A 57,671-nucleotide genomic window follows, 5' to 3' on the forward strand; every position below is an offset into this window, starting at 1 on the left:
AATTGGTAATTGAGACGTAAAATCAACAAGGTCTAAAATACTTTTTTACTAACTTATCAACTAACCAATCAACCAATTAACCAATTCCCAATCAACCAATTACCAATAACCAATAACCAATTCCCAATTAACCAATCAACCAATAACCAATTACCAATTACCAATTACCAATAACCAATAACCAATCCCCATCTCAGCATTAACCATTTTTATAATATAAAACTTATAGATGTTACAATTATTAGAAGATACTTATCCTTTTGCTTCAACTGAAGTTTTTAAGGCGGTGCAAATGAGTTCAATTTTTCCCGATTCCAAAACTTTTACCGACTATATTCCAAAGTATGGTATTGAGGTAATTGAGATGAAATTTTTGTCCCAACAAAAGGAATCTGACTTTAATTTGGCTCAATTTATTACCGAAAATTTTGACAAAAATCCATTTGAATCGCTTGAATATCATAGCGATACATCAAAACCCATTGCTGAACATTTAGATGGATTATGGAACGTTTTGACCCGTGAACCTGCTGAAGCACAAGGCTCATTAATTGCTTTGCCTCATGCTTATATTGTACCGGGAGGGCGTTTTCAGGAAATCTATTATTGGGATAGCTATTTTTCAATTTTAGGTTTGCAAACGAGCCGAAGAGTTGATTTGATTGAGAATATCGTTAATAACTTTGCTCATTTGATTAACCAAATTGGATACATTCCTAATGGTAATCGTGCCTATTTCTTGGGACGTTCGCAACCGCCGTTTTTTTCTTTAATGGTGGAGGTTTTGAGAGAAGAAAAAGGCGACGAAATTCTTGCAAAATATTTGCCCGTTTTAGAAAAAGAATATGACTTTTGGATGTCTGGAAAAAATACACTTTCCTTACAAAATAGAGCAAATAATCGGGTTGTTTTATTGGGAGATGGCGTAGTTTTAAATCGTTTTTGGGATGAGTATGATACACCAAGACCAGAATCGTATCGTGAAGACGTAGAATTAGCCGAAAGCCTGCCTGAGCATTCTGATGGTTTTTATAGACATATTCGTGCCGCAGCAGAATCAGGTTGGGATTTTAGTAGTCGTTGGTTTAAAGATTGTCAAAATATGAACACCATTCACACCACAGATATTTTACCTGTTGATTTGAATTGTTTGTTGTTGAATCTTGAAAAAACACTCACGAAAGCCCATTCATTAGCAGGAAACTTAGAGCAATCTGAAAATTATGCTAATTTGGCAAATCAGCGTGAAGCGGCAATAAATACTTATTTCTACAACGCTCAGAAAGGTTTTTATTTTGACTATGATTTTGTTTCGCAAGCACAAACCAATTGCTATACTTTGGCGGGAGCATTTCCATTATTTTTCAAAATCTCTAAGCAAGAACAAGTTGGAAGTATTGAGTATATTTTGAGAACTGATTTTTTGAAAGATGGCGGTGTAATTACAACTTTAAACGGAACTGGGCAACAGTGGGATTCGCCAAATGGTTGGGCTCCTTTGCAATACATGACGTATAAAGGTTTGGTTAATTACGGATTTTTGGATTTGGCTAACGAAATCAAAAATCGTTGGATGAATACAAACGAAAAAGTATATCAGCAAACGGGAAAAATGACTGAGAAATACAATGTAAAAACGCCAGACACTTTAGCAGGTGGGGGAGAATACCCTAATCAAGATGGTTTTGGTTGGACGAATGGTGTGTATTTGAAGTTTTTGAGAGGTTGATAATAGATATTTTATCGTAAAAGATAATTATTGAAAGTCTCTGATTGTTAGATGTGAATGTCTAACAATCAGAGACTTTTGTTTTGTACAAATATTTTCAAACTCGTTTGCAACATTCTTGCTTTTAATTCGTCTTTTACAAAAACCTCAAATGTAAAAAGATGTTAAAGAATGTTAAAGATATTTGTTTAACTAAATTAATAGTTATATTTGCATCGTTCTAAAAATCAACCTCAAACAATTTAATTATGACCATGATTTTACACCCAAGTAACTCATACCACAACGCATAACTAAAATCTTATCGGGGGATTCTTTCCATTATTTTAAACTCTTTTTATCTTAAAACGTAATCTACTACCATGCGTAAAATTTCCGTAGTCTTATTTATTTGCTTGTTTTATGCCTTTTCAATGATGGCACAAAACCCTGTCAGAATTAGCATCAAAGGGATAGTCCAAGATACTTCATCAGGCGTATTAGGTGGTGCAACCGTTATGCTTCTCCAGCCGAAAGATTCCGCTTTGGTGAATTTTTCAAGAGCAAATGACAAAGGTTCGTTCGAGTTTCGGAACGTCAAAAATGCCAATTATATTCTTAAAATCTCGTATGTGGGTTACATTCCGCATCAACAATTAGTGAGTCCATCTGCTAATGAAGTCCTTGATTTAGGAAATATTGGCATTAAACCCATTACCAAAGAATTATTGGAAGTTGTTGTAAAAACAGCCAGAGCTCCACTAACCATCAAAGGCGATACCATTGAGTATGATGCACGAGCTTTTAAAGTTCCGCAAGGTTCATCTGTGGAAGATTTGCTTCGTCGTTTACCCGGAATGGAAGTTGATGCACAAGGAAATATCAAAGCACAAGGAAAGGACATCAAAAAGGTGTTAGTTGATGGAAAAACTTTCTTTGGTGATGACCCCAAAGCCGCAACCAAAAACTTAGGTGCTGAAACTATCTCTAAAGTTCAGGTTTTCAACGACAAATCTGAACAAGCAAAATTGACAGGTGTTGATGATGGCAAGAAAGAAAAAGCCATTAATCTTGAATTAAAAGACGAATTCAAAAAGGGTTCTTTTGGCAAAATTACGGGAGCAGTTGGGTCAAGTTCACGCATGGCTTTGCGTGGAAATTATAACCGTTTCAATAAAAAAGAACAGTTTTCAATTTTAGGATACGGCAACAATATCAACGAAACGGGCGTAAACTGGAGTGATTACGGTGAATTTAAAGGAAATAATAGCTTTAATAATAACGATAACGGAGATTTTGGCTTTGGCGGAAACCGTTGGTGGTCGGGTGATAATGATGTTGTTACCAATAATTTTGATGGAAGAGGTTTTACCAATAACGGTGGGGGAGGAGTCAATTATAATTTTGATAACAAGAAAACCAAAGTTAGTACGAGTTATTTCTATAACCAAACTCGCTTGATGCTCGACCAATATCAGACTAAAAAGACCTTTTTACAGGATAATTCCTTTACGACAACCGATACAACTAATCAGAATAACTTTAGAGGAAATCACAGTATCGGAAGCCGTTTTGAACAAATGGTTGACTCCAATAATACGGTTATTGCTAAAGTAAATTTGAGATTTAGTACCAATAATATTTCAACCTTACAGTACCAAAGAAATTTATCTGAAACCAATGTTTTACGTACTTCTTCGGATATTAAGAATGGCTCGGATGTATCATCTTTTAACTTGACGAGTAATGTTATTTACCGTCATAAATTCAAGAAAAAAGGACGCACTTTTGCTTTGAGTGGAGGATATAATGTCAATAATTCTGATGGAACAGAAAACCTAAGTTCAACCAGTACATTCTTAAATGCAGGAACGATTTCACAACAAGTTCGAGCTTTGGGGCAGTTGAATAATAATGCTAATCGCCAAAATTTATTGAAAGGAAGTGCTTTGTATTTAGAGCCACTTTCAAAAAGAATGTATTGGGAAAGTTTCTATAATGTAAGTACCGATAACCGAGAAGTGGGTCGTGATGCCTTCAATTCTAAATTGGAAAATCAGCGAATGGACAGTTTGAGTACCTATTATAAGAACAATATTACTTATAATCGTCTCGGAACAAGTATGCGTTATTCTCATGCAGGGGTGAATGTTACGGTTGGTTTGGCTGCTTTGCGTTTTGACCTTGACGGAAAATTATTTCCACGAAAAGACGCTCAAGTTGCCAGCAGCATTTCAAAAAATTATAATGCCGTAACTCCATATATTGGTGCTGATATTGAGTTGAAAAGTAACACGTACCTAAGTTTCAATTACAACTTGAATATTGAAGCTCCACAAATTGCCGATTTACAACCTGTTATCAATAATAATAATCCGTTTTTCCTTTCAACGGGAAATCCAGATTTGAATCCAGAAAAAAGTCATAGCATTAGTTCATACTTCTACAAGTTTGACCCTGCTACGTTTATGAATATCAATTTTTGGGTAGATTATAATTACTTTTTGAGTCAAGTCGTTTATAATCAAACCGTTGACCCAACTACTTTTATAACTCGTACTCGTCCAGAAAACTTATCGGGTGGAGAAAGATTCAATACTGGTGTTTATGCAGGTTTCCCAATTGTGAAAACTAAATTGACTGTGAATTTTAACTCAAATATTAACTTGTCAACAAATCCAACTTTTATTAATGGGGTTTTAAATCAAAACGACACGCAAGGCTATACTTTCAGACTTGGTTTCAGTCTCACGCCAAGCGATAAATTAATCGTTTCGGCAAATGGTAAATTAGGGTTTAGTACCATCAAATATACCATTAGCGAAGCCCAAAATCAGAACATTAAAAATAATAGTTTAGATGCTTCTGTGAAGTGGAATTTTGCCAAGAAAACATTCTTAGAAACCAATTTAGACTATACCAATTATCGTAACGACCGTTTTAATTTTAATCAAGATATTCCAATCTTAAACTGTTCGGTTCGTCGTTTGTTCTTGAAAGAAAATAAATTAGAAGTGCGTTTGGCTGCTTTTGACATATTCAATAAACGTCAAAGCATTATTCAAAGAGGTTTCCAAAATACCGTAACCAACCAAACCGCCTTGACTTTAGCTCGTTATTTTATGTTGAGTTTAACTTACAACATGAAAGGTCACGTAGATAAATTGAAGAAAAATCAAGGTTGGATGTAGTTTTAAAATATTTCAAAACTGTCATTGCGAGGCACGAAGCAATCTGTTTGATTTGGATAATTATGTTTAAATATCAACGACTAAATTATTAATAGTTTTGATTTTAAAAATATCCGAAAAATGCTCCACCATTCTAACAGATTGGTTTTACGAAACTCCGATTCGATTCACTCGCAATGACAGCTTATTAACAATCATAAATCATGAAAAAAGTAATCATCATTATAGCCATATTTTTAGTATCCATTGCAACTCATGCCCAACAAGAGGGCATTGTAAGTTATACTCGAACAACCTATTGGACTAAACTCAACAGTACGCTTCCATATTTAAGTAAGCAAGAAAAAGAAAAGCAAGCTTATATGTTTGGCGGTCGAGACGATTGGAAGGAATATACGCTCCTTTATTTCAACGAAAAAGAAAGTCGTTACACACACTCAGAAGAAAAATCAGACGAATCAGAAGGGTATGCTTGGCGTAAAGAAGAGTACAATATCAGACGTAATTTTGAGAAAAATACCATGAACGATGCGATGGAAATGTTGGGTAAAGTTTATATAGTGGAGGATTCTTTGCCGACTCCTAACTGGAAAATCTTGAACGATATCAAAGACGTAGCAGGACATATTTGTATGAAAGCGATGATTCAAGACACCGTAAAAAAGCAGAAAATTATTGCATGGTTTGCTCAAGATATTCCCATAAATGCAGGGCCTGAAAGACTTTACGGTTTACCCGGATTAATTTTAGAATTGGATATTAATGATGGGGCAGTAATCATTGAAGCCACAAAAATTGAAAATAAGAAGCTAACTACTGAGTTTGATTTACCCAAAAAACAAAAAGGCAAGAAAATCAATGATTTAGCTTTTCAAGATATGCTTCGTAAGTTTATTCAAGAGAAAATAAAAGAAGAACGTAACCCATATTGGACGATTAGATATTAGGTTTCAACAATGGACTTGAATGAGCTAAATGATACAAATGAAAATAATGCCGTTTGTTGATTTTATAATTCTCACTCACAACCAATTTTAGTAAATAACTCGCACCAATCAACCCAGCACTTATGCCAAGAAGTGTTGGGTTATTTTTTATAGGAAGATTTTTCAGTTGATTCAAAATATCGAAAGTATAAAGCATAACGCCCGCTCCGCCCAAAGTCCCGAATCCTCGCATGGAAATAGCACTGTGACTTTTGCCTAAATACACTTTTTTGATGTCCTTAAATTTTAATTCTTGTAAATCAAAAGCGGTGTTTAAATCTTCACTCGGAGCATAAAAGAATGAACTATCTGTAAGTCTAACAATTTCAAATCGTTGCTTTTTATGCTTTTTAAAGGTTTTTAAAGAAATTTCATTTCCTTCAAAAAAGTTGATATTCTTTTTCTTCCCCGTCATTTGTAAAGAAAGACAACGCACAAACAATTCATTTTTAGGGGTAATTTGTGCGAATTGACTAAACGGATTACAGAGAAGCAAAGACAGTAAAATTAATTTCTTCATAGCGTTAAAATAAGAGTTTATATGAAAACGCATCAATGAAACGAGTATTTTTAAGAATCCTTGAATTAACGTTATTTAACAAGCTTAGTAAAATGATTGTGATATTCAACCGATTGTAAAACAAGCCTATTGAAAAGTACAGAAAGGCTATAAACCTTTGTATATTTGTATGAAAATTAGAATTGCCCAAATAAAGAAATATTTGTAAAATGGAAAGATTGCCAAATATTATTCTGTAAAATGAGCAATAAGCCAATTAAAATAACTATTTTTGAATTCTTTTATCCCAAAAAATAGTTAAAATAAGTTTTTAACAAGAAAAAATTAAATTATGTCAAGTTTGTCTTCTCAGAAAGGTGTTTTACACGGGGATGCCGTGCAAGAACTATTCGAAATCGCTAAGAAAAATCAGTTTGCTTTGCCAGCCGTAAACGTTACCGGAACGGATACTGTAAATGGTGTATTGGAAGCTGCTAAAGCGGTTAATTCTCCAGTAATTATCCAGTTCTCAAACGGTGGAGCTCAATTCTATGCAGGTAAATCTTTACCAAACGGAAACCAAGAAGCTTCTATTGCAGGAGCAATTTCTGGAGCTCACCACGTACATCAATTAGCTGAAGTATATGGCGTACAAGTAATTCTTCATACTGACCACTGTGCTAAAAAATTATTACCTTGGATTGACGGTTTGTTAGATGCAGGTGAAAAATTCTTTGCTCAAACAGGAAAGCCATTGTTCTCTTCACACATGATTGACCTTTCTGAAGAACCAATCGAAGAAAACATCGAAATCTGTAAGACGTATTTAGAAAGAATGGCTAAAATGGGCATGACTTTAGAAATCGAATTAGGTGTTACAGGTGGAGAAGAAGACGGCGTTGATAACTCAGACGTAGATTCATCTAAATTATATACTCAGCCTTCTGAAGTTGCTTATGCTTATGAAGAATTGAGCAAAATTTCTCACCGTTTCACCATTGCTGCGGCTTTCGGAAACGTACACGGGGTTTATAAACCGGGTAACGTGAAATTGTCTCCAGTTATCTTACACAACTCTCAAGAGTTTATCAAAGAAAAATATTCATTGACTGCTGAGAAACCAATCAACTTCGTATTCCACGGAGGTTCTGGTTCTTCTCGTGAAGAAATCCGTGAGGCTCTTTCTTATGGTGCAATCAAAATGAATATTGATACAGACTTACAATGGGCGTTCTGGGAAGGTATCTTGAATTTCTACAAAGAGAAAGAAGGATATTTACAAGGACAAATCGGTAACCCAACGGGTGAAGATTCTCCAAACAAGAAATTCTACGACCCACGTGTATGGTTACGTAAAGGTGAAGATACTTTCGTTAGTCGTTTGAAATTAGCTTTTGAAGATTTGAATGCAGCTAATGCAAATCAATATTTGTAATAAGAGTAATCTTATCTACATTCAAAAAAGCGTCTCTATTAATTTAGAGACGCTTTTTTGTTTACTCAGCTTTCTCAAAAGCAAAAGAAGGGTCTTTACCTTTGAGGACATCCTGAGAAATTTTATCAGCTTCTTGAGAATCTCTAAAGTTTTCTTTTGTGGAATAATGACGACGAAAAGCATAAACCGCAGTAGCTGCTTGTTCAAAATTTTTGACATTATATGCCGTAGTTGCCCAAACTTGATATGTATTTGGGAGTGTATTGATATTTCCTAAAAAACGTTTCGTGCAGAGTTCTAAAAAAGTATTCAAATCGCCAGTTTTAGCAAAAAAATTTTGAATTTCTATGATAAATTTATTGAGAGTTTTATCAGATAATTGATTCACTAACTTTTCTCTATCCTTTACTTCGCCAGACATTGTTATCAAAATAATTTGATAGACTTTGGGTTCTTCATTTTGTTTTTCTAATAAATAAGTGTTTTCTAATAATGTATTTGCTTTGTTGAATTCTCTGTTTTTAGCATAAAGCATAGCTAATTGAACTAAATTACTTTGGCGTTTAGGAGCAAGTTTTTGCACTTTTTCTAAGGTTTTAATTGCTCCCAAATTATCTCCTTGTGCTTCCAAAAGATTACCATAAAGGATTTGCAAACGAGCATAGTCAGGATATTGTTCAATTTCTGATAACATCATGTTTTTAGCAACTTCAAAATAGTGTTTTTTCGTATTTTCTGGAATGGGGTTCGTTGCAATGTCTTTTGCCATATTGGCTAATTGTTCTGCAATTTCTTGTCTGCCAATAATTGCTTTGGGATAAGCCTTTGCATAAATATCAATTACCTCCTCCAATGACTCTGCACTATAAGCCTGCACAATAGATTTATTGGTTTGATAGGCTTGCTGACAAGTAATTTTGATAACGAAGAACATCATCACAAGAATAGAAAAAGAGCTTAAAAGAAAAGCTTTATTATTTACTTTGAATGCTGTTTGAGTAACATTTGGAGAAGTACGATTTTCAATAAAAGCCATTACAGTCATAAAAGCCATGAGACTCAGAAGATTGTCAAACAACGATAAGTTTCCTACGAAATAAGCAAGTAAAAATCCAGAGATGATAATTTTTGTACTGATACTAAATGAGTTGTTTTTTCTCCATAACTGATATAAAACTGCCCCCCAAATGCTCAAATAAGCAATGAACCCAATTATTCCCCCAATAATTAACCATTCCAAAATGACATTGTGTACACGGTCATACCAAGTGGCGTCTTGGTATAATTTAGGATTAAAAAACTGTGCGTATGTATAATGATAGGTTTCTTGTCCCCAACCTAATAATGGTTTTGCTTTAATCCCTTCAATGGCTACTTTATAATTTTCCAATCTTGATTGTAAGGTATTTGTCCCATCATTATCTACAATACGAGTTATACGGTTGAGAGCTGAATTTTGTTGAATGAAAGGAGTTTTTCTAAAATAAAATAATGCCGATATACCAATGATGAGCGTTAGCAAAATACTGCCACTGATGAGTTTAATTTTCTGTTGTTTCGTGTTCCAAAGTGTTAAAATTAACATAAGCAATATCCCTAAAATTAAACCAATTAAAGAGCCACGTGTGGAGGTTTTTAATAAGCAAAGTGCATAAGTAAATAGGAAAACGGTAGCTATAATTAAGTAAAGAACGGTAAGTTTGGGCTGTGTTTTTTTAGCTGGTAAAATCCACTCATTGATGAGAATTGCTACTATAAAAAATCCTGATATTAAATAGAATGCTAATTGATTGGCATTGCCAACAGTTGCCACAACACGCCCAAAATTGTTTAGCATTTCTTCATGATTATAACTTTGAATAATCCCTTTAACAGAAACAATAAACACTATTGCCGATAGAAATATACCGAAAATTACCCAACGTTTAGGCGTGTTTACGATGGTAGAAATTATGAAAAAATAAGCGATTACACTAAAATAAAGAATGAAACCTGCCATTCTTTCAAAATTTGAAAAGATGCTTAAATAAGTGTTTACCCCGCAAATATCCACGAACAATAAAATGCCTAAAAAGCCTAAAAGTACGATTGTCATTGGGCTTTTTTGTGGTCGAAAAGAAGAATTTTTAAGTATAAGAATACTCCATAAACTCAAGGCTATTGTTATGAGCAGACGAAAATATAAACCCTTTTCGCTGTCGTAAGGGAAAAATAACTTCTTCTGAAATACCAGAGGAGTAAAAGTTATAAATAATAAAATGGCAAAAATGATTCGGCTTATAATTAGTGAAAACTTCATGGTTTGACAGTTGTAGTGACTTGAAAGTCCTATTTCAGATTAATACGTTTTGCGTTCAAATACATTTTTAGTCCCCAATATTGGGGATTTTTTGTTTTATGGGTTTCGCTGAAATTTGTTCAGCGAAAATCGTAATGATACTTAAAAAAATGGAGTTGTGGAACTTCTAAATTATACTTGAAGAGGGGTAATATAGATAATTAAAATGGGAAAGCATTGTAAAACTTATTTTACGGTAAAGAATAAAAAATAATCACCGAAAAATAAATTATTTAAAGCAAGTGTTTGATAATCAATTAGTTTGATGCTTTTAATTGGTTTCTGGACAACTCTTTTTTTTGAGTGTAGAAATTTGTTTAGGACTGATTTCTTATGTCTGAAGTCAATTTGTCATTATTAACTAATTCATATATGAAAAATAACTTTACTCTACTCACTTTTAAGGAAAATAAAAGAGGAGTTTTACTAATGTTTTTGCTTGTTTTACTCGCTTTTTTAGAAACATGGGCAATTGATAAAAATGTCACTAAAAAAGAGGAAGAAAATAGAAGACTTTTGCCACCACCAACACCGACTGTAACGGTTACGCCACCTTCAGGAGCAAACTGTTATTCTGTACTTACAGCCAGTGGATGTAATGCAGGAAATTCTGTTTATTGGTATAGAGATAATGGAGCGTATTACTATAATTTTGGAGCGACAATAAATGTAAGCCAATTAGCTCCTGTTTTTTTAAGTGCTAAGTGTTATGATAGTAGTACAGGTACTTTTGGAACTGCGAGTACCGAGTATAAAATTGTACCTGCGAATTACACCGAGATTACGCCTAACTCTACGCAAGTGTTGTGTACGGCTTCTTCGACTGTATTATTTAATGCGAGTTCGGCAACGTCTGGGCTAAGTTATCAATGGAAGAATTATGGAAGTAACATTGCATCAGCAACAAATGCAAGTTATACCGCTACTGCGTCAGGAAATTATTCTGTGCAAGTTTCTTCAGCTTCTTGTACTTATAATAGCGGTTCTGTTCAGGTGACAAATGCTTTAACTCCTGTAATAAGTAATTCATTCGGAGGGTCTTGTGGAAGTAAAACGCTTAATCTTAACGTTTATAATGTAAGTGGAGGGACATTTCAATGGAAATTGAACAATACCAATATTAGTGGAGCAAATTCTTCTTCGTATTCAGTTGCTGCAACTACTTTTGGCACCTATACCGTTGAATATACTTTTAATGGATGCACAACAACTTCTTTACCATTTGTTTATGCTCAACCCACACTAACGCTTACGCCTGCCGTTTCTCCTGCTTGTGATGCTATGTTGACGGCATCGGGTTTGAATTGTTCTGGTTTTTACGTGTATAAATATAACCCCACAACCACAACTTGGGATTATGCAAGTTATAGTTCAAATCCATACACATTTCCCGTTGGTACAACGCCAAGCGACTATCGTGTAAGTTGTGAGAGTTCATATTGTGCAGATGTTGCCAGTAATACTGTTACGGCTATTCCAACAAATTATACTACCATTACACCTGTAAATCCTACTGTATGTGGTTCTTCAACTTTGCTGACTGCTAATTCAGCTTTTACAGGATTGAGTTACCAATGGAAGCTAAATAATAGTGATATTTCTGGAGCCAATAGCTCTACTTATACTGCCACGGCATCTGGCGATTATACCGTAACGACAACAAGCGGAGCGTGTAGCTTTACAAGTGGTATTTCTTCGGTAAATCTCATTTCACCACCAAGTCCACCTACGTCAATTACATCAAATCCATCAACCGCAGTGAATCCAAATACTTCTGTATCATTAACGGCAAGTGCTTGTGGTAGCGGAGAAACTTTTAAGTGGGAAGATAACTCGACACTCAATCCAAGAACGGTAACGTCAAGTTCAACAACAACTTATTCTGTAAAATGTGTACAAGGTAGTTGTGAATCTACCACAAGTACAAGTACAACGGTGAATGTATTACCAACAATTACGGTAACTTCACCAACTCCGACTAATATTTGCTCTAATAACGGAACCTCAATTCCTGTAACCTTTACTACTACGGGGTCTTTTACAGGGAATTTTACGGTTATGTTGATTAAAACAACTTCTCAGTGTAATCAGCCTCAAACTTCTACCATTGTGTCTGCAACAACTGCAACAAGTCCTGTATCGTTAGTATTACCAACAGATATTGCTCCGACATCCAGCGTAAGTTGTAATGTTATTGCTTATAAAATTGAAATAACAAATACTTCAAATCTTGGAGCAATTACTTCAAACTCATATACGGTAACCGTCAATCCACGACCAATTATAACGGTTTCTTTATCGGGTACGTGTGGGAGTCAAACGGCTACATTTTCAACACAAACTTTGCCATCGGGAACATTTCAATGGAAAAAAGACGGGGTAAATGTTGGCACTTCAAATACAGGGACATCATCTACTTATAATACTGCCATAGCAGGAAATTATACCGTTGATTATACCGATAACCTTTGTACAACCACTTCGGCGGCTTCATCATTTGTACAAAATAATGCTCCAACTATTGCATTGACTCCTGCGGTTTCTCCAAGTTGTAACTCAACTCTAACTGCAACAGGCTGTACAGGAAGCGTTAATTGGTATAAAAATACTGTTGGAACTACATGGGTTTATCAAGGAAGCGGAAATTCTCATACTTTCCAAGTTTCTACCAACCCCTCAGATTATAGAGCTACTTGTTATTTGAATAGTTGTGAAAGTGTACTAAGTAATGTTGTAAAAGCAACCCCAAATAATTTTACAGAAATTACTCCATCTTCTGCTTCAATTTGTAGTGTGGGAGGTTCTATTTTATTGAATGCAAGCTCTGCTTCGTCAGGACTTAGTTATCAATGGCGATTGTCTAATTCAAATATTTCTGGAGCAAACTCATCAACTTACACCGCAACAACCAGCGGAACATATTCGGTTGTGGTAACGAATGGCTCTTGTAGTTTTACAAGTGGAACAGTTCAGGTTTCATCTGTTACAGCTCCTACAATAAATATTAGTTCTTCTGTAAATAGTCCAGCCACAATTATCAATGGACAAAGCCTGACTTTAACAGCAAATGGTTGTTCTGGAGGAACAATCGCTTGGTCAACAGGTAGCACAACTTCCAGCATTACGGTTACTCCATCAAGCACGACCAATTATACTTTTACCTGTACCAAAACGCCATGTGTCGTCACGAGTAGTGCTTTTGTGGTAAATGTTAATCCCCTTTTACCACCAGAAATTACGTCTTCTGCCGAGAGTACCTGTTCGGGAACAAGCGTAACATTAACAGGCACGTGTCAGAGTGGTAGTACAATTTCTTGGAATACAACGCCTGTACAGACAACTTCTGTAATTACTGTAAGCCCTTCTGTAACAACCAATTATGTAGCCACTTGTACCGCAGGAAGCGTCACAAGTAACAATAATATCACAATTTCGGTATTTGATGGCGTAATCACGAGTTTGGCATCAGGTGACTGGACAACTCCCGCTACGTGGTCTTGTAACTGTATTCCAGCATCTTGTAATGACGTAATTGTTGATTCGGGACACACAGTGATTATTCCTCAAAATTTGACGGGCAAACTCCAAAATCTAACCGTAAGAGGAAGTATAGATATTAAAAATTTAAGTACGATGAAAATGAAGTAGCATAAGTGTCAAGAATAGATTTTTGATACAAGCTAATTGAAAATCTATTCTTTATAAAATGAAGCGTTTTATCTCAAAATATAATCCTATGAAGAAGGCCACACCCCATTTCTGCGAAATAACTAACGACAAATTGTTTCTGATAAGAAGTCGAAAAAGAATTTCTTTGAAAGAGATTGTTATGCTTCGAGGCGAAATAAATTATACTTCAATACATCTTTTAAGTGGAAAAGTATTAATTGTGCCTCGAACCATAAAAATCTTTGAAAACCTCCTGAGCAGTTATGCTTTTATTCGTACCCATAGAGCTTATTTAGTGAACGAATATCACTTGCAAGAATTTGACTTGCATAAAAACTGTGTTAAACTCACAAACAACATGACAGCCTTAATTTCAAGAAGGCGAAAAGAAGCTTTTGAACATTTTCTGGACTAAATCAAATTTTCCTGTTGAATTGATTTCAATTTCTAAGAAATAATCCATACCTTTGCAGTCCCAAACAAAAATGATTATGTGGCTGGGCAATCTTGATGTAACTAATTTATTGTTAATCAGACCTTTAAGGCTACCGCTGGTAATTTTTTCGGAAAATAAATCAAAATTTTCAACAGTCAAAAAAACAAAAAATGAACGATTTAATTAAGTTCGTAGAGGCTGAAAATGCTGCACGCCGTGCAGAATTGCCCGAGTTTTCAGCAGGTGATACAATCAACGTACACGTAAAAATCCGTGAAGGTGCTAAAGAGCGTATTCAGGTTTTCCAAGGAACAGTAATCCAACGTCGTAACGCAGGTGCAGGTGAGTCATTCACAGTACGTAAAATCTCTAACGGTGTAGGTGTAGAAAGAATTTTCCCATTACTTTCTCCAAACATCGACAAAATCGAAGTATTGCGTAGAGGTAAAGTTCGTCGTGCAAGATTATTTTATCTTCGTGGCAAACAAGGTAGAGCTGCTAAGGTTAAAGAAATGGCTAAGAAAAAGAAATAGTCTTTTGTCTTTCAATCAATATAAAAAGAGTCGTTCCACAAGAACGGCTCTTTTATTTTGTCTTGATTTTAAGAACAAAAAAAGAGGCAGAATATCCGCCTCTTTTTTCTTTCTAAACCAAAAAATATAATTTATTCTATCCCTAAAATACGTAAGCATTTTTCTCAATTGAAGCCTCAGCGATGCGTCTGCGAGCATCTTTTAAGTTCATCGGTTCAATTTTTGTAAAGCGTTTCAAGCCCATTAGCATTACTCTCAATTCATCACCTTCTGCAAAACTTGTAATGGCTGATTTTCCTGCATTATTTACTTTTTCAACGGCAGTATGTAAGTAAATCATTGCGGCATCACGTTGTAATGCAGAAGCAGCCTCACCTTTCATGCCAATTAATTTTTCAACTCTTAATAAAGTTGATTCTGCGATATAAAGCTCAATAAGCATATCCGCCAAATCCATGATAATTTCTTGTTCTTGCTCAAACTTCATCATAAATTTCTGTAAAGCAGCCCCTGCAATCATTAGCGTTGCTTTTTTCAAATTCTTGATAACTTTTTTCTCAGCGATAAACAAACCTTCTTCTTCCTCAGCTCCAAAGTCAGGAATAGACATAATCTCTTGTCCAACCGCCATAGCAGCAGGCATTAAATTCAATTCTCCTTTCATGGCACGTTTTACAATTGTACCAACTGAAAGCAAACGATTGATTTCGTTTGTTCCTTCAAAAATTCTATTAATACGTGAATCACGATAAGCTCTATCCATTGGAGCTTCTGCGGAGAAGCCCATTCCGCCGTAAATTTGTACGCCTTCATCTACCACATAATCCAACACTTCTGAACCATGAACTTTTAACATCGCACATTCAATAGCAAATTGCTCAACACCTTTCAATTTCGCCTGTCCAGCATCCATACCACCTGCCAATAAATCTTCAATGGCATCATCAATATTTTGTCCTGCACGGTAACAAGCTGATTCTGAGGCAAATACTTTAACTGTCATTTCAGCAATTTTATGCTTAATAGCTCCAAAATGACTGATTGAAGTTCCGAATTGCTTACGTTCGTTGGCATAATTAACAGCGGTAGAAATGACTCCTTTTGATGCACCAATTACTGCCGAAGCCAATTTGATACGACCAATATTCAAGATATTTACCGCAATTTTGAAACCACCTTCACGGGTAAATAATTGATTTTCAACAGGAACTTTGCAATCATTAAAGAAAACCTGACGAGTTGATGAGCCTTTGATACCCATTTTACGCTCTTCTTCGTTCATTGTGATTCCTCCGAAGTCTTTTTCTACAATAAAGGCAGTTAAAGATTTATCAGAATCGATTTTAGCAAATACAATGAACAAATCGGCAAAACCACCGTTGGTAATCCACATTTTTTGTCCGTTGATGATAAAATGTTTTCCATCTTCTGATAAAACGGCTTTGGTTTTTCCAGAGTTGGCATCTGAACCCGAATCTGGTTCAGTTAAGCAATAAGCCGCTTTCCATTCACCAGAAGCTAATTTTGGTAAATATTTAGCCTTTTGTTCTTCATTTCCGTAATATAAAATCGGCAACGTTCCAATACCCGTGTGTGCCGAAAGTGCCACCGAGAACGAATGTCCACCTCCACAAGCTTCTGCCACTAACATTGAGGTATTGAAGTTCATTCCAAAGCCACCATATTCTTCTGGAATAGCCGTACCTAAAAGACCTAACTCACCTGCTTTATCCATCAATTCCACCATCAAATCTGTATTTTTGGCATAATCAACTTCATCTAAACGAGGGTGAACTTCTGTACGAAGAAAGTCAATACAAGTTTGAGCAATCATTTGTTGCTCTTCGGTAAATTCTTCTGGAATAAAAATCTGAGAAGCGTCAATATCTTTGATTAAAAACTCGCCTCCTTTGATAGATGCTTTGTTAGCTGTGAGTGTCATATTCTTTGGATGTTATTGTACTGGATATTTAATATTTTTAAAATTGTTATGCTTGCATACTAATTTTATGTAAAGATACTGAATAAAAAAAATGTTATGCAAGCATAATATTTAAAATATTTTCAAAAATTATAAACTCAAATTATTTCTTCATCAATGTTGGTATCTACTAAACTTTCTGCACGATAATTTGCGGTATCATTATTGACTACTTCATTGATTTTTTTCATTACTTCAAAGAATGTATTAAGATTTTCTTCGCCAATTTTTTCATAAACGGCATTGTTGAAAAGAATCACGCCTTCACGAGCAAGGTCACGTTTGCGTTTACCTTCTTCTGTTAAATATACTTTTACCACACGACGGTCGTCTTCATCGGTTTCTCTACGAATCCATTTTTTGTCTTCCAAAGATTTCAACATACGAGTCAAACTTCTTGCTTCTAAGCCTAAGGCAGGGGCAATTTTTGTTGCGGGAGTACCTTTACGGTCTATATTTAATAGAACATACCCAATCGCCATTGTCATGTCAAATGGAGCGGCGTATAGGTTATACATTCTGCTGATTGCGTGCCAGCCAGATTTAATATGATAATCTACGGTTTTCTCTGCTTTCATGGGTTTTCAGAATTTAAAAATATTTCTATTAATTTAGTGGTCAATTATTATGCAGTGCATAACATCGTAAAGTTGTAAATAAAAGTAATATTATGCAAGCATACTATTAAATATTCATTAATTTATTATTTATGCTTGGAAAAATAAAAATGGTCAGGCTGATAGATTGTAGTTTCCTGAATCTATTAGTCTGACCATGAAAGAGTTGTTAATTAAAGCCTAAAACATTTTTTCTGTTCTTCTAAATTGAACTTTGAAACGTTTTTCATCTTTAATATCTCTTATTTTAACGATATATTCACCTGGAGATAGGGGGTAAGTTGGCAATAAAATAACTTCACTTTTACTTTTTTGTACAGCGTCACAAGGTACTCCCATGCCCGTAATGGTACTCAATAAAACATCTGATTCCTTAACATTGTCCATTTTTACACGTATCATTTCTCCTTCTTCTGATGTGTGTAAGGTTACGCCAAATGCTTCTCCATTCATTGCATTTGCTTGCACCGCCATTGGCGTATAAACGTGCATATTTCTATCAGCATCAAATTCAATGATTCGATAATGATTGACAAAACCGCCCGATGGGTTTTCGTCAGTGAAAGTGTGTACTAATTCATTGGCGATGGGTTTTATTTCGGCAACGTCATAAAATTTTTCTAAATCCTTACTTCTTTGAATAATAAACTTGCGACTATTATGTCCTTGCGGAGTTGTCCAAGTTAATTGAATGTTTTGTTCTGTGGCTACAGTTGTTAATCCAATTGCCAAATTGGAGGTGGTTTGTACTTTCCCTTTCAGAGTTGTTTTGGGTGATGAATTATCACTTGTTTCTTTTTCTGGACCTTTTTTGTTGGTAAAAGAATCCAAGAACTCAAGCTCTGATTTAGCGACGGCTAAGTTCAGGGAAGTTAAAATGCCTTTGGGTTGTTTGGGTAGCGATACAAATGCCATACCCACCAACGACGAACAGGCTACGCCTACGCTTAGGATGCGTTTGTGAAGATTTTTCATGGGAAATCTAATGGTTGTTTAAAAATACTTCGGGCGGAAGAGCGGAGATGTGCGTACTTGAAGTTGTGCAAATATCATTCCAAATAGTGGACAACAGTTTGCTTATGAACGTAATAGGTATAAAATAGCCGAAGTGGTCATTGGGTAGTAGAAGGCAATAAAAAAGCTTCCAATTAATTGACGAAAGTCTTTAATTGGAAGCTTTTTTGAAATGAATAATATCGTTATTTAATTTTATTCCCTTTCATCTTACGAACTTTGATTTTCAAATTGTTCAAAACACTTTTTGAAAGCATAATTCGTACTCTTGGTTTTTTATAAATGACCAAATATTTATTTCCTTCGTAATCTAATCTTGAAAAAGCTGGACTTCCCTGAGAGTCAACAAGTTGGTAGAAGAATTCACCTTTTTCTCCTGCAACAGGTCCAAAATGTAGGGCATTATCCTCTTTACTTTTTTCAAATGATAATAGTAAATCTCCAGCACTTTCTTTTTGGAGTAAACCTGGTGTTCCTTTTTCTAAAGAAATACGATTGATGTATCGTCCATTCTTAAAAATTACTTTCCCTGATTTAATATTGGCATCAGATGAAGGTACTTCCCGTTCTAAATAAAGAGGATTATCATTATAAAATTGAATTCGAGTTAAGTCGAGTTCATTTTCTTGGAGCTGGTGCATTAACGAACCTGTTAAATACACATTTTTTTGACAGCTTGCCAGTGATAGAACACTGAGAATGAGCAAGATTTTTTTCATTATTTTCAAGTAAGGATTTCAGACAGTTACGGTATAGCTTTGATTTTATACAATAACCGTTTACTGGGTTTGGTTACTATTGACCGCAATTTGTATCCATTTAATTATAAAAATACTCAAAAGTTCGTTCAAAATCCAAATTTTTGGTTTTTAATCGAGTATTAGGTCAATGATTATTAAAGATTAAAGTCTTTAATAATTATCGAGTATTTATCAGACTTGTTGAAAATCAATACATTATGGCTCTTTTGACGTTTGATTGATTGTCGTATAGTGATAATTGCCAAAGACTATGCCACTTTTTGATTTATCAGATTATCAAATTTAATAACATGGCAGATATTGACTTCTTTAAATAGTAAATATTATAGATAAAACTATTATAAAAATAATTTCAAAAAATTTTGAAAGTTCAATACTAATCCATATTTTTGTTACATAAAGCAATCGCCACACAATAAAATTAATTAAATTTCAATCTATGACGCTTGATGAAGCAAAGCAACATTTAATCCAAGCATGGGGAACTTTGGGTTCGAGTTGGGGAGTAAGCCGAACAATGGCACAAGTACACGCACTATTGTTAGTGTCATCAGTACCCATGACGACCGAAGACATAATGGAAGCCTTGCAGATTTCAAGAGGGAACGTCAATATGAATGTTCGAGATTTGATTGATTGGGGAATAGTACGGAAAGTATTAAAACCGGGTGAGCGAAAAGAATTTTTTGAGGCAGAAAAAGATGTTTGGAAAATTGGAATGCAAGTAGCTAAAGAACGTAAAAAACGTGAATTAGAGCCAATTCTGAGAGCATTAGAACAAGTGTCCACCATTGAAGCAGACATTACAGACCCTGATGTTAAACAGTTTGCTGAGACAGTAGAAAATTTGAAAAAGTTTGCTTCCAACACCGATAAAACTTTAGAATCAATCATCAAAGCTGATGAAAATTGGTTTTGGGGAAGTTTTTTTAAGTTATTCAAATAAGAATGGTCATTCCTTAAAATGGAATAAATATATATCAAACCACTATCATTAAATTAATCCTTACTTTGTGACGTATCAAATAAAAGACCCATTTTGGGTCTTTTATTTATTTTATGATGTTTCAAAAATTATTGAAAATAAAAGATGCTTTATCTCTAAGCGTATGATTATGATTTAAGTTTTTCCTTCATAATTTCGCTGATTTTCAATAAATGTTGAAAGTTAAAAGGAGCATTTGTAAGGCATTTTCAACATAAAATGTTTGTTTCTTTTTATAAAACATGTAATCATTCAAATTTGAGTAATATTTATAAGTTTTTTTAAATCATTGATAATCAGGCTTATGTCAGTGTGAAATCCTAAAGCCTAAATTTTAAGCCCTGCTTAATTGAAAATTCTTTACGTCAAACAGTCATGAAATTTGAAGAAGAAATAGGCTTTTTACGTTCAAATTTTGAAAAAGGACAGATTATATTACATTTAATAAAAAATCCAGTTATAAATATATTCAGATTGCAAAATATGGTTTGGAATTTGTTATATTAGCGGTGAAATACCTTAAAACAGACACATTTTATTGAATTACCGTCAATTTCAATTTATTTTGTAATAGTTCTGTGTTAAATCAGTTAAAGTAGGTAGTTATAAGATACAATCCCTGATTTTTCATAGGTGTTGAATCACATTAGTAAACAATGTTTGAAAATTAAGTTACACAGATATGGCAAATAGAAAACCCTATTCTCCCCGAGCTGGTAACCGCCACTATCAAGACTTGTCCCCTGTAAAGCAAATGACTAAGAAAATTAAAACCATCTTGGTGGATGACGAAAGGTTGGCCCGCCAAGAGTTGAAGTATTTATTACAAGAATATCCTGATATTCAGATAATTGATGAAGCTGAGAACGTTGATGAGGCTTTAGAAAAAATTCATCGTCTGCAACCAGATTTAATTTTTCTCGACATTGAAATGCCAGAGAAAAATGGATTCGATTTGTTGACTGATTTGGAATATGTTCCTAAAGTAGTTTTTGTTACGGCTTATAATCAATATGCGATTCAAGCATTTGAATCGGAGGCAATGGATTATCTGTTGAAACCGATGAAGTCTGACCGTTTGGCGAGAACAATCGAAAAAGTTCGAGCTGATATTCAACAACATCGTATTACAGAAGCGGTGTCGGAGGGAAGACTTCCCCCACAAAAACGTATCTTCTTGAAAGACGGTGAAAAATGCTATTTTGTACGTTTGACAGAAATCTATATGATTGAATCTGTTGGGAATTATTGCCGTTTCCATTTTGGAACAAGTCGCCCGATGATTCACCGTTCTTTGAATAAAATCCAAGAGCGTTTAGACCCGCATATTTTTTTCCGTGCCAATCGTCAGCAAATTATAAACACTGAATATATCGCCGATATCGAATCTTATTATAAAGGTGGTATGAAAGTCGTTTTGACTAATGGTATCGAATTAGAAATTTCAACCCGAAATTCCGTTGCTTTTAAAGAAATGATGGGTATGTAAGTTTGTTAAGTATAAATACTTAGAAGGTCTTTGATGGTATCAAAGACCTTTTTTATTCTTCGTTTATAAGGGTAAAAAAACAAAATAATATTTAATATGTTTATCATCAAGATTCAGCAAACGTGTAGTTTTTCTTGTTTCCTTATCATAGGATAAGTACGTTTGTATCAAATATCTGCACAGATATTCTTAAAGGGCTTAACAGTGGCGGCTGTTTAGCCCTTTTATTTTTTCTTCAAGTTTTCGATAATTACGAAACTTAGTATCTTTGCCTTATGCGTATTCTGATTTTCCTCTATACACTTTGGGCGACCTTTTGGTTTGTATTCCTTTTCTTATTGTTGTTTCCTTTATTCTGGATTTTCCTTCAGAAAAACGAGTGGAAACCGTATGCTCATTATCTGAATAGATTGTGGGGAAAACTGTTTTTCCCGCTTATTGGTATGCCCATAAAGGTTGAGTATGAATTTGAACCTGATAAAAACAAAGCGTATGTTTTTTGTGCCAATCATTTTTCATACATGGATATTGCTTCTATGGGAATGGTCATCAAAAATTATTATGCTTTTGTGGGTAAGGCTTCTATCAAGAGCGTTCCGTTGTTTGGGTATATGTTTGCCAAATTGCATATACAAGTCGATAGAAATGATAAAAATAGCAGAGCTACTTCATTGAATCGTTCTATCAGGGCGTTACAAAGTGGACGTAGTATTATGATTTTTCCAGAGGGTGGAATTAAATCTCCTAATTTTCCACAAATGCACTTGCCCCTAAAAGATGGGGCTTTTGTGATGGCAATTCAGCAACAAGTGCCTCTTGTGCCAATTACCTTTCTGAATAACTATAAAATTATGCACGATAATCAATATGCTGTTTATCCACAGACACTGCGTGCTGTTGTTCATAAACCCATCGAAACAAAAGGAATGACACAGGCGGACGTTGATGTTTTGCGTCAGACTTTTTATGATATTGTTCAAACAAGATTAAATAAATACGAGTTGGAAAAAGTATGATGCTTTTTGCCGTTTAATAGTTTTCCTGACCAATTAGCCATAATTACTTTCTTGAATAAACAAGACCACATTATTTTGTGACATAAATTTTAAATCTAAAGAACATGAACTCACACGAAATTGATTACAAAATTATTGGCGAAGATATTCAACTTGTAGAAATTGAACTTGACCCAAATGAAACAGTTATTGCAGAAGCAGGTTCAATGTGCTATATGGAAGACGGAATTACTTTTGAAACCAAAATGGGGGATGGCTCAAATGCAGATAACTCTATTATGGGTAAAATATTTCAAGCGGGTTCTCGTTTGTTGACAGGTGAGTCTTTATTCATGACGCATTTTACCAATCGTGGTGTTGGAAAGCGTAAAGTAGCTTTTGCGGCTCCTTATCCAGGAACAATTGTACCGATTAATTTAGCATCTTTACCCGGAAATACTTTGATTGCCCAGAAAGATAGTTTCTTATGTGCAGCTTTAGGAACAAAGGTTTCAATTACTTTTAATCAAAAGATTGGTGCGGGTTTCTTTGGTGGTGAAGGCTTTATTTTAGAGAAACTTCAAGGAGACGGTCTTGCTTTTGTACACGCAGGTGGTACAATTATTGAAAAGCAATTGAATAACGAAACGCTAAGAATTGATACAGGATGTGTAGTTGCTTTTGAGCCTACTTTGAGTTACGATATTCAAAGAGCAGGAAATTTGAAATCAATGATTTTTGGTGGAGAAGGAATTTTCTTAGCAACGATGCGTGGTACAGGGCGAGTTTGGATTCAGTCGATGCCAATTTCAAAATTAATTCGTGCGGTTAGTCCATACAGTGGAAATGCCAATAAAGAAAGTGGCTCAGTTTTGGGTGGATTAGGTAATTTATTAGGAGACTAATTTTTCAGTTAACAGTTATCAGTTAATAGTTAACAGTTAACAGTTATCAGTTAACAGTTATCAGTTAACAGTTATCAGTGAATAGTTAACAGTTATCAGTGAATAGTTAACAGTTATCAGTGAATAGTTAACAGTTATCAGTGAATAGTTAACAGTTATCAGTGAATAGTTAATAGTTATCAGTTAATAGTTAATAGTTATCAGTTAATAGTTAATAGTTATCAGTGAATAGTTAACAATTAACAGTTATCAGTAAATGAAATATAGATGATGCGGAAAAAAGCAAGGCTTATAATTAATAGTGTAAAAACTCTTCAAAACAGTATTCAACCTAATGTGAATAATGTTAATAGTGTACTGTTTACTGCTTACTGTTTACTGATAACTGTTCTGTTTTCTTGTGGGAAAAAAACAGATTCGGGAGATTTTGTGCCAAAACCCAAAGGTTACAATCGAATAGAATTACCAACGGTTAAATATCAACACATGGCTGAAAGTCACCCTTTTAGTTTTGATTATTCTACCCAAGCAATCCTGAAACCTGATACTGTAAGATGGGCTGAACCACATTGGATGTATGTGTATTATCCAGCGTACAAAGCGATGATTCAGTTGACTTATAAACCGCTGAATGGAGATAAAAATAAATTAGCCAAATTGATTGATGATGCTCATAAATTGGCAGCTAAACATGGTCAGAAGGCATATTCAATTCAAGATTTAATTTTGAAAACGCCATCAGGAAAATCAGCAATGTTGATGGAATTGGAAGGCGAAGTACCAACATATTTGCAGTTTTATACAACCGATTCTACCAAACATTATTTGAGAGGAGCATTGTATTTTAATACAGCCATGAAAAGCGATTCGCTCGCTCCAGTGATTGAATATTTGAAAAAAGATGTTATCAAATTGTTGAATACTTTGGAGTGGAAAAAGTAATTAACGCAAAATATCTTTCAGAGAGTCAGAGGTTTAGTTCTTCTGACTCTTTTTATTTTTTAACCTTTTTGAGGTAAATTGAGAACTAATCTTTGATTTTAGAAATTATATAATTGTACTTCATCCAATATTATCATGAAAAAAATAATTGCTGTATTAACGCTATTTTTATTAAATAATACACTTGTAAAAGCACAAACTACTCGTTGGCGTGCTACTGTTCAAGTTGAAAATGGACAACTTCCTTTTGGTTTAGAAATTCAAAAGAAATCAAAAAATACCTTCGACGTTTATGTCTTAAATGCTGCTGAAAGGTTTAAAACTGATAAAGCAACACTTGTTGGCGATTCTCTTATTATCCCGATTTCTCTTTTTGATGCTGAATTGGTGGCAAAAATGACTGATAAAACGCTTACAGGAGTTTACCGAAAAAATAAAGGTAGAAAGTCTTTCTTCCAAGTTCCTTTTAATGCTAAACTTGGTTATCTCGACCGATTCAGAACTAACAGAATGGCAATTTTAGGAAATGTTCAAGGAAAATGGGCAACTAATTTTACCAATCCAACTACTCAAAAGGTAAGTTTTGCTGTTGGGACTTTCCAACAAAAAGGAAATGTTGTGACAGGTTCATTTTTGACAACTACGGGCGACTATCGTTATATGGACGGAAATATGGTAGGAGATAGTTTGTTTATGTCAACCTTTGATGGTTCTCATGCGTTTTTATTAAGAGCTAAGGTAGAAGGAGATAAAATCACAGGGAAATTTCAAGATGGTGTATTTGGTTATAAAATCTTTGAAGCTAAAAGAGATGCCAAAGCAGAATTGCCCGACGTCAAGAAAATTACTTATTTGAAAGAGGGTTACGATAAATTAGACTTTACTTTTCCGAATGAAAAAGGAGAGAAGATTTCGCTTTCAGACGATAGATTTAAAGGGAAAGTGGTAGTTGTACAAGTGCTTGGCTCATGGTGTCCGAACTGTATGGACGAAACCAATTATTTAGCTCCTTTCTACAAAAAGAATAAAGCTAAAGGATTTGAAGTAATTGGTTTGGCTTATGAAAAAACTTTAGATAAAGACTTTTTTGTAACGAAAATGAATCTTTTACGTTCACGTTTTGGCGTTGAATATCCATTGTTACAAGCAGGAATTAATAGTTCAGAAAGTGCATCTGAAAGTTTGCCAATGTTGAATAAAATTGTGGGTTTTCCGACCTCAATTATTATAGATAAAAACGGAAAAATTCGAGAGACTCATGCTGGTTTTTCTGGTCCCGGAACAGGGAAATATTATACTGAATGGGTAGCAGAATTTGAAAGTTTGATTAATAAATTGTTGAAAGAATAATTTTTCGGTGAACGGTACACGGTAAAAGGTAAATGGATTCTCAGTCAAATTTTACCGTTCACCGTGTGCCGTTCACCATTTACCATGTACCGAACAAACATGACAAAAGACCAAAAAATAATACTTTATTTATTAGCGTGTGTACAGTTTACCAACATTATGGATTTTATGATAATGATGCCGATGGGACCTATTATCATGAAAGAGTTTAGTCTTACCGCCAGAGAATATAGTTTTTTAGTTTCTGCCTATTCTATAAGTGCGGGAGTTTGTGGATTTATCGCTGCTTTCTTTGTAGATAAATTTGACCGTAAAAATGTGCTAACAATTGCTTACATCGGACTTTTAGTTGGAACATTAGCTTGTGCTGTTGCTCCTACATACCAAATGTTGATGGTGGCACGTATCATTGCCGGCGTTTTTGGTGGAGTATTGGGTTCGCAAGTGATAGCCATTGCAGGAGATATTACAAGTTACGAACATCGTGCTGAAGGTTTGGCTATTATTATGGCTGCATTTTCTACGGCTTCGGTTTTGGGCGTTCCGTTGGGTTTATATTTGGCATCAACCATAAGTTGGCATATTCCGTTTGTCTTTATTGTAGCGGTTGGTTCTGTGAATTTAATACTGATTTACAAATACTTACCAAATCTTACCAGTCATATAAGCACCTCTTTAACTAAACCAAGCCCATTGGCAATTTTAACTAATATTGGGAAAGATTCTAATCAAATAAAGGCTTTACTTTTATCGGTGATTGTCATTTTTGGGCATTTTTGTACAATTCCTTCTTTGAGTCCATATTTGACAATTAACGTTGGAATGTCGGTTGATAATGTATCATTAATTTATTTAATTGGAGGAGGTGTTACCATTGTAAGTGCCAGAATTGTAGGGAAATTAGCTGATAAAAAGGGGAAATACTTGGTTTTTGCTATTTGTGGAACATTATTTTTGATACCTGTTTATTTGATGACGAATCTTTATACGGGAGCAAGTTTAGTAGTTATTCTTTCTATAACGACGCTCTTCTTTTTATTTGCCAATGGCAGAACTTTAACGATGCAAGCCATTGTGTCTGGAGTGGTTGATAATGAACAACGTGGAGGTTTCACAAGTATCAGTTCTTCGATGGTACAATTAGGCTCTGGGGCGGCGTCATTTGTTGGTGGATTAATAGTTCAAAAAGCCGCTGATGGAACACTTTTACATTATGAATGGGTAGGCTACCTATCAATAACGTTTATGATTATTGGGATTATTTTAGGAAAATATGTAAAACCATACGGTTCGTAAGCAACTAACAACCTTGTAGTTGTCAGTTTTTCTACGTTCAGATAAAAGTGGATTATTATTGGGAATATAATTTTTTTATCACCATAAATTAATATTAATTTTACCATAAAATAAATTTAGTATAAAGGTTTCGTTGAAAATTTATATATTTATGTGCGAAAATTAATTAGTTCATGTCATAAGTATTGTTTACGAAATGTTTAAATTAAGTCAACTTTCACTTCCGCCAATTTGTAGAGTTGAATATGATATTCCTAACAGTTTTATTTACAATCCTTATTATTAAGCCATTCATAATGAAAATACTTTTTAAACTTACTGTGGCGGCAGTAACTTGTCTATTAGTAAGCAATATTTCTATTGCTCAGTCTCCGAAAGCCCGCACAAATAAAGAAATTTTGATGGAGACTGTTATTAATCCTGATAACCGTGTTGTGATAAAATGGGTAAGCCAAGAAGAACATCAATCTGCTCGGTTTATCGTTCAACGCAGTAAAGACAATGATACTTTTTTCGATATTAGGGAAATTGATGTCAAAAAAACGGTTAATGGAGACCAACCTCAACGTTTACAATTTGCTTTTACCGATGTAAAAATGTTGCGTAATACTGAGTATTATAGAATTATGGAGTATGATTATGATGGAGAAGTTTATGTTTACTCTACTATGGCTATAAAACCAACCAGCCCTGTTTCAATTATTAAAAGTGGAGAGTCGAGTATTGTGAGAGTGATGGTTGAAGACAGTAAAAATTTAACGGCTTTAATGAGTACAGAATCAGGTTTAGGTGTTCCTTGCGAATTTGAACTTTCTGACAATAATGACGTGATTTTAAAACCTGCTTATTCTTTAAACGGAGGAAGTTATTTAGTAAAACTTCGTTCTTCGGCAGGAGAAAAGCAGATTAAATTTTCTGTAAAAGCGGATGATTTATTATAGATTTTAGATATTCTTTCAAAAAAAAGCGAGATTTACATTTGAGTAAATCTCGCTTTTTTTGTGACTTGTTTGCTTTTAATGTAGTAAGGCAAAGATTGCTAAATACGTCAAAACACCTGCAAAATATCCAATTAAGGCAGTGAATGAGATTTTGCGGAGATACCACAAAAAGTCAATTTTCTCCATACCCATTACTGCAACACCCGCTGCTGAACCAATGATTAAAATACTTCCTCCTGTTCCTGCACAGTAAGCCATAAATTCCCAAATTTTTGAATCTGTTGGAAAGTGAACTAAATCATACATTCCCATTGAAGCCGCCACCAACGGAACATTATCAATAATTGCCGACGCTAAACCAATCACCACAACGATAATGTCTTGATTACCAATGGTATTATCCATCCATTTTGCTAAACTTGAAAGTAAATGCGTAGATTCTAATGCTCCGATAGCAACTAAAATTCCTAAGAAAAAAAGAATACTTGATGTGTCAATTTTACTCAGAGCATGAGCCACCGTAAATGGATGACGTTCTTCTTCGTCTTTACCAGAATGTAAGACTTCTGAAACTACCCAAACCACCCCAAGTCCTAACAAAATTCCCATATATGGAGGCAAATGTGTGATTGTCTTAAAAATTGGAACAAATAGGAGCGTTCCAAGTCCTGTTAAAAGCATGATAACAGAGTTTTGGGTTTTAATGACTAATTCCTGAATGTTATCTTCAGCATTTTCATCTGTTTTATTAGTCTGAACAGAGCCTTTCATCTTAAAAGTCAAGTAGATAAGTGGAATTATTAATGAAATTAAACTTGGTATTAGTAACATTTTGATAATATTGGTAGGGGTAATTTGTCCACCAATCCATAACATTGTGGTCGTAACATCACCAATTGGCGACCAAGCTCCACCAGCATTGGCAGCAATGATAACTACACCTGCAAATAATTTTCGAGTTTCTGGCTCTTTAATTAGTTTTCTCAAAACAGAAACCATGACAATTGCCGTAGTTAGGTTGTCTAAAATAGAAGACAAAAAGAAGGTAATCATAGCAATAAGCCACAATAGCGTAACTTTATTACGACTGGTGATACGGTCAGTAATGAGTTTAAATCCTTGATGAGCATCAATTAATTCCACGATGGTCATTGCACCCAAAAGAAAAAAAAGGATTTCAGAAACACTGGCTAAGTGATGCGATAATTCGCCCAAAACAATATTCGGTTCATGCTCTGAAACAATATAAACAGTCCAACACAAAACGCCTGTAAGTAAAGCTGTTGCTGTTTTGTTTATTTTAATGGGATGTTCAAAAGCAATGGCTAAGTAGCCAATGACAAAAATGAGGATTAGAAGTGTTTGCATGAAGAGTCTGTTTATTTGGATGTTGCTTTTTAATGCTCGATGTTTGGAACTTGATAGGCGAATAACGAACATCAAGTATCTAATAACGAGCATAGAAAACAAATTTAGCACTAATAAAATAATGCTTTTCCCATAAAAACCTTTTTTTTCTTTTGTATCCCATCTATCAGCCCTAACTTTGCACAATTTTTAGGGACAAGTAGTCCAAAGCTTTTTCATTAAAACAATTAAACAAAAATGAGTTTAACAGTATCGCTCGCCGACCGCATTAATGCACTGGAAGAGTCTGCAACACTCGGGATGACCAAAAAAGCCCGTGAACTTGCTGCTCAGGGACACAAAGTTATTAGCCTTTCAGTAGGTGAACCTGATTTCAAAACCCCAAAGCACATTTGCGATGCCGCTAAGAAAGCCATTGATGATGGTTTTCACGGGTATTCGCCAGTAGCTGGTTATCCTGACCTTCGCAAAGCGATTGCCGATAAGTTAAAACGTGATAATAATATTGAGTGGGGACCAGAAAATATTGTGGTTTCTACGGGTGCAAAACACTCTTTGGCAAATGTAATTTCTACTTTGGTTAATCCCGGTGAAGAAGTTATCATTTTCTCGCCATATTGGGTTTCTTATTCAGAAATGGTAAAATTAGCAGATGGTGTTTCAGTAGTTGTTGATGGTGCTTTTGATAATAACTTCAAAGTAACTCCTGAGCAATTTGAAGCGGCAATCACACCAAAAACTAAATTGGTTATGTTTGCTTCGCCAAATAACCCAACTGGTTCAGTTTATACTGAGGCTGAGTTGAGAGCGATTGGTGCTATCGTGGCAAAACATCCAAATATCTATGTAATGGCTGATGAAATCTATGAATACATCAACTTTACAGAAGAAGGACATTTCTCAATTGGGTCAATTCCAGAAATCAAAAACCAAGTAATTACAGTGAATGGTGTGGCAAAAGGACACGCTATGACTGGCTGGAGAATTGGTTTTATCGCTGCTGCCAAATGGATTGCAGATGGTGTTGAAAAATTGCAAGGACAAGTAACTTCTGGTACAAACTCTATCGCTCAAAAAGCTGCAACAGTTGCTTTCAACGGTACTTTGGAAGAAGCATACAAAATGAAAGACGCTTATAACCGTCGTCGTGGCTTGGTGGTAGGTTTGTTACGTGAAATTCCAGGATTTAAAGTAAATATGCCTGACGGAGCATTCTATGCTTTTCCAGATATTAGTGCATATTTCGGAAAATCTGACGGAACAACAACTATCAAAGATTCAGATGATTTCTCAATGTGGTTATTGGAAGGTGCTTTTGTAGCAACGGTTGCAGGTTCAAGTTTTGGAGCTCCCAACTGTATCCGTATCTCAACGGCTGCGGCAGACGAACAGTTAATTGAAGCCTGCGAGCGTATCAAAGCGGCTGTGGCTACTTTAAAATAATTGTGACACAGGAATCTTTCCTGTAAATAGAAAAAGCCTCTTCTCTGTTTGGGAAGGGGCTTTTTTGTAAATTACCATTTAGAATGGTGTGTAAAATTTAATATTTATTCTTGGATTAAAACAATATATCAAGCCTTTTTTGTGTAGTCTTATCGGCACAATCTAATAATAAACTCTTTAAACAATGCTTTTATGAAAAAAACTTTACTGCTTTTTATTTTCTTCTCTTCTCTCATTACTCATATTTTCTCCCAAAATACTAAAATAACCATTAGTGGTTCGGTCAAAGAATCGGGTAGTGGCGAGTTACTTCCAGGGGTTAGCGTTTATGTGCAAGGACAAAAAATGGGTACGCAAACCAATAATTATGGTTTTTATTCTCTTACCGTTAATACCAACGAAAAAATAACTTTGGTATTCAGTTTTGTTGGTTATTTACAAAATGTAAAAGAAATTACATCGCTCAAAAGTCAGACGATTAATATTGAATTGCCCCCCGAAAATCGTCAGTTAGACGAAGTGAAGGTTTTGGCAAGTAGCCCTCAACAACAAAAACTTTCTGAAACGGCTCAAATGAGTCAGGTGTCAATTCCCGTTCAACAAATCAAAGAAATTCCCGCTTTTATGGGTGAAAAGGACGTTTTGAAAGTATTACAACTAATGCCCGGAGTGCAAAAAGGCTCAGAAGGAAACGTGGGTATTTACGTGCGTGGCGGTGGTGCCGACCAAAACCTCTTGATTTTAGATGATGCTCCTGTTTATAATGCTTATCACTTATTCGGGTTTTTCTCAGTTTTCAATGGTGATGCCCTCAAAAGTGTAGAGTTGACCAAAGGCGGTTTTCCTGCACGATATGGTGGACGTTTATCTTCTGTCATTGAGATGCAAATGAAAGATGGTAACAAAGAAAAAATGCAAGTAGAAGGTGGAATTGGCTTAATTGCGAGCCGTTTGGTAGTGCAAGGACCTATTTCTAAAAATCATCGTTCGTCGTTTTTGGTTTCGGGCAGACGTACCTATGTGGATATTCCTGCGGCATTGTTTATCCCTACTCAAAATGCAGGAAGTACCTATTATTTTTATGACTTAAATGCCAAAGTCAATTATGATTTTAACAATACTAACCGTTTATTTTTGAGTGGATATTTTGGAAGAGATAAAGGCGTAATTGCGGATGTTCAGTTGAATAGAACCAATAATGCAGGTTTGAATTGGGGAAATGCAACAGGTACAATGCGTTGGAATCACATTTTCAATGAAAAACTGTTTTCTAATGTTTCCTTGATTCACAGTTCTTATCAATTTGAAACTTCCATTGAAAATAAAGGCTCAATTTTAACTTCTAATACTTCACTCTATAATTTGAGTTATAGCAGTAGTATTCGAGATTTTGGAGCGAAAGTAGATTTTGATTTTTACCCAAATTCTCAGCATAGTATTAAATTTGGTGTACAAGCTACGGCACACCGTTTTACGCCTTCGGCTTTGGTGGTGGCGGATAGTTCGTTGAATACTATTCGAGAATCTACGGATATTATTGATGCCGTGGAGTCAGGTGCATATATGGAGGACACTTACCGTCCGTTTTCTAATTTACGTATTAATTTAGGACTTCGTTTTACTTCTTTTACGACCAATACGGTGTCGTACCAAAATCCAGAACCACGTCTTTCTGTGGCTTTGACTTTGCCTAACAATTTGGCAGTAAAGGCTTCTTACGCTAAAATGAACCAATATATTCACTTACTTTCAAATTCGGGAGTAGGTTTACCGACTGACCTTTGGGTGCCTTCTACGAGTTTGGTAAAACCCGAACGCTCGCAACAAGTGGCTTTTGGTTTAGCAAAAGATTTACCCGAAAAAGGTTTAACGCTTACGTTGGAAGGCTATTACAAAAAGATGGATAATATCATTGCCTATAAAGAAGGTAGTACGTTTGCAACACTTTCGATTGATGGGCCACAAGGTTTGGCGAGAAGTCAGGTGAATGTTATTCCGTTTGAAGATAAAGTTACGGCTGGACAAGGTTGGGCTTATGGGAGTGAATTTTTAGTTCAGAAAAAAGCTGGACGATTAACGGGTTGGGTTGGTTATACGCTTTCGTGGATTCGCCATCAATTTGATGAACTCAATTTTGGAAAAGAATTTTGGGCGAAATATGACCGTCGCCATGATGCCTCAATTGTTGGAATTTACCAATTAAAACCACGCATTACGCTTTCTGCAACTTGGGTTTATGGAACAGGAAATGCCATTACCTTGCCAGATGCCACGTATCGTTCAGGATATAAAATTGCAGGTGTTGACCAAGCGGGAGTTGCCGCAATCAATTATCGTGGAGAGTTTAGAGAATTGCCAGATTATGGCGAAAGAAACAGTTATCGTGCCGCACCCTACCATCGTTTAGATGCCAGTATTCAATTTCATAAGAAAATGAAACGCCATGAACGTACTTGGGAATTTAGTGTTTATAACCTTTACAATCGTCGGAATCCATATTTCTATGATTTTAAAAGTACGAATAATGCAGCAACGGGAATTACCACAAAAACTTTAGCTCAGTATTCAATCTTTACGCTTTTACCTGCGTTTTCTTATAGTTTTAAATTTTAAAGATAGGGACGACCGTCGCTCGGTTGGGTTTTAGGGGTTAGGTTTTAGTGTTGAATCTCATAAATTTTATTATTTTGTCATGAAAAAAATACTTACATATATATCATTTATACTTGCATTTTCCTCTTGCAAAAGTTTGGTGACGGATATTGATATTCCGTATTCTGACCGTCTGGTGGTGCAATGTTTTCTGTCTCCGCAAGATACTTTAATTGAAGTTTCTGTAACTCAAACAGCTCCCGTTATTGGTGATATTGTGGAAGGGGCAGAGCGTTATCCCAATATTCCGAATGCTACCGTGGTGCTTTCTGACGGACAAAAATCAGTAACAATTCCGTATTTATCGAAGCAATTGCCTTCTTCTTATGATGCTGATGGAGAATATGTTTACACCACTCGGGCGAGGTATTACTTATCAACAAAGAACTTTCCTATTATTACAGGAAAAACGTACAGTTTACGAATATCCGCCCCCAATTTTCCTTCAGTACAAAGTTCTTGCTCGATACCTGTTAAAGTAGTAGCGGAAAAGAATATTTCTGCTACGCAAGAAATACTTGCAGGCACTGACCGTCGTGGAAATCCTATTTCATATCCAAGCATTGGAGTAAAATTTGTGGATATTCCGAATGAAGAAAGTTTTTATAGTGTTGGGCAATTTTTTTACCAAAAAGGAACTTATAAAGACGCTTCAAGTAATACCAAATTGCGGATAAATTGGACGACAAAATATGAATACATTGCTGATAAAGGTCAAGAGAATCAAACGTTGTTGGCTCAAGCATTTGATTTAAAGTCTTATAATAACTGGGGGACTTTTGGAGGAACAGGAAATAACGGTGGAGGTGGAGGACCCAATGGTGGCGGTCAAGGTGGGAATAATCTTTCGGTAACTCCTACTGAAAAGTACGTAGAAATTTACGTTGCCAACACCGATAAAGCCTATTATTATTACAATACGGCGATTGATAAAATCAGAAAAGCCAATGGAAATCCTTTTGCTGAACCTGTGTTGACTTATTCTAATATTGAAAATGGATTAGGCGTAATGGCAGGTTATAACCAAAGTAGAATTGTGGTAAAAGTGCCATAAGTGTATTTTCCTTTAGTCTGTTTGTTGATGAACAGACTAAAGGAAAATAGGTTTTTATACCTCAAAAATGACCTTTTCGTTTGGCACTCTTAATCTTTCAGAATAAATTCCTTCGGGTTTTCCAATTCCGCAAGCAACTATCATGGTAATTTCTGCGATTGATGGTAGTTTCAAAATTTTCTTGACTAAATCAGAATCAAATCCTTCCATCGGACAAGTGTCATATCCTTCCGACGCTAAACTCATCATAAAAGTTTGAGCCGCCAAAGCACAAGATTTATGCGTCATTACTCGTTGGTCGCCATTGTTTCTAATCCGTAAAAATGGTTTGCTGAAACCCATAAAAAATACGATGATTGTTCGTAATAAAGTATTCAATCCGAATGGGTCGTAACGATAAACCAAAGGCATTAGTTTTCGGTAATAATCAAAAGCTCTTTTGTCACGAGAGGTTAATTCTTTGCCTTCAAATTGTTTCTCCAAATTAGCAAGATTCCATTTCGCACGCTCTTTCCATTTATCCTGACGAGTTACAAAAACCACCAATTGATTTGCCGTTTTCGCTGCTGACTGTCCCATGCACGCCTTTGTGAGGGAATCATGCACTTCTTGCGATTTTACCCAATAAAATTCCCAAAGCTGCATATTACTACTGTTAGGAGAAAGCACAGCACGGTCGAGTCCACGTTTGACGACGCTTTCATCAAAAGGAGCAGTTTCATCATAGACTCTAACGGAACGACGTTTTTGGATAATTTTATCGAAATCTTGAATTTGCATGGAATTTGAGATGAATTTTTGGAAACAATATTTTGTTTATATCTTTGATTATCAAATACTAATGAATATGGAAACTAAAAAGAAATTATCAAAAGAGGAACGAGAACGAATCCTTAAGATAGTAAGACAATCTGCTACAAATTACAGAGAAACCAATAGTATTTTGGATAAAATTCTTCCAGAAATACCTCAATCTAATAGTTTAATTAATCAATAACCCAAAATGCAACAGTACGAATATGATTTTATTGATGACGAAACGTTCTCATATTTTTTCAAAACAACATTTCAAGTTTTCTACAAAATTGAATTCAAACCTACAGGATATATTTTTGGAGAAGAATATATTTGGTCACACTACTGTTATGAGTTCTCAATAAAACTATCTGCAAATTCTCCTAAAAATACACCCTTTGACCCTTTAGTTTCTATTACAATTGCTTCTATTTTTGTGGATTTTTTCAAAAATAAGCAGAATATAATTATCTATACTTGTGATACATCAGACGGAAAACATTTGGTAAGAGTTCGTAAATTTGACCGATGGTTTAATCAATTTAATCACGAAAAATTCCTCAAAATAGATAACTCAATTGTTGATTCCAAACAAAACACAACCTACTACAATTCACTGATTATCAGGCAAGACAATCCTTATAAAGATGAAATTGTAGAAGCTTTTGAAGACTTAATTGGTGGTTTTGAGGAAGATAAATAATTTCCTATTTCTTCAATAAACAAGCCATATAAAATCCATCATAACCGTCAGTAGCAGGGGAGGTTCTTTGCTCTTTCAATAATTCCCATTTATCAGGTTGTTCTGCTAATAATCTTTGTACATGAGCTTCACTTTCTGAAGGTAATAAACTACACGTGGCAAATACCATTTTACCGCCTTTTTTCAGCATGGCTGAGTAATTACTGAGAATATCCCACTGAATTTTACGAAGATTATCAATGAATTCTGGGGTAAGTTTCCATTTTGAATCTGGATTTCTACGAATTACGCCTAAACCAGAACAAGGAACGTCTAACAATAATCTATCGGCACTTTCTTGGAGTCTTTTTAACGTTTTTGGTTCAATTAATTTTACTTCCACATTATTTACGCCATTTCGTTTGGCACGTTTCATCAACTCTGTGAGTTTGTAATCCTCCACATCCATAGCCACGATACGTCCCTTATTTTGCATAAGCGACGCCAGATGCAAAGTTTTTCCGCCCGCACCTGCACAAGCATCAATAACTCTCATGCCGGGTTTTACATCTAAAAATGGGGCAATTAACTGCGAACCAGCATCTTGAACTTCAAAAAGTCCATTTTTGAAAAACTCAGTCTTAAAAATATTCCCCCTTTGTTTCAAGATTAAAGCATCGGGTAAATTATCAGGAATGATAGTTCCAATCTCAATATCGCTCAATAAATCTTGTAATTGGTCTTGATTTGTTTTCAAAGAATTGGCTCTCAATACCACAGGAGCTTGCTGATTCATAGCTGTAATTTCGGCAGTCCATTTTTCTGTGCCTAATTCTGCTTCTCCCAATTCGTCTAACCAATCAGGAACAGATTCTCTAATTTTACGAACTTTTAAAGCTTCTTCTAAGCGAGCCAACGTTTTAGCTTCGTCAACGAAAGAGAATTCTTCCCATTTTGGTAAAAAATCAATATTGTCTCCTTCTGGATTCAGTTGTTTTTTTATCAAAAGCCAAGAACCTACCATTTGGAAAAAGAATTGCGGACGAAGTTTATCGGCTTGCATTTCATTCACGAAAAGCACCAAACGCCAATTTCGCACAATTTCGTAGGTGTGTTCAGCAATAAAAGCACGGTCACGACTGCCCCATTGCTTGTTAGATTTGAGAGTTGCCTCAATAACTCGGTCAGCCTGACGAGGTTTGTCGTTAAGGAATATTTCTTGCAAGGCTTTAACAGTTGCCAAGACTAAAGGACGATGAAGACGCATTGTTTTAGTTAAAATTAAGCGAAAAAGCGATTGGCGAAAAGCGAAGGGGATAACTCAATAAATGATACACTAATCTTTTCAATCACATGGGTATATCAATAAACCGTTTACGAATAACCATAACAAATTTCCGAAAATTTAATGACAATCACGAATGATTAACAAAAGCTAATCGTGAAAGGCATTATATTTTCCCTTTTATAGACTCAAAAGCCCATTTCATGCTACTGAAACCTCACTTCATGGATTGGTTATCATATTTGAAAAACCACAGTTTAAATTTGTTTCATCAATTTAACATCAAAACATATTATCATGAAAAAAGTATTATCACTCCTTATGTTATTGGTTTTAGTATCAATGACTTCAATTGCTCATAAAAATACCAAAGCAGTATCTGCGGTGAAGGCAACTTTGGTTGGAGGAAGTATTAAAATTAAAATCAAAAATGACACAAGTGACGAAGTAACTGTTTACAATGGCGGAGGAAATAGCTCTTATAGATTACAAAAAAATATCGTTACAACTATTGCAATGGATGCAGGCGATAAACTTTTTGATTATGCTGGAGGCAAAAAAGGAAGAGTTTTGTTAGTCGTTTCTGCTGATATGGATGGCAAAGTGCAGATGTATAGTAAATTGTAATAATAAGAAATCCCGTTCTCAATCTGAAAACGGGATTTTTTATTGTTTTATCCTAAAGCAATGGTAAGCGTTACTTTTGTGCCTGTAACTTCATTGTCATCATTTTTCAAATCTTCATAAATCACCAAATCTTTGCCGTTGATATTGTTACTCAAAAGTTTTAGTCTCTCTTCTGTCGCTACACTCGAAAACGATTCATGTTGTTGAACACGCTTACTTTTAAATTCGGCTGATTTTTCACGTCCTACGCCATTATCTTCTACTACACAAATTAGATTCTCTTCGGTTTCGTCCAAATCAAAACGAATGCTTAATTTTTTATCGCCCTGTTTATGTAAAAGCCCATGTTTAATACTGTTTTCTACAAAAGGTTGAATCAGCATGGGCGGAATTTGATGGTAGTCTTCGTCAATATTATCGCTCAAATTTACTTCATAGGTAAATCCTTCGGCAAATCGCATTTTTTCTAATTCCAGATACTTTGTTAGAATTTCTATTTCGGTAGAAAGATTAATTTTTTTCTTACCTGAAACTGTTAGAATTTGTCGTGTCAAATACGTAAAATTGCCCATTTGCTCGTTAGCTTGCACTTTATCGCCATACATAAATTGCTCTTGAATACTATTGAGGGCATTGAACATAAAATGCGGATTCATTTGCGATTTTAGGGCTTTCAACTCACTTTCGGTAGCTTTTTGTTCAATTTCAATACGGCGTTTTGCTTCTTCGAGTTGGGTTGTTAACAACTCGTTTTCTTTTCTATCTCTAAACCTTGTAAACAAGAAATATGCAATGGCAGACAAAGCTAAAATTCCGCCCAAAATGCTGTAAATGAAGGTCGTTTTACGATTAGATTCGAGTTCTGAAATTTGTTTTTGTTGAGCGAGAGACTTTATTTGCGTTTCTTTCAACTCGGTTTCATACTTGAATTCACCTTTTAGAGTTGCATTTTTGTTTTCATTTCTATTGATACTATCACTTAACGCATAGGTGATTTCAAGCATTTTTAAGGCTTCATCCTTATTGTTGCTATTTTTATTAATTACATATAACAACTCTGCATTTTGTTTAGCGTCTAATACGTTTGTTTTTTGTTGAGCCAATGCCAAACCTTCTTGGGCGTATTTTTTAGCTAATACCACATTGTTTTTTCTGAAATAAACTTGAGCTAAATCAGGATATAATTTTGAAAGAATAGCTTTTATTTCATTTTCAAAGGCATATTTATAAGCTTTGTTCAATAAAGTTTCGGCACTATCGAGGTTATTTTTCTTTAAATACAGCTTCCCTTTTGAGACTATATTTGAATAAATAATAATATCAGAAGTTGCGAACTTTGAAGATAAATCGAAGTATTTATTGGCTTGATTTAGCTTGTCTCTATCGAGGAAAAATGTACCAATATTGCGGTAAATAGATGCTATTCCCTGCTTATTATCAATTGTTTTTTCTATTCTATATGCTGTATTAAAGCTATTTAGAGCCTTTTGGTCTTCTCCTTCTTTTCCATAGAAAAAACCTAATTTATTGTAAGTGGCTGCAATATTATGGGTGTTGATTTTTTTATTATAGTTATAATTGGTTTTCTCCTCAGTGGTAATTTTTAATTTTTCATACATGAAATGTATGGCTTTTTTAAAATCGCCTCGGTTGTAATCGATATTTGCCAGATTATCGTAAACATCAATTAAATAGTTGTTTTCCTCTACAATATCGCCTTTTCTGAGTTTTAGGAATTTAATACTTTCATAATAATTTTTTTCGGCTTTCTCAACATTGCCCTTGTCCAGATATATACTTGCCAAAGCTTTATAACTACATCCCAAGTCCGTATATCGCTTAATATCCTGTTCAATTCTTAGGCTTTTTAGCATGAATAATTCAGCATTTTTCAAATCATTATCATCTTGATATACAATACCTTGGTTATAATAATAATCAGAAATAAAGGATTTATATTCGTTTATAAGTTTGGGATTGTTCTTTATCGTGGGGATATTTTTTAGAGCAATGCGACAAGCTTCTTTGTCATATTCAATACCGCCTTCAAAATTACGTACTTCGTTTCGTCTTAATTCTCGCAGGATATAACATCTTTGAACATCTTGTTGTGGATGCTTTTTCAGAAGGGTTAATAAACTATCTTTTGCCGTTTGAGCAAAATTATTGATGCTCAAAAAAGATAGTATTAGCAACAAATATATTTTTTTCATCGGAGTTTACACTTTAATATCTGAAATAAATTCATCAAATTCCTTTACCTTCTCACGAGCAACTGGAGCTGAAAAGCCATTCGCAAATTCTATCATTGCTCCGTCTTTTTTATTGTACTTCACAATCTGATGCGTGTTGATAAGATAGGAGCGATGTACCCGATAGAAGCGAGTATCGTTACTCAATAATTCATCAAATTCCTTGATTTTTTTGCTTACTAAGGTTTTGCCTGTTCGGGTAATTACGTGGGTATATGAACCGTCGGCTTCAAAGAAAAAAATGTCTTCTAACTGAACAAAAACTAAGCTGTCTGCCATCGGGAGGGCAATTTTTTGGAGTTTGCTCACACTCAAATTCTCTTTCAATGCACTTACACGTTGAATGATTTGGTTTTGCCCAACCAGTTTTATCGCTTTTTCTACGGCTAAAATCACTTTTGAAATACTGATAGGTTTCAAAATATAATCCACCGCCGAAACCTCAAAAGCACGCAAAGCATATTCTGAATAAGCAGTACAAAAAATAGTCTCGAAAGTAGGTTGGTTGAAATACTCGAATAAAGCAAAGCCATTTTCTTCGGGCATTTCTATATCCAAAAATACAAGGTCAATGGCGTGTTTGTTAATAAGTTTCACTGCCGATTTCACATCAGGAGCTTCATCTACCAGATTAACCATTGGGCAATGTTCAGTGATAATTTGCCGAAGCATGGAGCGAGCTGCGGGTTCGTCATCAACAATGATGGCGTTGAGAGTCATAAAGAGAAATACTATTTTAATGTGGTTTTGAAAATTAGGTTTTGGTTATCAGAGAAGCAATCAATTTAATATTATTCACTTCTTTCACTAATGCTTAATCTCTAAAACCTAATACCTATTTATAATGCAAAATACTCAAAACGGTTTATGAATCCAAATGTACGTTTCATAACGCTTTAATGACGGTTCGTGAAGTGGTTTAAAAATAAGATGATTGAGTTTGTAGTTTTGAACCATCAAATAACAAAAGAACTTTACTCATGAAAAAAATATTCTTATTAATTCTATTTATAAATATCAGTCTGTCAGCAATTGCCCAGCAACCCATGACCATTAGCCCCGGACTTACGGTTACTTCGCCATCGGCAGGAACAAGTGGTTTGAAATTTACGAACTTAAATTCGTCATCGTCGGCAGCCACAACACCTACCAAAGTATTGTCGGTAGATGCTTCTGGAAATGTTATTTTGGGAAATGCTTCGTCAGGAGGCGGAAGTACACCCGCTATCAATGTGCCTACTTATACAACTATCTCGGCAGCACAAACGGCTATTCCATCACCTGTAAGTGGAATGTTGGTTTATGTTACTTCTTTGGGGGTGTATTATTTTTATACAGGAAGTACATGGGCCATTGTAAATCATTTTGGGCTTGACATGACTAATAATAGACTAACGACAACTGGTTATACAGGCGGAATAGATGCTCAGCAATTTGTATCGAACGGTACATCGAACTTTAATAAGTCTCTATTACATTTCAAAGGAGCTTCCACATCCTTTCTTCGTTTTGATATGCCTACAAATACATTTTCGATTGTTCAAGAAACTACGCCTGCTCCATTTCAGAATACCAGTGGTATTGTCTGGAAACATTATGATTTCACCAATGCTACCACTCCCGTTACTACCAATATGTTTGGCTTTAATAATGGAATTTTCACCATTAACGGTTTCACTAAATTAGGTGACGAACCCACTACTACTACTTCAGGGGTAACATCTTCTTCACCTGCGGTTAAATACAAATTATTGACAGGGACACTGAATGGTTCGTCTGTTACACCAACATCTTCTTTTGCACATGGATTAAACTGGACAAAAATTATAGCTGTTAGTGTCATTGTAGAAGGCAGACAAGGCACCACAAGTACGGTTTTACAATATTCTTCACCTACTTATGAAGGTTCGCAAAATACTACATCAAGTGCTTATGGTTTTAGTCATTATTTTGATGCTACCAATATTTATGTGGAAAGAGTAGCAGGTACAACGGCACCAGCATCAGCTTTATTAAGCCGACCTGTGAGAATTTTAATAACTTATATGCAATAGTATCACTCACACACTAAATATGGAAAATTTTAAAATATACAAAGATGACTTGTTGACAATTGACCAACGTAAAAAGAAAGTTATCGACATCAATCAGATAATTATGCTAAAAGGTATTTCTAATTATACCTGCTTTTATCTCAAAAATGGTACACAACGTCTTACATCACACACACTTAAATACTATGAAAACCAATTAGAAAGTAAGGGTTTTTTGAGAGTTCATCGGGGTTTTATTGTCAATCAGCAATGTATTGTAAAACACGACTCCTATAATTCTCAACTCTTACTGACTGATGGTTATGAAGTAGAAATTTCAAGAAGAAAAAGACGACAATTTGAAGGTAGTTTTTAAGAAGTAATTAAATTGAAAAATAATCTAATAATTTTTCAAGCATGAAACAAAAGAATATACTTCATCGTTTTAGTAATATGTTGTCCAAATTGACAAAAAGCCTTGCCCACCCGCAAGGCTTTTTTGTTTGTGCTTAGTACAAGAATTTGTATATTCGTATTATCAATAAAACAAACGATTTCAGACTATGATTAAGATAGAAAATATAGTAGAAATTGAAGACTATTTATCCTTTGAAAGAAATAGTTCTACGAAGCATGAATTCCTTTTTCAAAGTATTATACCTATGGCTGGAGCATCATACGAACATAATTTATTAGCGGGTAGTTTATTTGCCCTTATTTGGTTTCACCTTCGTAAATCAAATAAAGATGTCTTTCAGAATGATATGAGAACTTATAATCCTATTAGTCAGGGTTTTATATATCCTGATATTGTGGTGAGTGATGGAAAGCCAATTTTCAGAGAAGATGAGAAAATGGATAATTTGATGAATCCTGTAATGATTATAGAAGTGTTGTCGCCAAGTACAGCGGTTTATGATAAATCTGATAAATTTATTGCTTGTAAAACGATTCCAACTTTACAAGAATATGTTTTAGTTTCAACAGACACTCCCGAAATAGAGATTTATAGAAGAGAAAATGAAGACCATTGGTCATTAATAAAAGAGAGAGAGCTCAATCATCATGTTCATTTTAATTCCATAGATTTTAGTTTTGAATTAGGAGAAATTTATCAGCGGAAATAATAAAAAAAGCCTTGTTGAACTTAATCAACAAGGCTTTTTTATTTTTAGCACAAATCTTATTGTCCAAACAAATCGCTTGATAAATATCTGTCACCTCTGTCGCAAACAATAAATACGATTACACCAGATTCTAATTCTTGAGCTAATCTGATTGCGGCTGCGGCTGCACCTCCGCTACTCATTCCACCAAAAATAGCTTCTTCTTTGGCTAAACGATTTGCCATTTCACGAGCTTCGGTTTCAGAAATATCCATAATTCTATCAACTTTAGCAGCATCAAAAATCATTGGTAAATATTCTTTCGACCAACGTCTAATGCCCGGAATTTTAGAGCCTTCTGTTGGTTGACAACCCACAATTTGAACTTTAGGATTTTGTTGTTTCAAATACATTGATGTTCCCATGATTGTACCTGTTGTTCCCATCGAACTCACAAAGTGTGTTACTTCTCCGTTAGTATCATTCCAAATTTCAGGACCAGTTGAACGGTAGTGAGCCAAGTAATTGTCTGCATTTCCAAATTGGTCAAGCATGAAATATCCACCTTTTTTCATTTGGGCTTCTGCATAATCTCTTGAACCTTCAATGCCTTCTTCGGCAGGCGTTAAAATTACTTTCGCTCCAAATGCTTCCATCGTGAGTACACGCTCACGAGTAGAATTTTCAGGCATCACCAATTCAATATCAAGATTGTACAAACGTGCAATCATAGCTAAGGCAATACCTGTGTTTCCAGAAGTAGCTTCAATCAGTTTCATGTCTGGCTCGATTTCCCCTCTTTCCACAGCACCTTTAATCATGCTATATGCTGCACGGTCTTTTACTGAACCACCTGGGTTATGTCCTTCTAATTTTCCGTAAATCTTAACGTTAGGATTCGGATTAATTCTGTTTAATTCTACGATAGGCGTATTGCCCACTAAATCTAATATTGTCATTTGTATTCGTTACCAAAATTGAAAAAAGCCTGATTAAAATCTCCCATGAAAGGGTTTTTTCTTGATGTAATAAAAGAAACAAAGGTATCACCATCAAATGTAATATCACCTTTAAAGAACTTATTTTGATTGTATTCCCGATACCATTGATTAAAAAGTCGATTTCTATGTCGTTGTCTGCTATCAGATTGACTACAAACATACACAAGTATATTTCTATCGTCGCTCAAAAAATCAATAACAGAAGTTATAATTGTATCAGAAATTCGTTTGTCAAAAAGCGTTTCTGATACTTTTGAGCTTACATCAAAACCAAAAAGTTTAACAGAATTTACATAAGATAATTCTGGAAAATATCCGTCTGTTGCATGGAAATAAATGGCATATTCATCTCCATTCTCTGTTGTAAAGAAAAACTCACTATCGTTTTCTTCTTGGTAAGTGAGATAAGGTTTCAGGGATAGAAAATTTAAGTCCATATTCTTTTGAAGCACGTTCTACACCAACTCTGCTGATAAGTTCCTTGTCTCTCAACATCTGTTCGATTATCAATTGTAATCTTGGTTTTTTTATTGTGTCCATAATTGTATTTTTTTCAAAGTTACATATTTACTGTAAAATCTTCACTTGCTCTTGGTGATAAATCTTGGTGTTTTCGGGTACACTTCGGGTTAACCAAACGTTACCACCGATGATAGAATTTGCTCCAACTACGGTTTCTCCACCTAAAATGGTTGCTCCTGCATAAATCACTACGCCATCTTCAATTGTTGGGTGGCGTTTCATAGATGCCATTGATTTACTGACCGATAATGCTCCCAATGTTACACCTTGATAGATTTTAACATTTTTCCCGATAGTCGTAGTTTCACCAATAACAATACCTGTTCCGTGGTCGATAGTGAAATATTCGTCAATGTCTGCTCCTGGGTGAATGTCAATCCCTGTTTTAGAATGAGCATATTCTGTTAAAATTCTTGGAACAATCGGTACGTCAAATTTCAATAAAGCATTAGCCAAACGGTAAAAAATAACGGCATAAAATCCGGGATAAGCCCTAATTACTTCGTACTCGCTTTGAGCAGCGGGGTCGCCAGCCATAATAGCTTGTACGTCTGTCAGTAAGATTCGGTAGATTTCGGGTAATTGTTGAATATAATTGCTCGCAATTTTACGTGGGTCATCTTGCAAATGTTGTTGCATCGACCGTAACATTCGAGTTAAACGCAATTCTATTTGGTCAAAAGCTTCTTGAAGTTCGTCCACACAACCAAAATGTCTTTGCGTCTGTTCGGGGAACATCGCAAGCATAATATCGGTAAATAATTCTCTTACCACCGAATTCGCAGGAAAGGTATTTGGTTTTGAGTGTTTCTCGCAAAGAGCTTCTAAGAATGTTTTTGGCAACATATTTATTGGTCGTTAGGTTTTGCTTTGACTTCTTTATTTCAAAATTAACGATAATCATGCCTAATTGATTCATCTATTCAAAATTAAATCGGCTGCTCTTTCTGCTACCGCAATGACTGGAGCGTTGGTATTTCCTGAAATTACCATCGGAATTACTGACGCATCAACAACTCTTACGCCTTCCAAACCTCGCACTTTTAACGATTCTGGAGCAACAACTGCGTCATCATTTACGCCCATTGTACACGTTCCGCAAGGGTGATAAACGGTTTCGCAATGATTCAAAATGTGTTCAATCAGTTCTTGGTCAGTTTCTGATTTTAGTGGAAAACGTAATTGATTCTCCTTTCTATATGGAGCAAAAGCATCTGATAATAAGATTTCCTTCGCCTTTTTAACACCTTTCAATAAGGTTGCTAAATCGTCTCCGTTGGCATCTGAAAAATATTGTGGGTCTATTAATGGAGCATCGGTAGCTTTATTAGAATGTAAACCTATGTAACCTCTACTTTTGGGTGCAAGTAATGTTGGCAGAATCATAAAACCTTCTGTTTTGGGCAGTTTGGGATAATCGTGAATATCTTCACCCATAACGGGAGCAAAATGTAACTGCATATCTGGTCGGTCGAGATTGGAGTTTGTTCTGAAAAATGAACAAGCCTCCAAAGGACTTGACGATAATGGACCTTTTTGATTGACAAAATAATTAAAGGCATTACCAATTACCCAAGGAAAACGCTCTGCATTATTATAGGTTACTCTTTGATTGCAAAGTGCTATTAAATTGACAAAAAGATGGTCGGAAAGATTCTGTCCTACACCTTTTAAATTTACTTTTGAATCTATCCCAAAATCCTTTAAATAATCAGCATTTCCAATTCCAGAAAGCATTAATATTTGTGGACTTTGGAATGCTCCTGCCGATACAATTACTTCTTTTTTAACATATATTTTTTCAGTAGTTCCAGAAGCCGTTTTGATGATTTCTACACCAATTACTCGGTCATTTTCAATCAATAATTGTTTGGTTAAAGCATTCGTTAAAACCCTGAGATTGGGTCTTTTCAAAGCAGGAACTAAAAATGCGGAGGCAGTAGAATGGCGTTTGGCATCCTTAATAGTAAACTGAAATTTGCCCGCTCCGTCTTGTTTATCACCATTAAAATCTTCATTTTCTGGAATACCACATTCAATATTTGCCTTCACAAAAGCCTCTGCCAAAGGTGTAATATTTCGATTATGCGTAACATTTAATAAACCCTCTGTTCCATGGGAATCATTATTGAACTGCTCATTATTTTCAGATTTTTTGAAATAGGAAAGCATCGTTTCATAATTCCAACCTGTATTCCCCCAACGTTCCCAATCGTTATAATCTTCTTTATTTCCTCTAATGTACGCCATGCAATTGATAGATGAACTTCCGCCCAAAGTCTTGCCACGAGGTTGGTACATTCTTCTATTTTTGACGTGTTTTTGAGGTTCTGTAAAGAAATTCCAGTTCAGACTTTTATCATAATTGAGCTTTGAATATGCCGCAGGAATATGGATATTCATGTTGTTGTCTTTTCCACCCGCCTCAATTAGCAGCACATCAATTTGAGGATTTTCGGAAAGACGATTGGCAAGAACACAGCCTGCCGAACCTGCACCAATGATAATAAAGTCGGGTTTCATAGAAGTGATTTTGTGTGATGAAATGAGTTTTGATACCAATGTAAATTACTGTTTTATCTTTAAATAATACTGTTTTTTGATTAACAATCTAAAGCGAAAAAGTGTAAATTTGTAAATACTATTCATTATTTCATCGATAACTATTAATATTTACTAACCACAAATGTCTGATTTTGAAATTTATTTACCGCTCGGTTTTCAGCATATAACCGATATTAATGGCTATGACCATATTCTTTTTGTAGTAGCTCTTTGTGCTATTTTTCGATTAAAAGATTGGAAGAAAGTGGCTTTTTTAGTGACTGCTTTTACTATTGGACATTCTATTACTTTGGCTTTGGCAACGCTAAATCTTATTACTTATAGCTCCAAATTGATTGAATTATTGATTCCAATTACTATCTTTTTGACGTGTATTCTCAACTTTTTTCATAAATCTGCTGAATATTCTTTAGACAAAGAAAAACCGTCGGTCTTTCGCTACCCAATGGCAATGATTTTTGGTTTAATTCACGGAATGGGTTTTTCTAATTATCTGCGTAGTCTTTTGGGAAAGGAGGAAAGTATTTGGCAACCACTTTTGGCGTTTAATCTTGGGTTGGAGATTGGACAGTTAGTAATTGTGGCTATTTCTCTGACTATCAGTTCGTTATTGTTAGATTTATTCAGAGTCAAAAAGCACGATTGGAATTTAATTCTTTCGGGTCTTGTGGCGGGTGTTGCTCTTACGCTCATTCGTGATGCGGAATTTTGGCGATAAATAAGTCTAAAGTATTAAGTCCTAAGTCCTAAGTCCGAAGTATTAAGTCCTAAGTCCGAAGTATTAAGTCTAAAGTCCGAAGTATTAAGTCTAAAGTCCGAAGTACTAAGTCTAAAGATTTAGTTTCTTAATACTTAATACTTTGTACCTAATACTTAATACTTCGGACTTAATCTTACTACAAATTCCTACGATTAATTGCTTTAATTGCCATTTTAGATAATTCTTGAATGCCCAAAATCAAGCCACCAAAACGTGGGTCTTTTGTTAATCCTGCTTTCCATCGAGCATAGATTTGTTGCATGATTACCGTATTTTTATACAGCCCAAAAACATAGTAAAATAGAATATCTGATACATCTCTGCCTGTTTTTTGGGCGTATCGTTCTACTACTTCTTTACGGGTTAAATTCCCTTTCAACCACGTGATATTGAATGATTTTAGGAATTGACCGTCTCCATCTTCACACCAATAAGCAAGGCTGGCTCCCAAGTCCATCAAAGGGTCGCCAACGGTGGACATTTCCCAATCTAAAACGCCAAGAATCTCCGTCAAATCATCTGGATTTAGTAGAACATTATCATATTTATAGTCGTTGTGGAGGAAGGCAGGTGCTTGTGGACGTGGCATATTTGCCCGCATCCAAACCGCAATTTCAAGCATCGCAGGAATGTCGTCCGTCTGCGATTTCTCGTATCTTCCAATCCAACCTTCTACTTGTCGTTGTACATATCCTTCTGGTTTTCCAAGATTAATCAAGCCCGTTTTTTCAATATCAAGCAAGTGTAAATCTGCCAAATTATCAATCAAATTCTCTGAAAGTTTACGCATTATCGTTTCAGAAATACTCATTTTTAGAGCATCTTTTCCTCTGAAAATTATGCCATTTACACGCTCCATCATATAAAATTGACAACCCATTACGGACTCATCTTCGCAGAAAATAATAGGTTGTGGTACTCTCGGATAATGTGGTTTTAGCAAAGACAAAACCTTAAATTCTCGACTCATATCATGTGCAGATTTGATATTTGCTCCGAATGGCGGGCGACGTAAAACGTATTCTTTTTCAGCAGTTTTTATCAAATATGTCAAATTTGAAAAGCCTCCTGCAAATTGTTCAATGCCCAAAATCTGCCCAAAATCTGGAATTTGAGTGCTTAAATACTCATTGAGTTTTTCAAGATTTAGTTCTTCACCTTGACGAATTTGCGTTGATTGGTCGATTTTTATATTTGACATAATGCGTTTTATTCAGTTTTTGATGCTTATTTCCTTAGACAAGTTAGGATAAAATGATGAAATTTTATTGATTTAAAGGGGATGTTGCAAAAAAATACCCCACCAAAATCGCTTTGATGGGGTATTTTTTAGATTAATAAAGACACTAAATCATACTTGATAGCGGTCAATTTTCGACGAATTAGATATTAGACTTCCTGCGAAAGTGTTTTAAGTCGTAAAACAACATCTTTTCGGCTACCAATAGCGAAAATTTTTCAAGATTGGGCATCCCCCATTTCTCTGCTATGCTTTCAAAACTCCCGCTATTTTCACTCGAAAATATACCATTTTTCAATCTTAAAACACTTTCGCAGGAAGTCTATTGAATTACTTCAACCAATTCAATCTATTTACACTTCTACCAATACGTTTTCCTTGTTCCAAGCCCACTTCGCAAGCCTGACGAAAATGTATTCCTCCATAAATTCGAGACATGGACGCTTCCAGAGCAGCTTCATCAAAACTCTTAAATTTTCGAGGTACTAATTTATCTCTTAAATAGTCTGTTTGGTCAACAAAAGCATATTCATTGCCAAAAATAGAGCTTAACACTTCTGAAGCCGCACCCCATTGCGTAGAGTGTCCAGAGGTATATTCTGGAAAAGCAGGCGTATAAAATGACGGTTTAAAACGCTTGTCGATAACCTCTTGTATATAGGTAATTGGGCGTATGCAATTAGTTGAATATTTAGTTTCCCAGCAACAAATAAAAGCATCATTCAAGGCAATTCCTGTTTTAGCATAAGCGTAGGCAAACTTATCCAATGATACTTTTTCTTTCTCAAGCGCATTCACTAAAATATGAATTGTATGCCCTCCCGGAGTATAAGAAACAATGGCTTCATCACGCCAATATTCAGCAATTAACCGTTGGTCAAAGGTCAATTGTCTTGATATTTCATAAACTTCCATTGCTTGTTTATAGAAGTCAGAATCGGGTTCTTTTGAGAATGGAATTGGGTTGGCAGGTTTTGTTTGTTCATAAACATCTTTAATAAAAGTCCTGTTTTTTCCCCACGTTGGTTGTATCGAAATACGAGCACGAGTCTTGGTATCATCCCAAGATGAACCACTTGGAGCTTCATAATGGGTGTAATCACGAGCAACCGTTTCCTCGATACTTTTCCGAAAACCTCCATCTATTTTAGAATATTGATATACATATTCAGCGACTTTTCTGCCAAAAAAGGCAGATTCTTCCACTTGTTTTTGATTTTTATAGACAGCCTTGAAATATCTCTCATTGTTTTTATGTAAGGTATCCAAACCCTTACGTATATAATTATAGTCATCTAAATTTGGATATAAATAAGAAAAAAGGCTGTCTGTAACCGTTTTGATAGTTTCGTCTGCTACAACATCCCAAAGGAGAGGTTTATTGGAAGTAGGTGGATTTGTGAATCCATTGATTTGATTACTTAAAGAACGATAGGTAGGAGAGCCACCGTTGATTGCTTGATACAATGTTATGCCGACATATCCATGAATACGGGCAGCATTAGTTGCCGCAATTCCCGATTTCATAATCATCGTATTGATTATCCTCACATATTGTTTGGGAATATTGGAATCGTAGGCATTGGTATTCTTGAAGTTTTTGTTCTGAGCGAAAGAGTGATTAATACTCCAGAATAGAATAACTCCTAAGAAGAAATAAAATGATAGGCTACTTTTTTGCATCTTGATAGTTTGTTTTCAGATAGATTTGGTTAAACATTGGGCTTACATATTTAGTACGAATTAAGAGATTTTTTAGATTAAAACTAAATTTTTCAATCAATTACTTCCAAAAGCGTTCTGTAAATTTATTAAAAATAATACTTTTTTTATGTCACTTTTTCAATGCAAGGTCGTCTATAATGTAGTGGATTTTAGATGCTTACCCACTTGTTGAAATAGTTGAATTAGTGGTTATAAAAAAAAAATCAAAAAGTCCATTTAGTTGAAATACTATCCATTTAGTGAAAATTGGCATGATTTTGGCTCTATATGCAGTAGCAGTCTTCGATTTCGCCGATTGAAGATTGTTTAAAAAATAAGAATAAAATGCTTTGTTAATTAGAAATAAATCGTTTTATTTGCGACCTAAACTCCAATACAAACGTTACAGATTCTTTATCAATTTTCGCCTAAGAGATAAAGAAAACGTAGAGCAAAAGTCCCTTATTTTTAGCCAAGTAGTTGAACTTAAAATTAGCAAGTAGTCAGTATTTCCCTTTAAAAAGGAATGCGATTGCCGATTTTGCCATTTGCTTCCCGCCCTTGAAAGCTAAATGGATTTAATGTTTTTGCCCAAATTTTAGGTAAAAACATAGAAGGAAACACCGCTCTGGCCGCCCCTGAAGTTTCCTTACTTCAATTTATCAATCTTATACTCAATGATTTAGGGCATGATGACTGGTCGCCGCCGCAAAAGACCTTTCGTGACTTATTTCCTTACAACACTTTTAAAACATTCGTATCCGCTATCCTGAGATTCAGGGTATTTCGTGCTTGCTTTGAAAATTTTAAAGATTTTCTCTGCTCCTGAAATTCCTATACCCTCTCGGTAGCCTGCCTTACTGTGTTTCAAAAGTTTTGAACTTGAATTTTTGTAGCAATCAAGTTTTGTGATTGCATAGAAATATTTACCCAACAATCCGCCCTAAAATCAATAAAGTTTCTAAAATGAAAGACTTTACTGCTGTAATGTTCTCATTCTGTGAGAGCGTGATTTCCAATTCAAAACAGGAAACTGTTAAAAAATCGGAAGCGGGAAGTAGCCGCAATTACCGTGCCAACCTCTTCAACAATATTTCTGCAAGAATTTTTTTGTGGGGATTTTATGCTATTTTTTCAGGGTTATTCAAGTTACTCGAAGGACGGATTCTGTCTATTCGAAAGGCTTTTCGTGACCTTATTAAAGAACATAATTATCTAAGCTCGGTATTGAGCAGTAGGGTCTGCTTTATTGCAGATAAGGTTTCTATCGCAAGTAGAAGCCTTATCGCAATTTTGGTGGTTTTGATAAATCTAAACTCCCATGTTGTTGAAGCTCAGTGTACAGGGTGTACTGTTTCTGCTCCTACTAATGGTACAAGTTATACGCTTTCTGGAAATCAGAAATTGTGTGTGACTGGTAATGTTGGTTCAATGTCATTGAACTTTTCTGGAACAGGGAATAGTATATGTGTGGCAACAGGTGTGACATGGACTCAGAATAGTGGCAACTTTGCAGGTGTGACTATTGATGTTTATGGAACATTCAACATGAATGGAAGTTATAACTTCAACTCGCCAGTTGTCATCAATATTAAACCGGGTGGTGTCTTGAATACAGATGCTACCAGTTTTGGAAATAATATTACGATTAACAATGAGGCGACTGTCAATTTTACGACAACCTCTCAAGTTACTGCTCAGGGTACATTTGTTTTCAATAACGTTGGTACGGCGTCAGTTGTCAATGCTTTGTCTAATACTCTATTCTATCTTGGTAGTGGAAGTACATTCACAAATGATGGAACTGTAAGTTTTGCAAGTGTTGAAAATAGTGATGCTTTATTATTTAGAAATACAGCAACGGGTGTTATTACGATTGATGGAACACTTTACAATCATGGGAATATTATTAACTACGGTTTGATTCAAACGGTGTGTGGTCCATTTGGTCAGGTAGGGTGTAGTTTTATCGTTGGAAATAAAGGTGCTGGGAAAGAATTTAATATTGCTTCTGGGGGATGTGTTAAGATTGGTGGAGATGCAACCTTTGATGGCCCCGGAATTATTAACGGAGGGTTTGAAGTTGGAGGTAATTTAACTATCAACAAACCTGTAACAGGAACAAACGGTTCTGTATTGGTTAAGAACGGAATAAGTACAATCAACATTGATGGTAGCTTCAACGGAACAGGAATGTTGTTTTACGATGTTAATACAGCCAGTCATAATTTTGATGTAAAAAATGGTAATGCTGCTTCAACTTTATATACCGTTAGTTCTGCTGCTGGATGTGGGTCTATTACTTCACCTCCTTTGGCTTCATGTACTAATTTAGGTGGTACTGTATTTAGAGATTTTAACTTGAATGGTAAAAGAGATAATGCAGATGAAATTGGATTAGCGGGTGTAACGGTTAAGGCTTTTAATACGGCAAATACTTTAGTAGGTACAACAACAACGCTTGCAGATGGTAGTTTTGCCATAAACGGATTTTCGGGACCTTTAAGAGTCGAATTCTCAAATCTGCCTGCTGGTTATGTTTCAGGTCCAGATGGTACGACGAGTTCGACGTCAATTCAGTTTGTTTCGGCAAATAGTTGTTCTGTCAATTTTGGTGTTAACCACCCAGACGATTTCTGTGTGAAAGCAGGAGTTCAGCCTAAGGTGGCAGTGCCATGTTATGCAAACGGTGCTTACTTCACTACTGGAACAAGTGGTGCTGGCTTAGAAGATGCTTTAGTTTCATTCCCATATAACAGAACAGGAGACAAGGCTACGTCGGGTAATGAACCTTATGTGATGTCTAAATATAGTTCAATTGGTTCTGTTTGGGGTGTGGCTTACAACAAATACAAGAAAACATTATTTACGACTGCTTTCATGAAGCGTCACTCAGGTTTTGGTCCAGAAGGTCCAGCAGGTTTGTACGTTATTCAAAATGCAGATAATAATGGAACTGGATATACCATTACGGGTATAGATTTGAAAGCAGTGTTAGGAATCAATGCTGGTTTTGATTTACCGAGAAATTTCCCAATTAACAAAACACAAGCTGTTGATGATGGTGGTAACGCTGTTTTTAATGCAGTTGGTAAAATGTCTTTTGGAGATTGTGAGTTATCTTCTGATGGTAATACTTTATACATCACAAACTTATTTGATAAGAAGATTTATGTACTAAACGTATCTAATCCTACTTCGCCTACTTTGATAGGCTCATTTGCTGTGCCAAATCCAGCTTGTAGTGGAACAAATGAATATGTTCCTTTTGGCTTAAAATGGTACAGAGGTAAAGTATATGTTGGCGTTATTTGTACTGCTGAAAGTTCACAACCTGCTACGGTTGGTTCGTTGTACGGACAAGCTGGATTTGACACTAAGGGGTTAAGTTCTGCGAATTTGAAAGCAACAGTATATGAATTTAATGGTTCAACTTTTACAACGGCTTTAACACAATTTCCTTTAAATTTTGATAGAGGTTTAGCAAATAGTTCGACCGTATCATATTCTATCTGGAGACCGTGGGTTAATACTTACTCACAAGTTAATAGCAATAGAGGTCAAACTTATCCACAACCAATTTTATCGGACATTGAATTTGATTCTGATGGTTCAATGATTTTAGGTTTTGCTGACCGTTTCTCTCATCAGATGGGTAATGCCAATAATCCTCCTGCTGATGGTTTAGAAAAAGTTGTTAATGGTGACTTTACCGCTGGTGGAACAGGTTTCTCTTCAGACTATGCTGCCAATAATACATCTAATGGTGGTGGTGGTATCACAACAAATGCACAAAGTTTTTATGGGTGGGCATCTGCTTGTACTGATAGAACTTCAGGTACAGGAAACTTTATTGTAGCTGATGGTGCTACCGTTGCTGGCAAAAGAGTATGGTATCAGACAATATCGGTAACTCCTGGAACTGCTTATAACTTGTCTTTCTGGGCAACTTCAATTAACTCAGGAACGCCCGCTAAATTATACTTTACCGCTAATGGTACTCGTATAGGAACGGATAATTGTAATCTAAGTAGCTCTCCATGCGATTGGGTTCAATACTCAACTACTTGGACAGCTCCATCTTTCACTTACTCTATAACATTGGCAATTGTAGATGGTGAATTGGCTGCTACAAGTAATGACTTTGGTCTTGACGAAATATCTTTCATTCCTACATCTGGAACTCTTGAGACTGGACGTGTGGAAGGTGATTTAATGCGTGCAACCAAATCTGGTTCAACTTGGACGATTGAAAATAATGGTACTGCAAGTGGAACTACTACTTCAGGTGCTAATAAAGGTGGTGGACCTGGTGGTGGGGAATATTACTTTGGTGATATTACCATTGACCACGATGAACCGACTATGGGTGGTATTGCTTTATATCCAGGTACTGGTGAAACGATAACTACAGCTGCAGGCCCGGGTAATATCTTCTATTCGGGAGGAACTCGTAGAATAGATAATAGCACAGGAGATTATTTATATGATAACTCTCCAATTGCGTGGAATAACGTAAGTAATTATCGTACAAATTATAGCTCTCGTCCAACTCCAACTGGAGATTATAAATTATACAATGGTGATACTCCGGGTACATTTGGTAAAGCATCAGGTTTAGGAGATATTGAAGTATTCTGTGCTTTAGCTCCTTTAGAAATTGGTAACCGTATTTGGAGAGACTATGACCAAGATGGTATCCAAGATGCGAATGAACCGGGGATTCCAAGTATTACGGTTTTATTATTCAAATCAGGAGTTCAAGTAGCTTCAACAACTACAAACTCAATTGGTGAATATTATTTCAACGATGCAAACGTAACAGGTGGTTTATTACCTTCAACTGCTTATGAAATTAGAGTTGCGACTGGTCAGACAAGCCTTGCTCAAACATTTTTGTCTCCAGCCAATGCTAATACTAACAATAGTGATGAAATTGATAGTGATGCAACTATTTCAGGAAGCAATGCTATTATTTCAGTAACAACGGGAGCTTATGGAGAAAGTAATCATACTTATGATATTGGTTTCTCTCCGAATTGTCCAACCTTGAGTAACCCTCAACCTAATAATGGAACACAGACAATTTGTTCTGGAGCAAATATTCCATCATTAACTTTAACAAGTAATTCAGCGAGCCAACCATTACCAGTAACAACTTATATAGAATGGTGTGCTTATAAAGTACCACAGGCTAACCCATATTTAATGGTTGATGAACATTATTGTTTACAACCAGAAGCAGTTTTAGTTGATGGAGCAGTTACTGCATCTAACTTAACAGGCTTACCTACCAATACTGGAACAACACCAATTACTTATTATGTATATGCGTGCTTGAAACCAGTACCTGATGCAAACAATCCATATTGTCGTCCATTTGTAGCTTATACAATTATTGTGAACCCAATCCCAGCAGCACCAAGTGTTGTTACGGGTGGTAGTGCTTGTAAGTCTGGAACAACTGCGACTGTAAGTTTAGGAGCAACTTGTGGAACATCAGAAACACCAGTTTGGTATGCTTCTCAAACATCAACAGCTGTATTAGGAATTGGAGATTTATTTACAACTCCTGCCATTTCTGCAACAACAACTTACTATGTAGGATGTAAAGGTGTAACTTCTCCAAATTGTGAAACCGCTATCAATACACGTAAACCAGTTGTAGCAACAATTATTACAACGCCTGCTGCTCCAACTGTAACTATTACAAGTAACGGAGGCAATGGTAACGTTTGTGGTACTTCAGCTACTTTAGAAAGTGGTTGTACAACAGGAACATTAAAATGGTCAAACAATGCAACAACCAATGTAATTACAGTAACTACTTCTGGAACATACACTGCAACTTGTACTTTGAATGGTTGTACAGGACCAGTTTCAAACTCAGCTACGATAACAATAAACTCAGTTCCAAGTGCTTTGACGGTAACAGGTGGAGGCGTTTCTATTTGTGCAGGAAGTTCAACTACTTTGACTGCATCGGCTTGTTCAGGAACTTATACATGGTCTAATGCAGTATCTGGAACAACTGCTACCTCAATTACAGTTGCACCAACTGCTACCACAAATTATACCGTTACTTGTACAGTTAACGGCTGTACGAGTCCTGCATCAGCAAATGCAACAATTACGGTAAATGCTATTCCAAGTCAACCAACAGTTACAGGTGGAGGTGTTACAATTTGTGCAGGAGCTTCAGCAACGTTAACCGCTTCTGGTTGTACTGGAACATATACATGGTCAAACGATGCAACAACAGCTTCAATAACTGTAACTCCAACAGTAACAACAGACTACACAGTAACTTGTAAAGTGAATAACTGTACAAGTGCTAATTCGGCTAATGCCAGAGTAAACGTAAGTCCAAACCCAACAGTAACAGGAACAGGAGCAACAGTTTGTGAAGGAGAAACGATTAACTTATCATCAGTAGGAGCTCCGGGTAATTTTGTAAGTGGTTTAAATATCTCAGGATTGAGTTTTGACCATGCAGGTATTCCAACAGCCA

42 protein-coding genes (1 of these 42 only partly in view) are annotated in these 57,671 nt (G+C 35.4%); 25 read left to right on the forward strand and 17 right to left on the reverse strand.

The annotated features are described in order from the left end of the window. The first annotated feature begins 229 nt into the window (after positions 1-229). The 3 genes from treF to LV89_RS12775 all read left to right on the forward strand — a co-directional run bounded on the left by treF (position 230) and on the right by LV89_RS12775 (position 5,846). Positions 230-1,729, forward strand: coding sequence for an alpha,alpha-trehalase TreF (gene treF, locus LV89_RS12765; RefSeq protein WP_109743288.1), 1,500 nt, complete (start codon positions 230-232; stop codon positions 1,727-1,729). A gap of 362 nt (positions 1,730-2,091) precedes the next feature. Next, on the forward strand, positions 2,092-4,899 hold the full coding sequence (locus LV89_RS12770) for an outer membrane beta-barrel protein (protein ID WP_109743289.1): 2,808 nt from the start codon (positions 2,092-2,094) through the stop codon (positions 4,897-4,899). Positions 4,900-5,102: 203 nt separating this feature from the next. Further along, positions 5,103-5,846: a GLPGLI family protein gene (locus tag LV89_RS12775; RefSeq protein WP_109743290.1), complete on the forward strand. Its 744-nt coding sequence runs from the start codon at positions 5,103-5,105 to the stop codon at positions 5,844-5,846. Here LV89_RS12775 and LV89_RS12780 read toward each other — a convergent pair. Next, a complete protein-coding gene (locus LV89_RS12780) occupies positions 5,836-6,405 on the reverse strand; it encodes a hypothetical protein (protein ID WP_146199155.1) in 570 nt (189 codons plus the stop codon). The genes LV89_RS12775 and LV89_RS12780 overlap by 11 nt on opposite strands. Positions 6,406-6,736: 331 nt before the next feature. On the opposite strand from LV89_RS12780, the gene fbaA reads away from it, so the two are divergent. Further along, complete coding sequence (gene fbaA, locus LV89_RS12785; RefSeq protein WP_109743292.1) at positions 6,737-7,819, forward strand: class II fructose-bisphosphate aldolase; 1,083 nt, start codon at positions 6,737-6,739, stop codon at positions 7,817-7,819. A gap of 61 nt (positions 7,820-7,880) precedes the next feature. Here fbaA and LV89_RS12790 read toward each other — a convergent pair whose 3' ends face one another. Next, a complete protein-coding gene (locus LV89_RS12790) occupies positions 7,881-9,914 on the reverse strand; it encodes an O-antigen ligase family protein (protein ID WP_158279577.1) in 2,034 nt (677 codons plus the stop codon). A gap of 615 nt (positions 9,915-10,529) precedes the next feature. Between LV89_RS12790 and LV89_RS12795 the strand changes: the two genes are divergently transcribed. The 3 genes from LV89_RS12795 to rplS all read left to right on the forward strand — a co-directional run bounded on the left by LV89_RS12795 (position 10,530) and on the right by rplS (position 14,795). Beyond that, a complete protein-coding gene (locus LV89_RS12795) occupies positions 10,530-13,805 on the forward strand; it encodes a hypothetical protein (RefSeq protein WP_146199156.1) in 3,276 nt (1,091 codons plus the stop codon). An 88-nt stretch (positions 13,806-13,893) separates the two neighbouring features. Next, positions 13,894-14,241: a LytR/AlgR family response regulator transcription factor gene (locus LV89_RS12800; RefSeq protein WP_158279578.1), complete on the forward strand. Its 348-nt coding sequence runs from the start codon at positions 13,894-13,896 to the stop codon at positions 14,239-14,241. A gap of 191 nt (positions 14,242-14,432) precedes the next feature. After that, on the forward strand, positions 14,433-14,795 hold the full coding sequence (gene rplS, locus LV89_RS12805; protein ID WP_109743296.1) for a 50S ribosomal protein L19: 363 nt from the start codon (positions 14,433-14,435) through the stop codon (positions 14,793-14,795). A 142-nt stretch (positions 14,796-14,937) separates the two neighbouring features. Here the strand turns inward: rplS and LV89_RS12810 are convergent, their stop codons facing one another. The 4 genes from LV89_RS12810 to LV89_RS12825 form a co-directional block, all read right to left on the reverse strand. Continuing rightward, positions 14,938-16,737 carry an acyl-CoA dehydrogenase FadE gene (locus tag LV89_RS12810; protein ID WP_109743297.1) on the reverse strand — a complete coding sequence of 600 codons (1,800 nt, stop codon included), beginning with the start codon at positions 16,735-16,737 and terminating at the stop codon, positions 14,938-14,940. Positions 16,738-16,874: 137 nt separating this feature from the next. Then, positions 16,875-17,354, reverse strand: coding sequence for a MarR family winged helix-turn-helix transcriptional regulator (locus LV89_RS12815; RefSeq protein ID WP_109743298.1), 480 nt, complete (start codon positions 17,352-17,354; stop codon positions 16,875-16,877). Positions 17,355-17,573: 219 nt separating this feature from the next. Next, positions 17,574-18,368, reverse strand: coding sequence for a hypothetical protein (locus LV89_RS12820; protein WP_109743299.1), 795 nt, complete (start codon positions 18,366-18,368; stop codon positions 17,574-17,576). Between the two features lie 224 nt (positions 18,369-18,592). Further along, a complete protein-coding gene (locus tag LV89_RS12825) occupies positions 18,593-19,126 on the reverse strand; it encodes a hypothetical protein (RefSeq protein ID WP_109743300.1) in 534 nt (177 codons plus the stop codon). A gap of 481 nt (positions 19,127-19,607) precedes the next feature. On the opposite strand from LV89_RS12825, the gene LV89_RS12830 reads away from it, so the two are divergent. The 8 genes from LV89_RS12830 (at position 19,608) to LV89_RS12865 (ending at position 28,071) form a co-directional block, all read left to right on the forward strand. Then, entirely contained in the window at positions 19,608-20,114 is a 507-nt protein-coding gene (locus tag LV89_RS12830) for a GbsR/MarR family transcriptional regulator (protein WP_109743301.1), read from the forward strand. Positions 20,115-20,835: 721 nt separating this feature from the next. After that, positions 20,836-21,642, forward strand: coding sequence for a LytR/AlgR family response regulator transcription factor (locus tag LV89_RS12835; protein WP_229201512.1), 807 nt, complete (start codon positions 20,836-20,838; stop codon positions 21,640-21,642). A 275-nt stretch (positions 21,643-21,917) separates the two neighbouring features. After that, a complete protein-coding gene (locus LV89_RS12840) occupies positions 21,918-22,658 on the forward strand; it encodes a lysophospholipid acyltransferase family protein (RefSeq protein WP_109743302.1) in 741 nt (246 codons plus the stop codon). A 104-nt stretch (positions 22,659-22,762) separates the two neighbouring features. Continuing rightward, the gene (locus LV89_RS12845; RefSeq protein WP_109743303.1) at positions 22,763-23,542 is read left to right on the forward strand and encodes a TIGR00266 family protein; all 780 of its coding nucleotides are present in this window, start codon (positions 22,763-22,765) and stop codon (positions 23,540-23,542) included. A gap of 267 nt (positions 23,543-23,809) precedes the next feature. Further along, positions 23,810-24,484, forward strand: a complete 675-nt coding sequence (gene gldD, locus LV89_RS12850; protein ID WP_229201513.1) for a gliding motility lipoprotein GldD — start codon at positions 23,810-23,812, stop codon at positions 24,482-24,484. A 135-nt stretch (positions 24,485-24,619) separates the two neighbouring features. Further along, positions 24,620-25,834 carry a peroxiredoxin family protein gene (locus LV89_RS12855; protein WP_109743305.1) on the forward strand — a complete coding sequence of 405 codons (1,215 nt, stop codon included), beginning with the start codon at positions 24,620-24,622 and terminating at the stop codon, positions 25,832-25,834. A gap of 99 nt (positions 25,835-25,933) precedes the next feature. Further along, positions 25,934-27,130 (forward strand): MFS transporter, encoded by a 1,197-nt coding sequence (locus LV89_RS12860; RefSeq protein WP_158279579.1) that lies wholly within the window; start codon positions 25,934-25,936, stop codon positions 27,128-27,130. Between the two features lie 296 nt (positions 27,131-27,426). Continuing rightward, the gene (locus tag LV89_RS12865; RefSeq protein ID WP_109743307.1) at positions 27,427-28,071 is read left to right on the forward strand and encodes a hypothetical protein; all 645 of its coding nucleotides are present in this window, start codon (positions 27,427-27,429) and stop codon (positions 28,069-28,071) included. Between the two features lie 75 nt (positions 28,072-28,146). Here the strand turns inward: LV89_RS12865 and nhaD are convergent, their stop codons facing one another. Next, positions 28,147-29,439 carry a sodium:proton antiporter NhaD gene (gene nhaD, locus LV89_RS12870; RefSeq protein ID WP_109743308.1) on the reverse strand — a complete coding sequence of 431 codons (1,293 nt, stop codon included), beginning with the start codon at positions 29,437-29,439 and terminating at the stop codon, positions 28,147-28,149. Positions 29,440-29,676: 237 nt separating this feature from the next. Here nhaD and LV89_RS12875 point away from each other — a divergent pair, with 237 nt between their 5' ends. The 3 genes from LV89_RS12875 to LV89_RS12885 all read left to right on the forward strand — a co-directional run bounded on the left by LV89_RS12875 (position 29,677) and on the right by LV89_RS12885 (position 34,588). Beyond that, a complete protein-coding gene (locus LV89_RS12875) occupies positions 29,677-30,882 on the forward strand; it encodes a pyridoxal phosphate-dependent aminotransferase (protein WP_109743309.1) in 1,206 nt (401 codons plus the stop codon). Between the two features lie 192 nt (positions 30,883-31,074). Then, positions 31,075-33,495, forward strand: coding sequence for a TonB-dependent receptor (locus tag LV89_RS12880; protein WP_109743310.1), 2,421 nt, complete (start codon positions 31,075-31,077; stop codon positions 33,493-33,495). Between the two features lie 79 nt (positions 33,496-33,574). Then, positions 33,575-34,588 (forward strand): DUF4249 family protein, encoded by a 1,014-nt coding sequence (locus LV89_RS12885; RefSeq protein ID WP_109743311.1) that lies wholly within the window; start codon positions 33,575-33,577, stop codon positions 34,586-34,588. A 54-nt stretch (positions 34,589-34,642) separates the two neighbouring features. Here the strand turns inward: LV89_RS12885 and LV89_RS12890 are convergent, their stop codons facing one another. Next, positions 34,643-35,368, reverse strand: coding sequence for a nitroreductase family protein (locus LV89_RS12890; protein ID WP_109743312.1), 726 nt, complete (start codon positions 35,366-35,368; stop codon positions 34,643-34,645). A 223-nt stretch (positions 35,369-35,591) separates the two neighbouring features. Between LV89_RS12890 and LV89_RS12900 the strand changes: the two genes are divergently transcribed. Continuing rightward, positions 35,592-36,086: a DUF6169 family protein gene (locus LV89_RS12900; protein WP_109743314.1), complete on the forward strand. Its 495-nt coding sequence runs from the start codon at positions 35,592-35,594 to the stop codon at positions 36,084-36,086. A 4-nt stretch (positions 36,087-36,090) separates the two neighbouring features. Here the strand turns inward: LV89_RS12900 and LV89_RS12905 are convergent, their stop codons facing one another. Further along, a complete protein-coding gene (locus LV89_RS12905; RefSeq protein WP_109743315.1) occupies positions 36,091-37,332 on the reverse strand; it encodes an RsmB/NOP family class I SAM-dependent RNA methyltransferase in 1,242 nt (413 codons plus the stop codon). 315 nt (positions 37,333-37,647) lie between these two features. Here LV89_RS12905 and LV89_RS12910 point away from each other — a divergent pair, with 315 nt between their 5' ends. Next, positions 37,648-37,977 (forward strand): hypothetical protein, encoded by a 330-nt coding sequence (locus LV89_RS12910; protein ID WP_109743316.1) that lies wholly within the window; start codon positions 37,648-37,650, stop codon positions 37,975-37,977. Positions 37,978-38,024: 47 nt separating this feature from the next. Here the strand turns inward: LV89_RS12910 and LV89_RS12915 are convergent, their stop codons facing one another. Together LV89_RS12915 and LV89_RS12920 are read right to left on the reverse strand one after the other, a co-directional pair. After that, positions 38,025-40,190 carry a tetratricopeptide repeat-containing sensor histidine kinase gene (locus LV89_RS12915; protein ID WP_109743317.1) on the reverse strand — a complete coding sequence of 722 codons (2,166 nt, stop codon included), beginning with the start codon at positions 40,188-40,190 and terminating at the stop codon, positions 38,025-38,027. Between the two features lie 6 nt (positions 40,191-40,196). Then, positions 40,197-40,949: a LytR/AlgR family response regulator transcription factor gene (locus LV89_RS12920; RefSeq protein WP_109743318.1), complete on the reverse strand. Its 753-nt coding sequence runs from the start codon at positions 40,947-40,949 to the stop codon at positions 40,197-40,199. A 260-nt stretch (positions 40,950-41,209) separates the two neighbouring features. On the opposite strand from LV89_RS12920, the gene LV89_RS12925 reads away from it, so the two are divergent. From LV89_RS12925 to LV89_RS12935, 3 genes are all read left to right on the forward strand, one after another. Further along, positions 41,210-42,283, forward strand: coding sequence for a hypothetical protein (locus LV89_RS12925; protein WP_146199157.1), 1,074 nt, complete (start codon positions 41,210-41,212; stop codon positions 42,281-42,283). Positions 42,284-42,302: 19 nt separating this feature from the next. Next, positions 42,303-42,638, forward strand: a complete 336-nt coding sequence (locus LV89_RS12930; protein WP_109743320.1) for a LytR/AlgR family response regulator transcription factor — start codon at positions 42,303-42,305, stop codon at positions 42,636-42,638. A gap of 187 nt (positions 42,639-42,825) precedes the next feature. After that, positions 42,826-43,389 carry a Uma2 family endonuclease gene (locus tag LV89_RS12935; protein ID WP_109743321.1) on the forward strand — a complete coding sequence of 188 codons (564 nt, stop codon included), beginning with the start codon at positions 42,826-42,828 and terminating at the stop codon, positions 43,387-43,389. Between the two features lie 56 nt (positions 43,390-43,445). Here the strand turns inward: LV89_RS12935 and cysM are convergent, their stop codons facing one another. The 4 genes from cysM to LV89_RS12955 form a co-directional block, all read right to left on the reverse strand. Continuing rightward, positions 43,446-44,327 (reverse strand): cysteine synthase CysM, encoded by an 882-nt coding sequence (gene cysM, locus LV89_RS12940; RefSeq protein WP_109743322.1) that lies wholly within the window; start codon positions 44,325-44,327, stop codon positions 43,446-43,448. Beyond that, positions 44,324-44,806 (reverse strand): DUF6169 family protein, encoded by a 483-nt coding sequence (locus LV89_RS12945; RefSeq protein ID WP_109743323.1) that lies wholly within the window; start codon positions 44,804-44,806, stop codon positions 44,324-44,326. Before LV89_RS12945 ends, cysM begins: the two co-directional genes overlap by 4 nt. A gap of 130 nt (positions 44,807-44,936) precedes the next feature. Then, on the reverse strand, positions 44,937-45,737 hold the full coding sequence (locus tag LV89_RS12950) for a serine O-acetyltransferase (RefSeq protein WP_109743324.1): 801 nt from the start codon (positions 45,735-45,737) through the stop codon (positions 44,937-44,939). A 69-nt stretch (positions 45,738-45,806) separates the two neighbouring features. Further along, on the reverse strand, positions 45,807-47,414 hold the full coding sequence (locus tag LV89_RS12955) for a GMC family oxidoreductase (RefSeq protein ID WP_109743325.1): 1,608 nt from the start codon (positions 47,412-47,414) through the stop codon (positions 45,807-45,809). A 163-nt stretch (positions 47,415-47,577) separates the two neighbouring features. Between LV89_RS12955 and LV89_RS12960 the strand changes: the two genes are divergently transcribed. Next, positions 47,578-48,174: a HupE/UreJ family protein gene (locus LV89_RS12960; protein WP_109743326.1), complete on the forward strand. Its 597-nt coding sequence runs from the start codon at positions 47,578-47,580 to the stop codon at positions 48,172-48,174. A 178-nt stretch (positions 48,175-48,352) separates the two neighbouring features. On the opposite strand, the gene LV89_RS12965 is transcribed toward LV89_RS12960, so the two are convergent. Continuing rightward, positions 48,353-49,417 (reverse strand): phosphotransferase family protein, encoded by a 1,065-nt coding sequence (locus LV89_RS12965; protein ID WP_109743327.1) that lies wholly within the window; start codon positions 49,415-49,417, stop codon positions 48,353-48,355. A 369-nt stretch (positions 49,418-49,786) separates the two neighbouring features. Continuing rightward, entirely contained in the window at positions 49,787-51,139 is a 1,353-nt protein-coding gene (locus LV89_RS12970; RefSeq protein WP_109743328.1) for a vanadium-dependent haloperoxidase, read from the reverse strand. A gap of 987 nt (positions 51,140-52,126) precedes the next feature. Here LV89_RS12970 and LV89_RS12980 point away from each other — a divergent pair. Then, positions 52,127-57,671: part of an Ig-like domain-containing protein coding region (locus LV89_RS12980; protein ID WP_146199158.1), annotated on the forward strand (this coding region is incomplete at its 3' end). Its footprint extends 1,444 nt past the window's final position; the window shows 5,545 of its 6,989 annotated nt.

This window comes from Arcicella aurantiaca (genome assembly GCF_003148625.1).
GTDB lineage: Bacteria > Bacteroidota > Bacteroidia > Cytophagales > Spirosomataceae > Arcicella > Arcicella aurantiaca.

Bases quoted from the DNA above. Each gene is read 5' to 3' on its own strand.
- LV89_RS12965 (WP_109743327.1), bottom strand. From the start codon at position 49,417: ATGTCAAATATAAAAATCGACCAATCAACGCAAATTCGTCAAGGTGAA.
- LV89_RS12950 (WP_109743324.1), bottom strand. From the start codon at position 45,737: ATGTTGCCAAAAACATTCTTAGAAGCTCTTTGCGAGAAACACTCAAAA.
- LV89_RS12955 (WP_109743325.1), bottom strand. From the start codon at position 47,414: ATGAAACCCGACTTTATTATCATTGGTGCAGGTTCGGCAGGCTGTGTT.
- LV89_RS12875 (WP_109743309.1), top strand. From the start codon at position 29,677: ATGAGTTTAACAGTATCGCTCGCCGACCGCATTAATGCACTGGAAGAG.
- LV89_RS12885 (WP_109743311.1), top strand. From the start codon at position 33,575: ATGAAAAAAATACTTACATATATATCATTTATACTTGCATTTTCCTCT.
- LV89_RS12935 (WP_109743321.1), top strand. From the start codon at position 42,826: ATGATTAAGATAGAAAATATAGTAGAAATTGAAGACTATTTATCCTTT.
- LV89_RS12830 (WP_109743301.1), top strand. From the start codon at position 19,608: ATGACGCTTGATGAAGCAAAGCAACATTTAATCCAAGCATGGGGAACT.
- LV89_RS12890 (WP_109743312.1), bottom strand. From the start codon at position 35,368: ATGCAAATTCAAGATTTCGATAAAATTATCCAAAAACGTCGTTCCGTT.
- LV89_RS12810 (WP_109743297.1), bottom strand. From the start codon at position 16,737: ATGACACTCACAGCTAACAAAGCATCTATCAAAGGAGGCGAGTTTTTA.
- LV89_RS12905 (WP_109743315.1), bottom strand. From the start codon at position 37,332: ATGCGTCTTCATCGTCCTTTAGTCTTGGCAACTGTTAAAGCCTTGCAA.
- LV89_RS12920 (WP_109743318.1), bottom strand. From the start codon at position 40,949: ATGACTCTCAACGCCATCATTGTTGATGACGAACCCGCAGCTCGCTCC.
- LV89_RS12845 (WP_109743303.1), top strand. From the start codon at position 22,763: ATGAACTCACACGAAATTGATTACAAAATTATTGGCGAAGATATTCAA.
- LV89_RS12820 (WP_109743299.1), bottom strand. From the start codon at position 18,368: ATGAAAAATCTTCACAAACGCATCCTAAGCGTAGGCGTAGCCTGTTCG.
- LV89_RS12855 (WP_109743305.1), top strand. From the start codon at position 24,620: ATGAAAAAAATAATTGCTGTATTAACGCTATTTTTATTAAATAATACA.
- LV89_RS12795 (WP_146199156.1), top strand. From the start codon at position 10,530: ATGAAAAATAACTTTACTCTACTCACTTTTAAGGAAAATAAAAGAGGA.
- LV89_RS12840 (WP_109743302.1), top strand. From the start codon at position 21,918: ATGCGTATTCTGATTTTCCTCTATACACTTTGGGCGACCTTTTGGTTT.
- LV89_RS12775 (WP_109743290.1), top strand. From the start codon at position 5,103: ATGAAAAAAGTAATCATCATTATAGCCATATTTTTAGTATCCATTGCA.
- LV89_RS12860 (WP_158279579.1), top strand. From the start codon at position 25,934: ATGACAAAAGACCAAAAAATAATACTTTATTTATTAGCGTGTGTACAG.
- LV89_RS12960 (WP_109743326.1), top strand. From the start codon at position 47,578: ATGTCTGATTTTGAAATTTATTTACCGCTCGGTTTTCAGCATATAACC.
- LV89_RS12815 (WP_109743298.1), bottom strand. From the start codon at position 17,354: ATGAAAGCAGAGAAAACCGTAGATTATCATATTAAATCTGGCTGGCAC.
- LV89_RS12930 (WP_109743320.1), top strand. From the start codon at position 42,303: ATGGAAAATTTTAAAATATACAAAGATGACTTGTTGACAATTGACCAA.
- LV89_RS12945 (WP_109743323.1), bottom strand. From the start codon at position 44,806: ATGGACTTAAATTTTCTATCCCTGAAACCTTATCTCACTTACCAAGAA.
- LV89_RS12925 (WP_146199157.1), top strand. From the start codon at position 41,210: ATGAAAAAAATATTCTTATTAATTCTATTTATAAATATCAGTCTGTCA.
- LV89_RS12825 (WP_109743300.1), bottom strand. From the start codon at position 19,126: ATGAAAAAAATCTTGCTCATTCTCAGTGTTCTATCACTGGCAAGCTGT.
- LV89_RS12970 (WP_109743328.1), bottom strand. From the start codon at position 51,139: ATGCAAAAAAGTAGCCTATCATTTTATTTCTTCTTAGGAGTTATTCTA.
- LV89_RS12780 (WP_146199155.1), bottom strand. From the start codon at position 6,405: ATGAAGAAATTAATTTTACTGTCTTTGCTTCTCTGTAATCCGTTTAGT.
- LV89_RS12800 (WP_158279578.1), top strand. From the start codon at position 13,894: ATGAAGAAGGCCACACCCCATTTCTGCGAAATAACTAACGACAAATTG.
- LV89_RS12910 (WP_109743316.1), top strand. From the start codon at position 37,648: ATGAAAAAAGTATTATCACTCCTTATGTTATTGGTTTTAGTATCAATG.
- LV89_RS12770 (WP_109743289.1), top strand. From the start codon at position 2,092: ATGCGTAAAATTTCCGTAGTCTTATTTATTTGCTTGTTTTATGCCTTT.
- cysM (WP_109743322.1), bottom strand. From the start codon at position 44,327: ATGACAATATTAGATTTAGTGGGCAATACGCCTATCGTAGAATTAAAC.
- LV89_RS12835 (WP_229201512.1), top strand. From the start codon at position 20,836: ATGGCAAATAGAAAACCCTATTCTCCCCGAGCTGGTAACCGCCACTAT.
- LV89_RS12865 (WP_109743307.1), top strand. From the start codon at position 27,427: ATGAAAATACTTTTTAAACTTACTGTGGCGGCAGTAACTTGTCTATTA.
- treF (WP_109743288.1), top strand. From the start codon at position 230: ATGTTACAATTATTAGAAGATACTTATCCTTTTGCTTCAACTGAAGTT.
- nhaD (WP_109743308.1), bottom strand. From the start codon at position 29,439: ATGCAAACACTTCTAATCCTCATTTTTGTCATTGGCTACTTAGCCATT.
- gldD (WP_229201513.1), top strand. From the start codon at position 23,810: ATGATGCGGAAAAAAGCAAGGCTTATAATTAATAGTGTAAAAACTCTT.
- fbaA (WP_109743292.1), top strand. From the start codon at position 6,737: ATGTCAAGTTTGTCTTCTCAGAAAGGTGTTTTACACGGGGATGCCGTG.
- LV89_RS12915 (WP_109743317.1), bottom strand. From the start codon at position 40,190: ATGAAAAAAATATATTTGTTGCTAATACTATCTTTTTTGAGCATCAAT.
- LV89_RS12900 (WP_109743314.1), top strand. From the start codon at position 35,592: ATGCAACAGTACGAATATGATTTTATTGATGACGAAACGTTCTCATAT.
- LV89_RS12790 (WP_158279577.1), bottom strand. From the start codon at position 9,914: ATGACAATCGTACTTTTAGGCTTTTTAGGCATTTTATTGTTCGTGGAT.
- LV89_RS12880 (WP_109743310.1), top strand. From the start codon at position 31,075: ATGAAAAAAACTTTACTGCTTTTTATTTTCTTCTCTTCTCTCATTACT.
- rplS (WP_109743296.1), top strand. From the start codon at position 14,433: ATGAACGATTTAATTAAGTTCGTAGAGGCTGAAAATGCTGCACGCCGT.